The 57397-nt window shown below is 58.5% G+C and carries 56 protein-coding genes and 2 tRNA genes (2 of these 58 cut by a window edge); 32 read left to right on the forward strand and 26 right to left on the reverse strand.

Translation table 11 applies throughout. The annotated features are described in order from the left end of the window. Together N7578_RS17390 and N7578_RS17395 are read left to right on the forward strand one after the other, a co-directional pair. Positions 1-215, forward strand: the 3' portion of a protein-coding gene (locus N7578_RS17390) for a DUF982 domain-containing protein (RefSeq protein WP_311111515.1). Its footprint begins 55 nt before the window's first position; only the last 215 of its 270 coding nucleotides appear in the window; the start codon falls outside the window, past its left edge; its stop codon occupies positions 213-215. A 193-nt stretch (positions 216-408) separates the two neighbouring features. Beyond that, complete coding sequence (locus N7578_RS17395; RefSeq protein ID WP_311112547.1) at positions 409-1551, forward strand: ceramide glucosyltransferase; 1143 nt, start codon at positions 409-411, stop codon at positions 1549-1551. A 114-nt stretch (positions 1552-1665) separates the two neighbouring features. Here N7578_RS17395 and N7578_RS17400 read toward each other — a convergent pair. After that, positions 1666-1742 (reverse strand) — tRNA-Pro (locus tag N7578_RS17400). A 275-nt stretch (positions 1743-2017) separates the two neighbouring features. Between N7578_RS17400 and N7578_RS17405 the strand changes: the two genes are divergently transcribed. After that, on the forward strand, positions 2018-2323 hold the full coding sequence (locus N7578_RS17405) for an ETC complex I subunit (RefSeq protein ID WP_138793851.1): 306 nt from the start codon (positions 2018-2020) through the stop codon (positions 2321-2323). Between the two features lie 34 nt (positions 2324-2357). Next, positions 2358-2434: transfer RNA gene (locus N7578_RS17410), tRNA-Arg, on the forward strand. 180 nt (positions 2435-2614) lie between these two features. On the opposite strand, the gene N7578_RS17415 is transcribed toward N7578_RS17410, so the two are convergent. Further along, positions 2615-2770 carry a hypothetical protein gene (locus N7578_RS17415; protein WP_311111516.1) on the reverse strand — a complete coding sequence of 52 codons (156 nt, stop codon included), beginning with the start codon at positions 2768-2770 and terminating at the stop codon, positions 2615-2617. Positions 2771-3022: 252 nt separating this feature from the next. On the opposite strand from N7578_RS17415, the gene N7578_RS17420 reads away from it, so the two are divergent. The 3 genes from N7578_RS17420 to N7578_RS17430 are packed head-to-tail and all read left to right on the forward strand — an operon-like array spanning position 3023 to position 6250. Then, positions 3023-4318 carry an efflux RND transporter periplasmic adaptor subunit gene (locus N7578_RS17420; RefSeq protein WP_311111517.1) on the forward strand — a complete coding sequence of 432 codons (1296 nt, stop codon included), beginning with the start codon at positions 3023-3025 and terminating at the stop codon, positions 4316-4318. A 14-nt stretch (positions 4319-4332) separates the two neighbouring features. Beyond that, positions 4333-5052: an ABC transporter ATP-binding protein gene (locus tag N7578_RS17425; RefSeq protein WP_311111518.1), complete on the forward strand. Its 720-nt coding sequence runs from the start codon at positions 4333-4335 to the stop codon at positions 5050-5052. Continuing rightward, positions 5042-6250: an ABC transporter permease gene (locus N7578_RS17430; RefSeq protein WP_311111519.1), complete on the forward strand. Its 1209-nt coding sequence runs from the start codon at positions 5042-5044 to the stop codon at positions 6248-6250. Before N7578_RS17425 ends, N7578_RS17430 begins: the two co-directional genes overlap by 11 nt. Positions 6251-6360: 110 nt before the next feature. Here the strand turns inward: N7578_RS17430 and sufA are convergent, their stop codons facing one another. The 7 genes from sufA to N7578_RS17465 all read right to left on the reverse strand — a co-directional run bounded on the left by sufA (position 6361) and on the right by N7578_RS17465 (position 13477). After that, positions 6361-6750 (reverse strand): Fe-S cluster assembly scaffold SufA, encoded by a 390-nt coding sequence (gene sufA / locus N7578_RS17435; RefSeq protein ID WP_311111520.1) that lies wholly within the window; start codon positions 6748-6750, stop codon positions 6361-6363. 112 nt (positions 6751-6862) lie between these two features. Then, on the reverse strand, positions 6863-7246 hold the full coding sequence (locus N7578_RS17440) for an SUF system Fe-S cluster assembly protein (protein WP_311111521.1): 384 nt from the start codon (positions 7244-7246) through the stop codon (positions 6863-6865). Between the two features lie 23 nt (positions 7247-7269). Further along, complete coding sequence (locus N7578_RS17445) at positions 7270-8520, reverse strand: cysteine desulfurase (protein ID WP_311111522.1); 1251 nt, start codon at positions 8518-8520, stop codon at positions 7270-7272. Next, complete coding sequence (gene sufD, locus N7578_RS17450; protein ID WP_311111523.1) at positions 8513-9784, reverse strand: Fe-S cluster assembly protein SufD; 1272 nt, start codon at positions 9782-9784, stop codon at positions 8513-8515. Before sufD ends, N7578_RS17445 begins: the two co-directional genes overlap by 8 nt. Positions 9785-9807: 23 nt before the next feature. Then, on the reverse strand, positions 9808-10563 hold the full coding sequence (gene sufC, locus N7578_RS17455; RefSeq protein WP_138793860.1) for a Fe-S cluster assembly ATPase SufC: 756 nt from the start codon (positions 10561-10563) through the stop codon (positions 9808-9810). Between the two features lie 72 nt (positions 10564-10635). Further along, on the reverse strand, positions 10636-12105 hold the full coding sequence (gene sufB, locus N7578_RS17460; RefSeq protein WP_311111524.1) for a Fe-S cluster assembly protein SufB: 1470 nt from the start codon (positions 12103-12105) through the stop codon (positions 10636-10638). A 202-nt stretch (positions 12106-12307) separates the two neighbouring features. Continuing rightward, positions 12308-13477, reverse strand: coding sequence for a cysteine desulfurase family protein (locus N7578_RS17465; protein ID WP_311111525.1), 1170 nt, complete (start codon positions 13475-13477; stop codon positions 12308-12310). Between the two features lie 211 nt (positions 13478-13688). Between N7578_RS17465 and N7578_RS17470 the strand changes: the two genes are divergently transcribed. Continuing rightward, positions 13689-14366 carry an alpha/beta hydrolase gene (locus N7578_RS17470; RefSeq protein WP_063948746.1) on the forward strand — a complete coding sequence of 226 codons (678 nt, stop codon included), beginning with the start codon at positions 13689-13691 and terminating at the stop codon, positions 14364-14366. 53 nt (positions 14367-14419) lie between these two features. Here N7578_RS17470 and N7578_RS17475 read toward each other — a convergent pair whose 3' ends face one another. Next, positions 14420-15541: an anhydro-N-acetylmuramic acid kinase gene (locus tag N7578_RS17475; protein WP_311111526.1), complete on the reverse strand. Its 1122-nt coding sequence runs from the start codon at positions 15539-15541 to the stop codon at positions 14420-14422. A gap of 152 nt (positions 15542-15693) precedes the next feature. Here N7578_RS17475 and tyrS point away from each other — a divergent pair, with 152 nt between their 5' ends. After that, a complete protein-coding gene (tyrS, locus tag N7578_RS17480; RefSeq protein WP_311111527.1) occupies positions 15694-16947 on the forward strand; it encodes a tyrosine--tRNA ligase in 1254 nt (417 codons plus the stop codon). Positions 16948-17034: 87 nt separating this feature from the next. On the opposite strand, the gene N7578_RS17485 is transcribed toward tyrS, so the two are convergent. Beyond that, positions 17035-20418, reverse strand: coding sequence for a DUF3971 domain-containing protein (locus tag N7578_RS17485; protein ID WP_311111528.1), 3384 nt, complete (start codon positions 20416-20418; stop codon positions 17035-17037). Positions 20419-20537: 119 nt separating this feature from the next. On the opposite strand from N7578_RS17485, the gene N7578_RS17490 reads away from it, so the two are divergent. From N7578_RS17490 to N7578_RS17540, 11 genes are all read left to right on the forward strand, one after another. Beyond that, positions 20538-21005, forward strand: a complete 468-nt coding sequence (locus N7578_RS17490) for a peroxiredoxin (RefSeq protein ID WP_311111529.1) — start codon at positions 20538-20540, stop codon at positions 21003-21005. Between the two features lie 14 nt (positions 21006-21019). Continuing rightward, on the forward strand, positions 21020-21847 hold the full coding sequence (locus N7578_RS17495; protein ID WP_311111530.1) for a ferritin-like domain-containing protein: 828 nt from the start codon (positions 21020-21022) through the stop codon (positions 21845-21847). A 101-nt stretch (positions 21848-21948) separates the two neighbouring features. After that, a complete protein-coding gene (locus N7578_RS17500) occupies positions 21949-23229 on the forward strand; it encodes a M23 family metallopeptidase (protein WP_311111531.1) in 1281 nt (426 codons plus the stop codon). A gap of 221 nt (positions 23230-23450) precedes the next feature. After that, positions 23451-24944, forward strand: coding sequence for a DEAD/DEAH box helicase (locus N7578_RS17505; protein WP_311111532.1), 1494 nt, complete (start codon positions 23451-23453; stop codon positions 24942-24944). 24 nt (positions 24945-24968) lie between these two features. Further along, positions 24969-25394, forward strand: coding sequence for an NUDIX domain-containing protein (locus tag N7578_RS17510; protein WP_311111533.1), 426 nt, complete (start codon positions 24969-24971; stop codon positions 25392-25394). Between the two features lie 882 nt (positions 25395-26276). After that, entirely contained in the window at positions 26277-27359 is a 1083-nt protein-coding gene (locus N7578_RS17515; RefSeq protein WP_422646711.1) for a branched-chain amino acid ABC transporter substrate-binding protein, read from the forward strand. Positions 27360-27540: 181 nt separating this feature from the next. Next, positions 27541-28218, forward strand: a complete 678-nt coding sequence (gene rpe / locus N7578_RS17520) for a ribulose-phosphate 3-epimerase (protein ID WP_311111534.1) — start codon at positions 27541-27543, stop codon at positions 28216-28218. 82 nt (positions 28219-28300) lie between these two features. Further along, positions 28301-28798, forward strand: a complete 498-nt coding sequence (locus N7578_RS17525) for a hypothetical protein (protein WP_311111535.1) — start codon at positions 28301-28303, stop codon at positions 28796-28798. A 60-nt stretch (positions 28799-28858) separates the two neighbouring features. Beyond that, complete coding sequence (gene purB, locus N7578_RS17530; RefSeq protein ID WP_311111536.1) at positions 28859-30166, forward strand: adenylosuccinate lyase; 1308 nt, start codon at positions 28859-28861, stop codon at positions 30164-30166. A 71-nt stretch (positions 30167-30237) separates the two neighbouring features. Then, positions 30238-30801, forward strand: coding sequence for an alpha/beta hydrolase (locus N7578_RS17535; protein ID WP_311111537.1), 564 nt, complete (start codon positions 30238-30240; stop codon positions 30799-30801). Between the two features lie 259 nt (positions 30802-31060). Then, entirely contained in the window at positions 31061-33589 is a 2529-nt protein-coding gene (locus tag N7578_RS17540; protein WP_311111538.1) for an EAL domain-containing protein, read from the forward strand. A gap of 136 nt (positions 33590-33725) precedes the next feature. Here N7578_RS17540 and N7578_RS17545 read toward each other — a convergent pair whose 3' ends face one another. Next, the gene (locus tag N7578_RS17545; protein WP_311111539.1) at positions 33726-33989 is read right to left on the reverse strand and encodes an ATPase inhibitor subunit zeta; all 264 of its coding nucleotides are present in this window, start codon (positions 33987-33989) and stop codon (positions 33726-33728) included. A gap of 322 nt (positions 33990-34311) precedes the next feature. Between N7578_RS17545 and purC the strand changes: the two genes are divergently transcribed. From purC to N7578_RS17565, 4 genes are all read left to right on the forward strand, one after another. Beyond that, on the forward strand, positions 34312-35076 hold the full coding sequence (purC, locus tag N7578_RS17550) for a phosphoribosylaminoimidazolesuccinocarboxamide synthase (RefSeq protein WP_296021880.1): 765 nt from the start codon (positions 34312-34314) through the stop codon (positions 35074-35076). A gap of 33 nt (positions 35077-35109) precedes the next feature. Beyond that, the gene (gene purS / locus N7578_RS17555; RefSeq protein WP_311111540.1) at positions 35110-35352 is read left to right on the forward strand and encodes a phosphoribosylformylglycinamidine synthase subunit PurS; all 243 of its coding nucleotides are present in this window, start codon (positions 35110-35112) and stop codon (positions 35350-35352) included. Positions 35353-35371: 19 nt separating this feature from the next. After that, the gene (gene purQ, locus N7578_RS17560) at positions 35372-36043 is read left to right on the forward strand and encodes a phosphoribosylformylglycinamidine synthase subunit PurQ (protein WP_311111541.1); all 672 of its coding nucleotides are present in this window, start codon (positions 35372-35374) and stop codon (positions 36041-36043) included. Positions 36044-36246: 203 nt separating this feature from the next. Then, the gene (locus tag N7578_RS17565) at positions 36247-36651 is read left to right on the forward strand and encodes a hypothetical protein (RefSeq protein ID WP_311111542.1); all 405 of its coding nucleotides are present in this window, start codon (positions 36247-36249) and stop codon (positions 36649-36651) included. 173 nt (positions 36652-36824) lie between these two features. Here N7578_RS17565 and N7578_RS17570 read toward each other — a convergent pair whose 3' ends face one another. Continuing rightward, positions 36825-37130, reverse strand: coding sequence for a DUF1127 domain-containing protein (locus N7578_RS17570; RefSeq protein ID WP_311111543.1), 306 nt, complete (start codon positions 37128-37130; stop codon positions 36825-36827). 92 nt (positions 37131-37222) lie between these two features. On the opposite strand from N7578_RS17570, the gene N7578_RS17575 reads away from it, so the two are divergent. The 4 genes from N7578_RS17575 (at position 37223) to N7578_RS17590 (ending at position 41946) form a co-directional block, all read left to right on the forward strand. Then, positions 37223-38641 carry a PLP-dependent aminotransferase family protein gene (locus N7578_RS17575; RefSeq protein WP_311111544.1) on the forward strand — a complete coding sequence of 473 codons (1419 nt, stop codon included), beginning with the start codon at positions 37223-37225 and terminating at the stop codon, positions 38639-38641. Positions 38642-38759: 118 nt separating this feature from the next. Next, positions 38760-39350 (forward strand): acyloxyacyl hydrolase, encoded by a 591-nt coding sequence (locus N7578_RS17580; RefSeq protein ID WP_311111545.1) that lies wholly within the window; start codon positions 38760-38762, stop codon positions 39348-39350. 112 nt (positions 39351-39462) lie between these two features. Continuing rightward, positions 39463-41697 (forward strand): phosphoribosylformylglycinamidine synthase subunit PurL, encoded by a 2235-nt coding sequence (gene purL / locus N7578_RS17585; protein WP_311111546.1) that lies wholly within the window; start codon positions 39463-39465, stop codon positions 41695-41697. 15 nt (positions 41698-41712) lie between these two features. After that, the gene (locus tag N7578_RS17590) at positions 41713-41946 is read left to right on the forward strand and encodes a BolA family protein (RefSeq protein WP_003516012.1); all 234 of its coding nucleotides are present in this window, start codon (positions 41713-41715) and stop codon (positions 41944-41946) included. An 83-nt stretch (positions 41947-42029) separates the two neighbouring features. Here N7578_RS17590 and N7578_RS17595 read toward each other — a convergent pair whose 3' ends face one another. Further along, positions 42030-43178, reverse strand: coding sequence for a hypothetical protein (locus N7578_RS17595; RefSeq protein WP_311112548.1), 1149 nt, complete (start codon positions 43176-43178; stop codon positions 42030-42032). 136 nt (positions 43179-43314) lie between these two features. Between N7578_RS17595 and N7578_RS17600 the strand changes: the two genes are divergently transcribed. The 3 genes from N7578_RS17600 (at position 43315) to N7578_RS17610 (ending at position 45394) form a co-directional block, all read left to right on the forward strand. Continuing rightward, on the forward strand, positions 43315-43575 hold the full coding sequence (locus N7578_RS17600; RefSeq protein ID WP_311111547.1) for a hypothetical protein: 261 nt from the start codon (positions 43315-43317) through the stop codon (positions 43573-43575). Between the two features lie 138 nt (positions 43576-43713). Then, entirely contained in the window at positions 43714-44049 is a 336-nt protein-coding gene (gene grxD / locus N7578_RS17605) for a Grx4 family monothiol glutaredoxin (RefSeq protein WP_311111548.1), read from the forward strand. 136 nt (positions 44050-44185) lie between these two features. Then, positions 44186-45394 carry a multidrug effflux MFS transporter gene (locus tag N7578_RS17610; protein ID WP_311112549.1) on the forward strand — a complete coding sequence of 403 codons (1209 nt, stop codon included), beginning with the start codon at positions 44186-44188 and terminating at the stop codon, positions 45392-45394. A 123-nt stretch (positions 45395-45517) separates the two neighbouring features. Here N7578_RS17610 and N7578_RS17615 read toward each other — a convergent pair whose 3' ends face one another. The 5 genes from N7578_RS17615 to rpsD all read right to left on the reverse strand — a co-directional run bounded on the left by N7578_RS17615 (position 45518) and on the right by rpsD (position 49806). After that, positions 45518-46342, reverse strand: a complete 825-nt coding sequence (locus N7578_RS17615) for an inositol monophosphatase family protein (RefSeq protein ID WP_311111549.1) — start codon at positions 46340-46342, stop codon at positions 45518-45520. Between the two features lie 29 nt (positions 46343-46371). Further along, complete coding sequence (locus tag N7578_RS17620) at positions 46372-47199, reverse strand: inositol monophosphatase family protein (RefSeq protein WP_311111550.1); 828 nt, start codon at positions 47197-47199, stop codon at positions 46372-46374. Between the two features lie 15 nt (positions 47200-47214). Then, positions 47215-48123 carry a tRNA 2-thiocytidine(32) synthetase TtcA gene (gene ttcA / locus N7578_RS17625; protein WP_311111551.1) on the reverse strand — a complete coding sequence of 303 codons (909 nt, stop codon included), beginning with the start codon at positions 48121-48123 and terminating at the stop codon, positions 47215-47217. Positions 48124-48187: 64 nt separating this feature from the next. Continuing rightward, positions 48188-49117, reverse strand: coding sequence for a glutaminase (locus N7578_RS17630; RefSeq protein ID WP_311111552.1), 930 nt, complete (start codon positions 49115-49117; stop codon positions 48188-48190). Positions 49118-49188: 71 nt separating this feature from the next. Beyond that, positions 49189-49806 carry a 30S ribosomal protein S4 gene (gene rpsD, locus N7578_RS17635; protein ID WP_138793889.1) on the reverse strand — a complete coding sequence of 206 codons (618 nt, stop codon included), beginning with the start codon at positions 49804-49806 and terminating at the stop codon, positions 49189-49191. A gap of 454 nt (positions 49807-50260) precedes the next feature. Here rpsD and N7578_RS17640 point away from each other — a divergent pair, with 454 nt between their 5' ends. Then, positions 50261-51250, forward strand: coding sequence for a TerC family protein (locus N7578_RS17640; RefSeq protein WP_311111553.1), 990 nt, complete (start codon positions 50261-50263; stop codon positions 51248-51250). A 32-nt stretch (positions 51251-51282) separates the two neighbouring features. Here the strand turns inward: N7578_RS17640 and N7578_RS17645 are convergent, their stop codons facing one another. From N7578_RS17645 to N7578_RS17675, 7 genes are all read right to left on the reverse strand, one after another. Then, on the reverse strand, positions 51283-52797 hold the full coding sequence (locus tag N7578_RS17645) for an ATP-binding protein (RefSeq protein WP_311111554.1): 1515 nt from the start codon (positions 52795-52797) through the stop codon (positions 51283-51285). Positions 52798-52926: 129 nt separating this feature from the next. Beyond that, complete coding sequence (locus tag N7578_RS17650) at positions 52927-53811, reverse strand: EamA family transporter (RefSeq protein WP_311111555.1); 885 nt, start codon at positions 53809-53811, stop codon at positions 52927-52929. Between the two features lie 38 nt (positions 53812-53849). After that, entirely contained in the window at positions 53850-54485 is a 636-nt protein-coding gene (locus N7578_RS17655) for a LysE family translocator (protein ID WP_311111556.1), read from the reverse strand. A 339-nt stretch (positions 54486-54824) separates the two neighbouring features. After that, the gene (locus N7578_RS17660; RefSeq protein WP_311111557.1) at positions 54825-55064 is read right to left on the reverse strand and encodes a hypothetical protein; all 240 of its coding nucleotides are present in this window, start codon (positions 55062-55064) and stop codon (positions 54825-54827) included. A gap of 384 nt (positions 55065-55448) precedes the next feature. Next, positions 55449-56261, reverse strand: coding sequence for a glutamate racemase (gene murI / locus N7578_RS17665; protein WP_311111558.1), 813 nt, complete (start codon positions 56259-56261; stop codon positions 55449-55451). Next, the gene (locus tag N7578_RS17670; protein WP_311111559.1) at positions 56245-57072 is read right to left on the reverse strand and encodes an RNA methyltransferase; all 828 of its coding nucleotides are present in this window, start codon (positions 57070-57072) and stop codon (positions 56245-56247) included. The genes murI and N7578_RS17670 overlap by 17 nt, the downstream gene beginning before the upstream one ends. A 91-nt stretch (positions 57073-57163) precedes the next feature. Further along, positions 57164-57397, reverse strand: partial view of a hypothetical protein gene (locus tag N7578_RS17675; protein WP_311111560.1) — the final stretch only. It continues 297 nt past the right edge of the window; the window shows 234 of its 531 coding nt (coding positions 298-531); its start codon lies beyond the right edge, outside the window — the gene reads right to left on this strand; the stop codon is at positions 57164-57166.

The following is a 57397-nucleotide window of genomic DNA, read 5'->3' on the forward strand; positions in this document are numbered from 1 at the left end:
CCATCCACCTGCCCCTGTCTGCAGCGGTGGAAATCTATAGCCCGTTGGTGGCGCTCGACATGCTGATGTACCGTTGGCCGGAGGATCACGGCCCGGAATATGCACAGGCAAAACGAAACTGCCTGGCCGCAATTTCAGGAAAGTGTGACATTGAATTGGCGAGGGAATCCTTCCTGATCGCCAGCAGCCACGCACACATTCTGAACGTTCACTGACTGCTACAGCCCTTCAAACAGGAAGGGCTTTTTTTCTATTTCAGATTTTTTCAGATTACTCGGTCCCGTCATGCATTGTCCGGTATGGTGGGTGACATGCAGTTGTCACGCAAACGTTATAATCCGCAGGAAGAATCCCATGGAATCGCCCGGCGGATGAGCCGTGAAAATCTCGGAAGTGGAACTGGACGGCATGGAAACTGTGTTTGGCTTGTGCGCAGCTCTGCTTCTGGCATTCAATCTGCTCGGCATCGTTCTGGCAGGCTGGCGCCTGTCACGCCCGAGCAGTCACAACGAGTTATCCCGACAGAAACCGCCTGTCTCAGTGGTGATACCGCTGCGAGGCATCGAGAACTTCACGCCCCTCACCCTGTCGCGCGCTTTCCAGCTGGACTGGCCGGATTACGAGCTGCTTTTCTGCGTGGCGGACGAATTCGATCCGGTCGTGGAAGAAGTTCGCAAGGCCCAAGCCGCGTTCCCCAAGATCGCATCCCGATTGCTGATCGGTGACGACCGGATCAGCGCCAATCCGAAGCTGAACAATTGCGTCAAGGGCTGGCGGGCCGCAAACCATGACTGGGTAATACTCGCCGACTCGAACGTGCTGATGCCGCGGGACTATATCGGCGCGCTGCTGTCTGCCTGGCAGGATGATACGGGCCTCGTCTGCTCGCCGCCGCTCGGCTCTCGACCGAAAGGTTTCTGGGCACACGTGGAATGCGCCTTCCTGAACGGATCGCAAGCGCGCTGGCAATATGCTGCGGAAGCGATCGGCATGGGCTTTGCGCAGGGCAAGTCGATGTTGTGGAACAAGCCGCTGCTGGAGACACATGGCGGGATACGCGCACTGGCGGCAGAGATTGCCGAAGACGCCGCATCGACCAAGCTCGTCAGAAAAGCTGGCCTCAAGGTTCGCCTCGTCGCCTCCCCATTCGAGCAGCCTCTGGGAGAGCGGGATTGCGCTGAAATCTGGTCGCGCCAGACGCGCTGGGCAAGATTGCGCCGGGTGACCTTCCCGCAATATTTCGCACCGGAAATCCTGACCGGCGCCCTTCCCCCGCTTCTTATGGCACTGATCGCCGCAGGCCTCGCCGATATCCACTTGGGTGCAACGGCTTTAGCCGTCGCCGCGATCATGTACGGCCCGGAACTCGGTCTGGCTCTCATGAAAGGGTGGCCCGTTTCGCTTTACACCCTGCCGGCGATGATTGTCCGCGACGTGACGATGCCGTTGATCTGGGCACGTAGCTGGATAGGCGCACCGGTTTCCTGGCGCGGCAACGTCATGACGATACGCACGGCGGAAAGCACGCTGGCCGGTCCCACGACTGAATAGAGCGGCGATTGGGCTGCAGATCGCTGAAGCAAGCTAGCGATATCGCTCTCATATCGAAGAGCTATGTTCAAAGTTTATTTTTGGGAAAATGAAATCACATCAACCAGATGTTGATGGTCGGAGTGGAGAGATTCGAACTCCCGACCCTCTGGTCCCAAACCAGATGCGCTACCAGACTGCGCTACACTCCGCCGACCGCCGAAGCGATGGGTGGGGAGATACACGGTTCATCCTGATACCGCAATAACAAAAATCGACTTTATTCACATTGTTTCGTCGACGGTAGAATCCGTCGTGAAAAAGCCGGCACATACAAGAGGACCGAATGGGCGCTGGCGGCTTGACTCTCACATGGAGTCGGTCCATTTCAGATTTATCGTACATGACACGATTTGGTTACGTCGTTCCTGTACGCCAATAGTCGTTCAAGGGTAAAAGCCCGTCGTCTAACCGGAGTCGTTTCTAAATGTCTGCGAAGATCTATCGCCCTGCAAAAACAGCCATGCAGTCCGGCAAGGCGAAGACGAATATCTGGGTTCTGGAGTTTGACGCCGAAGTTCCGCGCAAGATCGATCCGATCATGGGCTACACCTCCACATCCGATATGAACCAGCAGGTAAAGCTGACATTTGAAACGCAGGAGCAGGCAGAGGCTTACGCTCAGCGTAAAGGTATCGAATATCGCGTTATCCAGCCTAAGGAAGCGACGCGTAAGGTTGTGTCCTACACTGACAACTTCCGTTTTACCCGCACGCAACCCTGGACGCACTGAAGAATATTTACGCCGGAACTGAATTCGGCGTTTCGGCCCCTTAGCTCAACTGGATAGAGCAACTGCCTTCTAAGCAGTAGGTCGCAGGTTCGAGTCCTGCAGGGGTCGCCACCACTTTTCTAAGAATTTGCTTTCCAAGAAAAATACACGACGCATCCCTCGCCACAAACGAGGTGAGGGAATGGATCGTCGTGTGCAATGTCTCGGGTCGAGCGATTCACGGCCTATGCGCAATCGCCGCACGCACCGGACCAAATACCAGCATCATCGTGCGGCGAGATGAGCAGTCGTTCAACCCTGCCCAACCATCGCGAAATAACCGTAGGCGGCCACGAAGAAGAGAACGATGGCAGCAATGGTCAGCGCTTTTCTGGCATTCGGCCCAAGCGGCTTGCGCGGCTCTTTCGGTGGCTTCGGCTTGCGGAACTGCACCACGTTGTCGTTCATTGTTTCATGTCCTGCGTATCGATTTTCAAAGGCTGCCGTCAAAACCGGCGATGAACAAATCCACTCGTCCGGCCTGCGTCATTTTATCTATAACCGCCAACGACTGTAAGAAATATTACCAAGTTTTCACTTCCCCCTTTCAGGAAAAAGTGCCACTTCCCACAATCAGAGGAATAAAAACAGCAACATCCGAACAATGAAAACGGCTGGAAACAATCCACCGTGGCATTTCGGATTTTTCAGGTGATACGAATGAGCGAAGCAGACGGTAAGGGTTCGAACGCAGGCAACGGCCAGCCCGATTTGCGCGAAATTCTGGGCACCGCTCGCTCAGGCAAGAAAAAATCGCGCCGCTCTGTCTACGTCATCGCCGGTCTCCTGCTGGTTGGAGGCGCGGGCGCCTACTATTACAGCTCCGCCAACGCCGGTGTCGCGTATAACTATACCACCCAGGCAGCGGAACGTGGCGATCTAGCCGTCATCGTCACCTCCACCGGTTCGGTTCAGCCAACGGATCAGGTCGATATCTCGAGTGAACTATCCGGCACCGTGCGCAAGGTCAATGTCACCTATAACTCGCCGGTCAAGGCGGGCGACATTCTGGCCGAACTCGACACCAACAAGCTCGAGGCAGACGTGCAGAGCGCCCGCGCCAAACTCGCTTCCGCCAAGGCCAACGTGCTGAAGGCGCGTGCCGATCTCGGATCTGCCAAGACTTCGCTGGAGCGGTTGAAATCGCTCGTCCAGAACAGGGTATCCAGCCAGCAGGATCTCGATGCCGCGCAGTTCAGCCATGACGCGGCAGCCGCCACGCTGGAGGTTAATGAGGCAACCGTGCTGTCCGCCGAAGCGGATCTCAGGCTCGCTGAAGTAAATCTCGGCAAGGCCAAGATCGTTTCGCCGATCGATGGCGTGATCCTCACCCGCGACGTCGATCCGGGCGCGACGGTTGCCTCGTCGCTCAATGCACCGGTCCTCTTCTCCATCGCGGGCGATCTGCGCCACATGGAACTGCAGGTTTCCGTCGATGAAGCCGATGTCGGCAAGGTTGATGCCGGGCAGAAAGCCACCTTCAATGTCGATGCCTATCCCGACCGCAGCTTCCCGGCGGAAATCGAAACCGTACGCTTCGCCTCGGAAACCGTCTCCAACGTTGTCACCTACAAGGGCATACTGACGGTCGACAACGAGGAACTGCTGCTGCGCCCCGGAATGACGGCGACGGCAAACATCGTCGTTGAGGACATCAAGGATGCGCTGCTGGTGCCGAACGCAGCGCTTCGATACACGCCGCCGCGCGAAACCGCCTCCAGCGGCCGTGGCCTGATGGGCCTTTTCCGCCCGCCGCGCATGGGTCGCCCGCAAAACCGCGGCGCCAGCGAGGCGACAACCGGAAAACGCACCGTATGGGTTCTGCGCAACGGCAATCCGGTTTCGGTGTCAATCGAAACCGGATCGACCGACGGCCAGCATACCGTGGTGAAATCGGGTGAACTGAACGCGGACGACGAGGTCATCACGAGCGCGTCCGCACGCAACAGCGGCTGACGGGGACAAACGTCATGCAACAGCAACCGCTCATCGAATTCCGCAACGTCGTCAAACAATATGGTCGCGGCGAAGCGACGATCCGCGCGCTGGACGGTGTGAGCCTTTCGATCCATGAACGCGAATTCGTCGCGATCATGGGTCCGTCCGGCTCGGGCAAGTCCACGTCCATGAATATCATCGGCTGTCTCGATACGCCGACGGCTGGCGAATATCTGTTTCAGGGTGTACCGACCAGCGGCTTCGACAACGAACACCTGACGCTGCTCAGACGCCACATGCTCGGCTTCGTATTCCAGGGGTTCAACCTTCTGGCACGCACATCGGCGGTCGAAAATGTCGAACTTCCGCTGGTATATCGCGGCATGAAGGCGGCGGAACGGCGCGAACGTGCCATGGAGGCGCTGGCGCAGGTGGGGCTCAAAGGTCGCGAGAATCACACCACACAGGAACTATCCGGCGGTCAACAGCAGCGGGTGGCGATTGCCCGCGCCATCGTCACCCGCCCTGCCCTGCTTCTCGCCGACGAGCCGACCGGTAACCTCGACACGAAAACCAGTGACGAGATCATGGAACTCATCACCTCGCTCAACCGCGACAAGGGCATTACCGTCGTGATGGTGACGCACGAGGAAGACATCGCCGCCCACGCCAGAAGGCTGCTGCGGTTCGTCGACGGCCATCTCGCCTCCGACAGCGCCGCAATGGAAAAGGAGACGCCGGATGTTCTTTGAAACATCGCGCCTTGCGCTGCGCGCCATCAGCCGCAACCTGCTACGCTCCTTCCTGACCGTGCTTGGCGTCGTCATCGGCGTTGCAGCCGTCATCGCCATGGTGACGATCGGCAACGGCACCACGGAACAGGTGAAATCCGAATTGTCCCGCCTCGGCACCAATATGCTGTTCGTCCGGCCTGGCCAGTTCGGCCCCGGTCGTGCCAGCGTCGATGCCAAGCGCTTCGACGACCGCGACGTCGAAGCCATCAGGAATCAGATCAGCGGCCTGCGCGCCGTCGCGCCGCAAAACCGCAGCACTGCCGCCACGGTGATTTTCGGCGGCAAGAACCACCAGACAAGCGTTATCGGCACCACCAACGACTATCTCATCGCACAGGACTGGACGCTGGCGTTAGGGCGGGACTTCCAGCCCGCGGAAGATCGCGGCGGCCAGATCGGCTGCATCATCGGCGAAACCGTGCGACAGGAACTGTTCGGTGCGGAAAATCCGGTCGGCCAGACAATCCGCGTCAGCAATATCTCCTGCCCGGTCATTGGCGTTCTGGCTCGCAAGGGCCAGTCCGGCATGGGCGACGACCAGGATGACACGATCATCATGCCGCTGAAGATCCATCAGAGGCGCATCGGCGGCACGACGACGATTTCGTCCATCATGGTGTCTGCGCAGGATGGCGTTTCGACATCGACGATCCAGTCAGATATTGAACAGCTGCTGCGTGAACGTCGCCGTATCGGCATCGGCCGCGAGGACGATTTCAGCGTCAACGACATGACGCAGATCGCCTCCGCCATGACGGGTACGACGACGCTGCTGACCGGACTTCTCGGTGCGGTCGCCGCCGTCAGCCTTCTCGTCGGCGGTATCGGCATCATGAACATCATGCTCGTGTCGGTCACGGAACGAACGCGCGAAATAGGTATCCGGCTTGCCATCGGCGCGCTGGAGAAGCAGGTTCTGACGCAGTTCCTCGTCGAGGCGGTGATGCTGTCCGCCTTCGGCGGCCTCGTTGGCATCCTGACCGGCCTTGGCCTTGCCTATGGCGTTGTCGGCTATCTCAACGTGCCCTTCGTCACCAGCCCGTCGATCATCGTGCTGGCGTTCGCCTTCTCGGCGGCGATTGGCGTGATTTTCGGCTATTTCCCCGCGCGGCGCGCGGCGAGTTTAAGCCCGATAGAGGCGCTCAGACACGAGTGAATTTAAGCGGTAACAGACCCGAGGATCCAACGAGCAACGACGTTAAAGTGGTAGATCCTCGGGTCAAGCCCGAGGATGACGTCGAGTGTGTAAATCCGCCGAGCGCACGATCAAACGCTCGCAGCCGCCTCGCGCTGTTTGGCAAGTGCGGCCAGATCGGCAGGCTTCAGCTCGACCGATTCACCGCAGCCGCAGGCGGATGTCTGGTTGGGGTTGTTGAAGGTGAAACCGGAGCGCATCTTCGTCACTTCGAAATCCATCTGCGTACCCAGCAGATAGAGAACGGCCGACGGCTGTATCCAGACCTTGGCGCCATCGAATTCGATCAGGTCATCCTTCGCATCGGGTTCTGTCACCAGATCGATGGTATATTCCATGCCGGCGCAACCGCCCTTCTTGATACCGACACGCACACCCTTGGCGTCAGCGCCGGAATTTTCGGTGATTGCTTTGACGCGAGAGGCGGCAGCCTGCGTCATGGTCATAACTGCAAAGCCCATGGGCCTGATTCTCCTTCGACAATCGAGTTCAAGGCTCGATGTTTATGGATTTCAATTTAATAGCGTACGCGGATGCCATCAAGAGATAACACCCGTCAAAATCGCGTCGGCCTTAATACCAGCCGACAGCGACCTGCGCTTCTTCAGACATGCGGTCCGGCGTCCACGGCGGATCGAAGGTCATTTCCACAGTGACGCCGGATACGCCTTCAACAGCCCCGACCGCGTTTTCCACCCAGCCGGGCATCTCGCCGGCGACCGGGCAACCGGGTGCCGTCAGCGTCATGACGATCTTGACCATGCGGTCGTCTTCGATGTCGATCTTGTAGACAAGACCGAGTTCGAAGATGTCGGCCGGAATTTCCGGGTCGTACACGGTCTTGAGCGCCGCGATCACGTCGTCGCTGAGGCGCGCCAGTTCATCCGGCGGAATGGTGGAAACCTTTTCCGCAACGTCAGGCGCATCCAGTTTCTTTTCAGTGGCTTCGGCAGTCATGATCCTGATCCTCGATCCTGATCTCAGGCAAAGAATTTACGCGCATATTCGAGGGCATCCGCCAGAGCGTCTACCTCCGCGCGCGTGTTGTAAAGTCCGAACGACGCCCGGCATGTGGATGTCACACCGAAACGTTTCAAGAGCGGCATGGCGCAATGTGTGCCAGCACGCACCGCAACGCCGCGACGATCGATCACCATCGAGACGTCATGGGCATGAATGCCTTCGAGTTCGAAGGAGAAGATACCGCCCTTGCCCGGCGCGTTGCCGATGATGCGCAGCGAATTGATCGACTGCAGCCGCTCGGTGGCATAGGCGGCCAGATCCGCCTCGTGCGCGGCAATCGCGGCACGGCCGAGATTATCCATGTAATCCAGCGCGTAGCCGAGGCCGATGGCCTGCACGATGGGCGGGGTACCCGCCTCAAAACGATGCGGCGGCTCGTTGTAGGTAATCGTATCCTCGGAAACATCGAGGATCATTTCGCCGCCACCCTGAAACGGTCGCATCTCCTTCAGACGATCAGCCTTGCCGTAGAGCACGCCGATGCCCGATGGGCCGTAGAGCTTGTGGCCGGTCATCACATACCAGTCACAGTCGATATCGCGCACATCGACCGGCATATGCACCGCGCCCTGGCTACCGTCCACCAGAACAGGGATGCCGCGCTCATGGGCGATGCGGCAGATTTCCTTGACCGGAACCACCGTTCCGAGCGCATTCGACATGTGGGTGATGGCGACGAGCTTGGTGCGCTCCGTCAGGCTCTTTTCGAAAGCCTCGATGTGGAACGCGCCCTCATCATCGACAGGCACCCAGACCAGCTTGGCACCCTGCCGTTCACGAATGAAATGCCACGGCACGATGTTGGAGTGATGCTCCATGATCGAGATGACGATCTCGTCGCCCTCGCCGATCTTCGGCATGCCGTAACCGTACGCAACCGTATTGATCGCCTCGGTCGAGGACTTGGTGAAGACGATCTCGTCCACGGAACCGGCGTTCAGGAAACGCCGCACCTTTTCGCGCGACGCTTCATAGGCATCGGTCGCGGCATTGGAGAGAAAATGCAGGCCGCGATGAACATTCGCGTACTCGTTCGCATAGGCGTGCGAAACGGCGTCGATGACCACCTGCGGCTTTTGCGCGGACGCGCCGTTGTCCAGATAGACCAGCGGCTTGCCATAGACCTCGCGCGACAGGATTGGAAAATCCTTCCGCACGGCTTCAACGTCATAAGGGGCCGCGACCACGGCGCGTTCGCTATCAGGCATGATGCTCCAGCCAGCCGGAGATGATCTCTTCCAGCGCCTCTACCAGATCTTCTTCTTCCAGTTCCTCGACGATCTCGGCAACGAAAGCGTTGACCAGCATCGCCCGTGCCTTCGCCTTCGGCACGCCACGCGCCATCAGGTAATAGAGATGGTTGTCGCTGATATCGGCAACCGTCGCACCGTGACCGCACTGAACGTCGTCGGCGAAGATCTCAAGTTCCGGCTTGGCCGAAAACTCGCCGTCATCAGACATCAGCAGCGTGTTGCATGCCATCTTGGCATCGGTTTTCTGGGCATCGGGCGCAACCCGGATCATGCCTTGGAAAATACCCTTCGCGCGGTCGAAGACAACGTTGCGGAAGATTTCCGTCGAGGTCGTGTTCGGAACGTTGTGGCCGAGAACCATGGTCACATCGGTGTGCGTTTCGCCGCCGAGCAGGTTGACGCCACGAACGATAAGGTCCGTGCCCTCGCCTTCAACGTCGATGCGCAATTCCTGGCGAACCAGCTTGCCACCTGCATTGATGATGAACAGGCGGAACTTGGCGTCCGCTCCGAGCTTGATGCGAAGCTGGCCCAGATGAATATCGGCCGCCCCCTGCTGCTGCAGGATGATGTAGGTCGCCTCGACGCCATCTTCCACAGCGATCTCGCTGACGGAGGAAACAAGCGCCGCATCAGAAGTCACCGACAGGTGACGTTCGATGACCGTAGCCTTTGAACCCTTGCCGAAACGCACCGGGAGGCGGCTGTGAACCTGACCCGCGCCGTGAACGACCTGCAATTCGATAGGCTTTTCGATTTCGGCATCCGCCGGGATATCGACCGTCAGACCATCGCGCACGAAGCTGCCGTTGATACGGCCGATGGCATCGTCCTTGCTGGCTTCGGCCAGACCGGCCGCAGCCGAACCGTCGAGCAGGCTGTCTGCAAAGCTCGAGACGCTGAAGCCCTCGACCTTGCCGAAGCTGGACGCACCGTGCAGCACATATGCAACCGACGAACCGGCAACGGCTGGCGCCTGCTTCTCGATCACCGGAGCGGGCGCATCCTCTGGAATGGCGCGCAGCAGGCTTTTCAGATCGGTATAGTGCCAGGCCTCGATACGGCGGGTCGGAAGACCGGCGGTCTTGAGATCATCGAACAGCACGTCACGGGCGGCAACAACAGCGCCATTGCCCGGCAGTTCGCTGAACTTCGCGGTGAAAGCCTCGACCAGCGCGGTTTCCGCTGGCGTCAGCCGTGTGGTGGTTTGCATGTTCATAGACATCACCTCCTGGCCGTCAATCAGGCCGCTTCACCGATGATGTCGGCGTAACCGTTGTTTTCCAGCTCGAGCGCCAGTTCCTTGTCGCCCGAACGGATGATCTTGCCCTTGTAGAGAACATGAACGCTGTCCGGAACGATGTAGTCGAGCAGGCGCTGGTAGTGGGTGATGACGATGGTGGCGCGATCCGGAGACTTCAGCGCGTTGACGCCATCGGCAACGATCTTCAGGGCGTCGATGTCGAGGCCGGAGTCCGTTTCGTCGAGAACGCAGAGCTTCGGCTCAAGCAGCGCCATCTGCAGGATTTCGGCACGCTTCTTTTCACCGCCGGAGAAACCGACGTTGAGCGGACGCTTCAACATGTCCATGTCGATCTTCAGGTCACCAGCGGCTTCCTTGACCTTCTTGATGAAGTCAGGCGTCGTCAGTTCGGCTTCGCCGCGTGCCTTGCGCTGCTCGTTCATGGCAACCTTGAGGAACTGCATGGTGGCAACGCCAGGAATTTCGACCGGATACTGGAAGGCCAGGAAAATGCCCTTGGCAGCACGCTCGGCAGCGTCGAGTTCCAGAATGCTTTCGCCGTTGTAGAGAATGTCACCGGAGGTGACTTCGTAATCTTCACGGCCCGACAGGATGTAGGAGAGCGTCGACTTGCCCGAACCGTTCGGTCCCATGATGGCGGCCACTTCGCCAGCGGCAACCTTCAGGTTCAGACCCTTGATGATCTCGGTTTCGGTATCGGCGATCTTTGCGTGCAGGTCGATGATTTCAAGCATGGTTTTTTCCTAGAATGGTGTGATCGATTGGTGCGCGAAAACCGCGCACTCAGAGTCGTGTCCGGGTAAAGATCAGCCTACCGAGCCTTCCAGCGAGATGCCGATCAGCTTCTGCGCTTCGACGGCGAATTCCATCGGCAGTTCCTGAATGACTTCCTTGACGAAGCCGTTGACGATCAGCGCGATCGCCGCTTCTTCGGGAATGCCGCGCTGCAGGCAATAGAACAGCTGGTCTTCGGAAATCTTCGAGGTAGTCGCTTCGTGCTCGAAATGCGCCGACGAGTTCTTCGCCTCGATGTACGGCACGGTATGCGCGCCGCACTTGTCGCCGATCAGAAGGCTGTCGCACTGCGTGAAGTTACGCGTGTTGGTCGCCTTGCGGTGGGCGGAAACCTGACCGCGATAGACGTTTTCCGAAAAACCTGCGGCAATGCCCTTGGCGATGATGCGGCTCGACGTGTTCTTGCCGAGATGGATCATCTTGGTGCCAGAGTCGATCTGCTGATGGCCGTTGGACACGGCAATCGAATAGAACTCGCCGCGGCTGTCGTCGCCACGCAGAATGCAGGACGGATATTTCCAGGTGATGGCAGAGCCGGTTTCCACCTGCGTCCACGAAATCTTTGAACGGTTGCCACGGCAATCGCCACGCTTGGTCACGAAGTTGTAGATGCCGCCCTTGCCTTCCTTGTCGCCCGGATACCAGTTCTGAACGGTGGAATATTTGATTTCGGCGTCATCGAGAGCCACAAGCTCGACCACGGCGGCGTGAAGCTGGTTCTCGTCGCGCTGCGGAGCCGTGCAGCCTTCGAGGTAGGACACGTAAGCGCCCTCTTCCGCGATGATCAGCGTGCGCTCGAACTGGCCGGTGTTCTTTTCGTTGATACGGAAATACGTGGACAGTTCCATCGGGCAACGAACGCCCTTCGGGATGAACACGAAGGAACCGTCGGTGAAGACCGCCGAGTTCAGCGTCGCATAGAAGTTATCCGTCGTCGGAACAACCGAGCCAAGATATTTCTTAACGAGATCAGGATGTTCGCGAACGGCTTCCGAGATGGACATGAAGATCACGCCGGCCTTGGCCAGTTCCGCCTTGAAGGTGGTGACGACGGAAACGCTGTCGAACACGGCATCGACCGCGACCTGACGCTTTTCAACGCCGGCCAGGAGTTCCTGTTCCTTCAGCGGAATGCCGAGCTTCTCGTAAACCTTGAGCAGCTCCGGGTCGACTTCATCGAGCGACTTCGGGCCGGGGGTGCTTTTCGGCGCAGCGTAATAATAGAGATCGTTGAAGTCGATCTTGGGGTAGCTGACGCGCGCCCATGTCGGCTCTTCCATCGTCAGCCAGCGCTTGTAAGCCTCAAGACGCCATTCCAGCATCCATTCCGGCTCCTGCTTCTTGGCCGAGATGAAACGGATCACCTCTTCCGAAAGACCCTTCGGGGCCTTGTCGACTTCGATATTGGTTTCGAAGCCGTATTTATACTGGTCCACATCGATCTGGCGGACCTGATCGATCGTTTCCTGAACCGCAGCCATGTCGTTCTCCAATCTCGCCGGAGCCAAGGTCCGGTGGCTTGTCAACGTATCAAGGCGGAAAGCCGCCTTATTCATCTTCGGGCAAATGGGTCCGCGCCTTTTAAGCGAGGGCGGAATTCTTCACCCATGTAGGTGCGGGATGGCGCTTTTCACACATCCCGGCAAGCGGAAATTTGATATTCCGCAATTCTTTGCCACGTTTTCACGCGGCCTGCCCGGCCAGCCTGCGCCGCCCGGCTATTTTTCCAAACGCCGCAAGCGTGCGGTCTATATCGTCTTCCGTGGTCGCGTGACCGAGCGAAATCCTCAGCGCGCCGAGCCTGGGGTCATGCCCCATCGCCGTCAGCACATGGCTTTCGCCCACCTTGCCGGAAGAGCATGCCGATCCGGCAGACAGCGCGATGCCCTCGATATCGAAGGCAATCTGCCCCGTCTCGGCCTTCAGGCCGGGAAGCGTGAAAAACGTCGTGTTGCAGACACGCCCGGCATCGCCGCCATGGATCACGACATCGTTCGCAGCGGCGTGCATTCCGGTTTCGAGCTTTTTCCGCAGAGCGGAAAGACGCGCATCCTCTGCATCCAGCATCTTCAAGGCGTCAGCCGCAGCTGCACCGAAACCGACGATGGACAGCGTGTTTTCCGTGCCGGAGCGATGACCCTTCTCCTGCCCGCCGCCATGGATCAGCGGCTTCGGCATCATCACTTCGCCACGCGACACCAGAGCGCCTGCTCCCTTCGGTCCGCCCAGCTTGTGGGAGGAAAGGATCAGGAAATCCGCATCCAGCGCGGCAATATCAAGCGGCATGCGTCCCGCAGCCTGAACCGCATCGACGATCATCAATCCGCGGGCGGCATGCACAAGCCGTGCGGCCTCCGCAACAGGCTGAACGATACCCGTTTCATTATTGACCAGCATGCACGCAAGCATCGGCAGACCCGACGCCGCATCGTGTTCTGCCAGAAGCTCTTCAAGCGCGGCGAGATCGAGAATGCCTGCTGGCGTAACGGGAACTTCCGTAACGTCATCCTTTTTGAACCGGCCACCCTCGCGAACGGCGGGATGTTCGATGGCCGAAACATAAAGACGGCCAACCCTGAGCGGAGCGCGTCCCATCTTGAAATCCGGGGCCAGAACCAGATTGGCGGCTTCCGTCGCCCCGCTGGTAAAGGTGACGTTGGCTGCCTGCGCACCGGCAAGTGTCGCGACATCGCGGCGGGCAGCTTCGACGGCTGCGCGGGCGGCACGCCCCTCCTTGTGCACCGAAGACGGATTTCCGGACATGTCGAGCGCGGCAACGAGGGCATCCCGCACGGCAGGGCGCAGCGGTGCCGTCGCGTTCCAATCCATATATGTCCGTGTCAAAACCGTCATGACGGAACAGCTTCCGCTAATCTTCGATGCGCCGAAACGCATTTTCCTTGAAATTTCAGTTGCGCTTGTCCTATGACACCAACCGAGTGCTTTAGCACACGCAAAGTTTCGAATTGTTCTAAACTGCGTTCTAGAAAAGCTGACACAGTTCGTCAAGTCTTATCACCGGCAGAACGTGGTACTGGAACAAAAAAACACGACCGGAGTACCAATGCCCGAAGTCATCTTTAACGGCCCGGCGGGTCGCCTCGAAGGCCGTTATCAACCCTCCAAGGAAAAGAGCGCACCGATCGCGATCATCCTGCACCCGCACCCTCAGTTCGGTGGCACGATGAACAACCAGATCGTCTACCAGCTCTTTTATCTTTTCCAGAAGCGTGGCTTCACGACGCTCCGTTTCAACTTCCGCTCCATCGGCCGCAGCCAGGGCGAGTTCGATCACGGTGCCGGCGAACTGTCCGACGCCGCTTCCGCGCTCGACTGGGTGCAGAGCCTGCATCCCGACAGCAAGAGCTGTTGGGTCGCCGGTTACTCCTTCGGCGCGTGGATCGGCATGCAGCTTCTGATGCGCCGCCCGGAAATCGAAGGCTTCATGTCGATTGCTCCGCAGCCGAACACCTACGACTTCTCGTTCCTGGCACCCTGCCCGTCGTCCGGCCTCATCATCAATGGCGATGCCGACAAGGTGGCGCCGGAAAAGGATGTCAACGGCTTGGTCGAAAAGCTGAAGACCCAGAAGGGCATTCTCATCACCCACCGCACCGTACCCGGCGCCAACCACTTCTTCAATGGCAAGGTGGACGAGCTGATGGGCGAATGCGAGGACTATCTGGACCGCCGCCTGAACGGCGAGCTGGTGCCGGAACCGGCCGCCAAGCGCATTCGCTAACTGCGGATTGCCGTGAAAAGAATTGAAACCGCCGGTCACTCCGGCGGTTTTTTTCATGCTTTCACGAAAACCCCGCCCGTCACCGGCTCCTTGACGCCCGTTGTGCCGGGATATGTCAAAGGCAATCCTCTCAGCGACCGTACAGCCAGATAGGCCCAGGCCTCCGCTTCCATAGCCCCACCGTCAAAACCGGCTTCTTCCGCCGCAATGACCTTCGCGCCGAGCTTTGCGGCCTGTGCGGCAAACTCCGCCATGATGATCGGGTTGAGGCGGCCACCACCGCAAACCACGTAGGTTTTTGCAGGTTCCGGCAGATAGCTCGCCGATTTGAGAATGGCGGCACCGGTCAGATGCGCCAGCGTGCGCGCGCCGTCAGCAAGGGAAACCTCGCCTTTTTTCGGCGGCAGAAAATCGGAGCGGTCGAGCGACCGACGGATATTGGCGGAAAAGAACGGGCTGTCCATGTAGTGTTTGACCATCGCGGGAACGACAGCGCCAACCGCGGCAACCTTTCCGCCCTTGTCGAAGGTCTGCCCGGTATGCGCCTCGATCCACTGGTCGATCAGCATGTTGCCCGGCCCGCTGTCGAAAGCTGCAAGCCTGCCATGATCGCCGATATAGGTGAGATTGGAAATGCCGCCGATATTGACGAAAACGGCAGGAGTTTCGAACTCTTCCGGTAGATTGGCGGCAAGCGCCGCATGATAGGCGGGAATGAGCGGCGCCCCCTGCCCGCCATGCGCCATGTCATTGGCACGCATGTCGTAAACCACAGCGATACCGGTTTCTTCGGCCAGCAGCGGACCGTCGCCGATCTGCACGGTCAAAGCCTCGTCCGGCCGGTGCAGAACCGTTTGCCCGTGAAAACCGATGACGTCGACCTCACCGGGTGACAGCTTATGTCGATGCAGGAAGGATTTCACGGCCGCAGCATGCGCAAGCGTCAGCTTTCGCTCGGCGTCCCCAAGATCACCTGGGCGTTCGCGCCTCTCACGAATGGCTTTCGCTGTGATCAGCGCCTTCTGCCAGACGGCGCGCAGTTGCGGATCATAGGGAAAATAGCCGCTCGGCCCGTGCCGCACGATGCTGTCGCCATCGGTGCGCAGAAGCGCGATATCGATGCCATCCATCGACGTCCCGCTCATAAGACCGATTGCCGTTTTGACCTCGCTCATGCACCTGCCCTTTTACGCAAAAGAATCATCTTGCCATTCAACGCCAACATTCATGGCCGAAACGGGTGCACTTTTCAAAAAACAATGGTAAAGGCGCAGGCATTCACTGAAGTGCAGTGAAGGTCACGACAAATCCCAGAAAGAAAAAGGTTATGTCCAGGTTCAAGTCCGATTTCCTCCGTACGCTCGACGAGCGCGGCTTCATTCACCAGATCTCCGATGAGGCAGGTCTCGACGAACTGTTCGCCAAGGAAACCGTGACCGCCTATATCGGCTATGACCCAACGGCCTCGAGTTTGCACGTCGGCCACCTGACCCAGATCATGATGCTGCACTGGATGCAGGCAACCGGCCACCAGCCGATTTCCCTGATGGGCGGCGGCACCGGCATGGTTGGCGACCCTTCCTTCAAGGAAGAGGCCCGCAAGCTGATGACGATCGACATGATCGAGGACAACATCACATCGCTGAAGCACGTCTTCGCCAACTACCTCGACTACGACCGCCAGACCAACCCGGCGCTGATGATCAACAATGCCGACTGGCTGCGCGGTTTGAACTACCTCGAGTTCCTGCGCGATGTCGGCCGTCATTTCTCGGTCAACCGCATGCTGTCCTTCGACAGCGTGAAGACGCGCCTCGACCGCGAGCAGTCGTTGTCGTTCCTCGAATTCAACTACATGATCCTGCAGGCCTACGACTTTGTGGAGCTGAACCAGCGTGTAGGTTGCCGTTTGCAGATGGGCGGTTCGGACCAGTGGGGCAACATCATCAACGGCATCGACCTTGGTCACCGCATGGGGACGCCGCAGCTTTACGCGCTGACCTCGCCGCTTCTGACAACCTCCTCCGGTGCGAAGATGGGCAAGTCCGCCTCCGGCGCTGTCTGGCTGAACAAGGATCTGCTGCCGGTCTACGACTTCTGGCAATACTGGCGCAACACGGAAGACGCGGACGTCGTGCGTTTCGCCAAGCTCTTCACGACCCTGCCGATGGACGAAATCGCCCGGATAGCCGCCCTTGGTGGATCGGAGATCAACGAGGCGAAAAAAATCCTCGCAACCGAAGTGACGGCCATCCTGCATGGCCGCGCTGCGGCGGAAGAAGCGGCCGAAACGGCACGCAAGACCTTCGAGGAAGGCGCGCTGGCCGACAATCTGCCGTCGATCGACGTCACCTCCGGCGAACTCGAGGCGGGCGTCGGCCTGCTGGCGCTGATCGTCAAGGCCGGGCTTGCCTCCTCCAATGGTGAGGCACGCCGTCATGTTCAGGGCGGAGCGGTCCGCATCAACGACGTGGCGATCTCCGACGAGCGCAAGGTGATCGGCACCGGCGAAGTAACGGCTGACGGCGTGATCAAGCTTTCGCTGGGCAAGAAAAAGCACATCCTCGTCCGCCCGGCCTGATCGGCCAGGACGTCGACGAAAAATAAGAAAGGCCGCATCGGATATCCCGTGCGGCCTTTTTGCTGCCTGCCTATCGGCAGATAGCGCTTACTGGAATTCGAAGATCTGCCGGAAGACGCCAGGCGCGATCAGCGACAGCGGATTGATCGCGAGCGTCGGCTGGTTCACCGGCCCCGACAATTTGAAGGTTATGCCCAGCAGCCCGCGATCCCGGCCGTTGCCTAGGAATATGCCGATAAACGGCAACTCGCCGAACAGGCGGTTCAGGCCATAGGCGGGCATGAAGGTGCCGGTCATCTCCATTCGGCCATTCTGGTCCTTGAGCAGCCCCTGGAAAGTCGCTCCGATCTGCTCTCCACGCACCACGCCGTTTTCAACGGCAACTGCGCCGTTGACATAAACGATGCGAGCAAAGCCGCGCTGGAATTTCTCCGAACTGACGTCGATGTTGCGGCGCACCGCCGTGTTGAGGCTGCGGCCATCCTCACCCGTCGGCGTCGCGACGATATCCTGCAACTTGGCTTCGTTGACGACGGAAAAATTGCGCATGTCGAGCGATCCGCTCCACGCACTGCCATTGTTCGTCGTCAGCGACAGATTGACGAGACCGCCGCGAATGCGCGTGTAGATATCGGCAAAACGGGCCAGAGAACCGGCATCGCTGCTTGTCAGCGTTATGGTTCCAGACGCCCCCTTGTTGGTCGTCTGCGCAACAACGGCCTGCCCGTTGCCCGTCACGCCACGAACATCGACGGAACGGACCTTGCCGTCCAGCAGGTTCACATCCGCATTGACGTTGGACAGAACCTCGCCGTTGAAACCATAAACCTTGTCGAGCTGCGCCTTTATGGCGAGCGACGGTTGTGAACGCGCCGTTCCGTCACCACCGGCAGAAGGATTTCGAAGTCGGGAAATGAGCGGCCTGATATCCGCCGATTTTCCGTTGGCCGTAACGATATAGCTGTTTTTAGAGGCAACCACCGAGATGGCGTAATCGTCCGAGGATGACAGTTTCAAGCGGCTGAGGTCGGCAGAGATAAGACCGTTCTTGTTGAACGCCATGTCACCGGCCGCACCAAAGCCATCACCGTCAAGCGAGAAGTCGCTGATGGCCGTGCGTCCATCGACGGCTTCCATGGTGAACGCGGCATTGGCGGGAACCCCGATGCCCTTGCTCCACCCGATACCCGGCAAGACCATCGACGCCCTGGTGAGATCAAGCTTTACATTCTGCCGTTTCGGATCGGCCCCGTCGATCTCCAGCACCGTCGTACCACCGAGAACGCTTGACAGTTCCGGTGCCAGTTTGGCCACCTGGCTTTCGTTCAGGGAAGCCTTGAGGGAGAGTTGGCGGGCGACGTCGGTGTTCTTGCGGATCGGTTCGGTCAACGAGATGTCCATGGGCACGTCATCGATCCGGCCCTTGCCCTGCAACACCAGTTCCCCGTCGTTCAGCGTCATTGTTCCGTCGACGCCCGTCACGTCACGACCGGCAAAGGGGCGCGCCAGCGCAAGCCCCTTGAGGTTCAGGTCAGCCGACCAGACCGGCGGTGGCGGCTGCTGGCTGGTGAGCAGCCCGACGACAAGCTTCGCATGCGCCCTCACATCGCCCGAAAAGTCTTCCGGTTTGAAGTCCGTGTCCTTGAGCGCATTGATCGGATGTAAGGTGGCCAGCTCCGCCACCGCATCCGCACTACCGGCAATGTTCAGATCGAGATCGGCAAGCAGAGGCTTGTCATAGACCGATGCGATCGAGAAACGGCTGCTCTCGAGAGAGAGCGACCGGCTGGACGGAAAATAGGACGTGGCGCGCTCGATATTGACGTCGATACGCTCGCCAACGAGTTCAAAATGCGCGTCCGCATCACGCAGGGGCGGTATTGTGCCGGTGGTGTTCAGGCGCGTGTCGGCAATATCGAAACGGATCTGCATTTCGCTCTTGCCGAGAACGAGCGGGCAACCGGGACCACACATGCGGCCCTGCGGAATGAACACAGCGATGGAACCGTTGGTGACGGTGCCACCGAACAGGTTCGATACCACCCAGTCGCGCGGTTTGTGGGCCATCCAGAACGGCCAGAGCTGCTTGACCGCGGTTGCTTCCATTTTCGGAATCTGGCCACCAAAGCTGATCTCGGGTGAACCTTCACCGAACCGGATCTTGAGCGATCCCGCCATATCACCCAGCGGACCGGAAACGTAAAGGGAGGGAACATCGAGCTGCCTTGTCGCGACACTGTATTGCCCGTCCGCTTTGAGGTTGAATGGCACCGGAGCCTCACCGGAGGCCTCCGCCGAGGCCATGGCATTGTCCGCCCTCAGCGCAAAGGAAAACCCCTGATCCGTGTCCCTGATCTCTCCCGCAACAGGAAGAACCGTATGGCCGAATTCCAGCCTGGAGTTCTCGAGCGCAAGCGTCCCGCTCGTGAAATCGTAGCGTGCATGGACGGCACCGCCCGTTACGACCTGTTCCTCGCCCGCAAGAAGAAGCTTGCCGTTGCCGACACCGACCGACACCGCAAGGTCAGGATCACGGCCGTCGGCACCGCGATGCGCAACGATATTGACACCAACCTTGACGTTGAGCCCTTCGTGCAGGTTGCCCTGCGGGTCATATTTTTCGAGAAGCGGCCCTACATCGAAGCCGTCGAGGCGGGCCTCGAAACCCTCGATTGCACCACCCGTTCCCGATGTCCTGAGCGAAAGGCTGGCGATTTCATTGTTGAAGATCGCCTCACCGTCGATGGAATAACCTCCCTCTGCGTCAGGCGAAAGAGAAAGCTCCTGCAACTGAATCGTGCGCAGCTTGCCTTCCGTGGTCGGCGGGAGGCGTACAGCAACATCGGCGATTGTGATTTCCTCCGTGCCGCTGATGCGGAACGCCTTTGCAACGTTGTCGAGCTCTCCAAACGCCGATTGCAACGCATCCGGGATCGCATCCACAGTGACAGCGGAAAGATCGAAACCATTGCCTTTGGGAAGAAGCGTCGTGTCGAGCTCCAGACCATTCGCCTCCAGGCTCTGAACGGAAACCCGCCCACCCAGCAAGGCGATAGGATCGAGCGCCATGCCGATGGCCTGCGCGCGGCTCATATGCTGGCCCGACGCCGTGTCGATGATATCGACGTCACGCGCAACGAGTGCCAGCCGCAGGCCCGTCGAAAACCGGATCGCCGACGACCCGATGCGGGCGCTGTAGTTCGGACCCAGCGCCTTTTCCAGTGTCTGCTGCGCCTGTTGAGAAAGGGTTTTGTCGATCGCGCCGGTTTCTACCGACAGGATGATGCCGCCGATGGAAAGAAAGGCCAGAACGAAAAGCGCGGCGAATATCTTGCTGAAGGTCCGCAGTAACGAGCGTGGCGCGGGGCAATGGACGATGATGGGATCTTCGGCCTGCGCCGAAGGTAGACCGTGCAGCGGAACAATGTCCTGCTTGCCGAACTTGACCCTTTCACCCCGTATTTCAGCCATACGCCCGTGGTTGCCCCTGAAAAGCTTTTGTCTCGCCGCAACACTAGACGACGCTTCGTTTCGCTATATACCGAATGTCGTGAGTTTCACTCAACATCCCGGCGAAAGAAAGGTGGATTATGACAGATACGATGATCGGCAGCCTAGCACCTGATTTCACCCTACCACGCAATGGCGGCGGAACGGTGACATTGTCCGACCTCAAGGGGAAGGCAGTCGTACTTTATTTCTATCCGAAGGATGACACGTCGGGCTGCACGGCCGAAGCAATCGATTTCAGCGCTCTCGGAGCACAGTTCGAGGCGGCCAACACCATCGTCATCGGCATTTCGCCCGATTCCGTCAAAAGCCATGACAAGTTTGCCGCAAAACATTCACTCAGCGTCATGCTGGCTGCCGACGAGGAAAAAAGCGTTCTGGAAGCTTACGGCGTCTGGAAGGAAAAGAGCATGTACGGCAAAAAATACATGGGCGTGGAGCGTACGACCGTTCTCGTTGCGCCGGACGGAACAATTGCCGAAATCTGGAACAAGGTGAAAGTTGCAGGACACGCCGAAGCCGTTCTGGACGCTGCAAAGAAGCTCTGACGGACAGACAGGCCTTGGCAACAGCCTTTAAAATCACCTCGCTGCGCGGCGGAGCGACAGACGCGATCGCCAGCGCCGATCTTGATCGGAAAACCGCTCTGGCGCAGGAAACGGCGACCCGCTGGTTCGAGCGCCGGCTGTCACTTCGCTCTCCGCTTGATCGCCCCCTGCCGGAACGCCCCGGCAGGCCGCAGAAGCCGGAACTCGTCCCGCCAACCGCCGTAAAGCGCCGCTCGCTTCACAGCGTCAAGGGACGCATAGCGCTCCTGCATGCGATCGCTCATATCGAACTGAACGCCGTCGATCTGGCGCTGGATATCGTCGCCCGCTACGCAAGCGAACCGGTACCCCATTCGTTTTTCGACGGCTGGATGCAGGTGGCCTTCGAGGAGGCAAAACATTTCCGGCTGGTTCGCGACCGCCTGCGCAGCCTTGGCGCGGACTATGGCGATCTGCCCGCGCATGACGGCCTGTGGCAGGCGGCGCATTCGACACGCAACGATCTGACGGCAAGGCTCGCGGTCGTACCCCTCATTCTCGAGGCGCGGGGGCTGGATGTGACACCCGCCCTTCAGGCGAAAATGCGCGAAACGGGCGACCTTGAAAGCGCGGCGGTTCTCGACGTTATCTATAACGACGAAAAAGGCCACGTCGCGATTGGTGCAAAGTGGTTCCGTTTCCTGTGCGCGCGGGAAAAGAAAGACCCGGCAGAAACCTTCAAGCGGCTCGTCCGCGCCAATTTCCGCGGCCCCTTGAAACCGCCCTTCAACGATGTCGCCCGCGCCGAAGCTGGCCTCACGCCGTCCTTTTACCGCTCGTTGACAGCCGTCAGTCAGAGCTGACGCCCTTCCTGTTGAGCGGCCACCGAAACGCGTTGGCAAAACTTCGTTAACCTTAATGAATTATGATTTTCTCCGGCGAAGGAACAGGCTGGAGAGAAACTTTGGCTCAGACGGCAGAACAACCAGGATTTGGCAGGAAACGGCAACAGCACGTCCTCATCCTGGCAAGCGGCGACAGGGTGAGGCATCTGACGATACGCCCCTGGATGACTGCTCTCGCCGTTTCCTTGGCTGGTGCGCTCTCGCTCGCCCTCCTCGGTGCCACGTCCTACCTCATTTTACGGGATGATCTGATCGGCGCGACCATGGCGCGGCAGACGCGCATGCAGCACGACTATGAAGACCGGATCGCAGCCTTGCGGGCGCAGGTCGACCGCGTGACGTCACGCCAGTTGCTTGACCAGCAGGTCGTTGAAAGAAAAGTCGAAAAACTTCTCGAACAGCAGACGGCCCTCACCTCCAGACACGGCCGCATGAGCGAGTTGCTTGAGAGGGCCGAAAGCGCGGGCATTGCGCCGTCGCCGGCCCCTTCAGCCTATTCGAATGCGCTCGCGCCCGAAAAACGCGCCAGCGCATCGGGCGGCGTGTCCGCCATCGAAAAGCTGATACAGACTGAAAAGGCGCCGAAAGCCGAAAAGCAGGTCTTCTACGCTCCCTCCAGCGGGGAAACGCCGTCCGACCGTGCCGACCGCATTTTCTCGAAAGTGACGCTTTCGCTCAAGGATGTCGAACGCCAGCAGATTTCGCGAATCGCGGCACTGACCGCAGACGCAGAAAGCAAAACCAGCGCCATGCAGGAGATCATCCGGCAGGCGGGACTGAAAATCGACGAAAGCGATGCGCAGGATGTCGGCGGCCCCTATGCCGACCCGCAGCAGGTCGACCGCGACCCGTTCAACATCTCTCTGGCGAGCCTCGACAATGCCCTCAACCGGCTGGATCTCGTCAAGGAAACCGCGACCGGCATGCCCTTCGGCAACCCCGCTCCGGGCAGAACGATCACGAGCCGGTTCGGTAACCGGATGGATCCGTTTCTCGGCCGGCCCGCCCTGCACACCGGCATAGACTTCCGCGCAGAAACGGGCGCGGACGTAAAGGCAACCGGCTCCGGCAAGGTAACGATCGCTGAAAATTCAGGCGGTTACGGCAACATGGTCGAGATCGATCACGGCCAAGGCGTCTCCACCCGCTTCGGGCATATGTCCGCCATTCTTGTCAGGGTTGGCGACAGGATCGAGACAGGCGATGTGATTGGCCGTGCCGGCAGCACCGGACGCTCAACCGGTCCGCACATCCATTACGAAGTCCGCCGAAATGATGCGCCGGTCGATCCCATGCGGTTTCTTGTGGCCGGGGCTGAGCTCAAAACATATCTGAAATAAGAGCAATGATTTTATACCGGATTTATCTCTCGTTTTAGTCAATCCGTTCAAAACGGCATCAAAGCTTTATGAGACGTGCCCGCGTAACGTCTTTAAAGCACAATCACCCGTTGTTTCCTTGACTTTCCGGCGTTTTAGGCATATCCCCGCGCCAAAGTCTTGCAGGCGCTTTCGCCGCATGCGGGCGTTCGTACCGAACCAGAACGGAAAAAGTTCTTCCTTTGACAACATTCTCTGATCTTGGCCTGAGCCAAAAAGTTCTTTCCGCTATTGCTGATGCCGGCTACACGACGCCGACGCCCATTCAGGCGGGCGCTATTCCGCCCGCACTGGAAAGACGCGACATTTGCGGCATCGCACAGACAGGAACCGGGAAAACTGCATCCTTCGTTCTGCCGATGCTGACCCTTCTCGAAAAGGGTCGGGCGCGCGCAAGAATGCCGCGCACTCTGATTCTCGAGCCGACGCGCGAACTCGCGGCGCAGGTTGCCGAGAACTTCGAAAAATACGGCAAGAATCACAAGTTGAATGTCGCCCTTCTGATCGGCGGCGTTTCCTTCGAAGAGCAGGACCGCAAGCTCGAGCGCGGCGCAGACGTGCTGATCTGCACCCCCGGCCGCCTTCTGGACCATTGCGAACGCGGCAAGTTGCTGATGACCGGCGTCGAGATTCTCGTCATCGACGAAGCCGACCGCATGCTGGACATGGGCTTCATCCCGGACATCGAGCGCATCGCCAAGATGATTCCGTTCACCCGCCAGACACTGTTCTTCTCGGCCACCATGCCGCCGGAAATCCAGAAGCTCGCGGATCGTTTCCTGCAAAACCCTGCCCGCGTTGAGGTCGCAAAGCCTTCATCGACGGCCAAAACCGTCGCTCAGCGCATCGTCGCAGCGCACAACAAGGATTATGAGAAGCGCGCCGCCCTGCGCGACCTCATCCGCGCCGAAGAGGCGGAACTGAAGAACGCCATCATCTTCTGCAATCGCAAGAAGGACGTGGCCGACCTGTTCCGTTCGCTTGACCGTCACGGCTTTTCGGTCGGAGCGCTGCATGGCGACATGGACCAGCGTTCGCGCACGACGATGCTACAGAACTTTAAGGACGGAAACCTGAAACTGCTCGTTGCCTCCGATGTTGCAGCGCGCGGTCTGGATATTCCGGACGTCAGCCACGTCTTCAACTTCGATATTCCGATCCATTCGGAAGATTACGTTCACCGAATCGGCCGCACCGGCCGCGCCGGGCGCTCTGGCAAGGCCTTCACGCTCGTCACCAAGAGCGACACGAAGTATCTCGACGCCATCGAGAAGCTGATCGGCGAGAAGATCGAATGGCTGAACGGCGACCTTTCCGCCCTCCCTGCCCCCATGGAAAGCCATGACAACGGCGCACGCCGCGGCAACAAGGAGCGTGGCGGCAGAGGACGTGACAGAACCCGTCGCGACGGCGCGCAGCAGGAAGAAACCATCAACAAGGGCGCACAATCCACTACTGATACGGATGTCGCGGTTTACGGAGAAGACAAAGTGAAGGCAGAACGCAAAGCGGACAAGGCGCCCCGTCATTCCGACCGCCGTAGCCCCGGCCACGCCAATGACGACAACCGCGACCGTCGCCGTCATTATCGTGACCAGGACGATGGCCCGACGCCGGTTGGTTTCGGCGACGACATTCCCGCATTCATGCTGATCGTGGCAAACGCCAAGAGCTGACCAGACACACCGGAAGGTCGCACGATGACGCTTTCAAGCAAGCCCGGCCTGGATTTTCCGGGCGTCGGCGCGGGTCTTGTAATATTGCGCGACGGGAAACTGTTGCTTTGCCGGCGCCTTAAAGCGCCGGAAGCCGGACACTGGAACATCCCAGGCGGAAAAGTCGACCATATGGAACCGGCTGGTGTTGCGGCAAAACGCGAAGCCGAAGAAGAAACGGGACTTCGCATCGGCCAGGTTGATTTCCTGTGCCACAGCGAACTTGCCATAGCCTCCGAAAACCAGCACTGGGTTTCCCTGATCTTCATTGCGCGTGACTTTGAGGGCGAACCGATCCTGACAGAGCCCGACAAACTGTCGGAAATCGGCTGGTTCGCTCTCGACCAGTTGCCCCAGCCACTCTCCGCATTTGCAAACGACGCCTTCCTCGCGCTGAAAGAACGCGTCTGAGACCTGACACCGGTATGACGCACGCGCCGGATCGCTGCGTAAAATCACCGACAGGCTCTTCAAGAGCTCGCCGCAGAATACGCACTGACGGAATATGGCCCGTTTCTCTATCGGCCGGAGCTTTTTTCAACAGAAAGAATGCAGGAAGGACAGGATTGCGTCAGGAACGAGAACGCAATCAAAAATTGCTAAAATCGGATCCATATAAAAAACCGCTTCAGTTTCCCGAAGCGGTTTATACGTGATAAAAAATCATGAAATATCGAATCCAATATAGTCTGGCAGTGCTTATAATCGGAACACTTCCGAGGCTCATAAAAGCCAATTTCAGTCGTCCCCTGAAACAGTTATATCTAAGCGAAACATTTACTTTTCGTCAAGCACATCTTCTCGCAAACGCGAAAAAACCAAGAAGAACGACGCGCCCGCAGCAAGAGAAATCAGCATTTTATATTTAAAATCAAAACACTATAGAAATGAAAATAAAATGTGCAAGTTTTGCGCCTGCACTATAGGAAGCAGATGCCTGATCTTCCCAAGTAGAATTTTCAGATCGTAACCTGACCTTATTACAGTTTTATAACCTCCAAAAACGCATTCCATCAGGCACATATACTTAATTTCGATTTTACCTTGCCGTCCGTTTCATATGCGTCCGGGATCGAGGTGAGCGAGCGACATCCAGCGGCCTTGTGGGCATTTTTCAACAACCATGGAGCGCACACGGCAGCCCGTCCAGCTTTAAACAGACCTTGCAGCATCTGGATGCCAGAAGATTTCCGTCAACAGAATCAGCTTCGCTCCGGACAGCCGTTATTTTTCCTTTGGAAAACGCGATCCTGTCGATAAACAATCAGACCGTGAAAATAGGATTTCGATAACGTGACGCGTTCCCTTTGCCTGCTATCAATCATCGCCAGTTTTGCCTTCACGGGCGCAGCAAGCGCGGCGACGATCGGCATTGTCGCTCCTCAAAGCGGTCCATTCGAGCTTCTGGGACAGCAGATAAGACAGGGTGCAAAGGCGGCAGCGGCCAAACTGGGTCTGGACGTCATCGAAATTCACGAAAGCTGCGAGGACGGCAGCGGAGGCGCGATCGCCGACGGTCTGGTTGCCGCCAAGGTCACCGCAGCGATCGGCTTTTTATGCACGGAGACACTTCAAGGGGTCTTGCCGCCCCTCAAGACGGCGGCCATCCCCGCGATAACGCTGTCCAGCCGCGCCCCGATCCTGATGGAGGACGCGCTGAAATACGGCTGGCCACTGTTTCGCTTCGCACCGTCAGACACGGCGGAAGCCGACATGGTGGCCGCGATCATCCTGCGCGACTGGAAAGGCCATCCCGTCGGCCTTGTCGACGACGGCACGATCTACAGCCGCGAACTCGTCGACCACGTTCGTTCAACGCTTGAGGAAAACGGCCTGAAGCCGACACTTGCGGATACCATGCGCCCCACGCAGGAGCAGCAGGTTGCACTGGTACGCAGGCTGGCGCGCACGGGCGTAACCCATGTTTTCATCGGCGCGGAGCGCAATGACGTGGCTGTCGTCGCCAGGGACGCAACTTCGGAAAACCTGCCCCTGACGATCATGGGTGGCGACGCAATGAATGCAGCCAACAGCCCCGTTGCACTCGCCGCAAACGTTCTTGCCGTGACGCGCCCGGTCTTTGACACGCTGCCTTCCGCGCAGGCCGTCACCGGCGAACTGCGGGCCGCTGGTATAGAACCTGAGGGTTATGTCCTGCCAGCCTATGCAGCAACGGAACTGACCGGAGCGCTGGTTGAAATGACACAGGCACAGGGGAAACCCGGGCCGGAAATTCTCGCAAGCGGTACCGTGTTTAAAACCGTGATCGGCGACATCGCCTTCAATCCGCAACATGACTTCACCGTAAACCCTTACGCGCTGCAACGCTGGAACGGCCAGCATTTCGAACCGGCGGACAAGGCGGAAAAGCAGTAACGCTGCTGGGCAAAGGTGTTGCGGCTTGGAAAACTTCCCGTCGGGACGTTGTGGAAACGGCGATGAGCGGCATCCTCCGGATCGTTCCAAAAAACCAGCGGCAACTCGCTGCAAGGCCGTTTCAAAGGGCATGACTTGATGGTAAAGGCACCTCACCAAAAGCGCTGAGAGGAGTATGCCCATGTCCCTGCCCATCCGGATCGCACCGTCCGTTCTGGCCGCCAACTTTGCCAAACTCGGACAGGAAGTCGCGGATGTGACCGAGGCTGGCGCGGACTGGATCCACCTTGACGTCATGGACGGCCATTTCGTGCCCAACATTTCCTTTGGCCCGGACGTCATCAAGGCGCTGCGCCCGCACTCCAAGGCATTCTTCGATTGCCATCTGATGATTGCGCCAGTGGATGCCTATCTGGAAGCGTTCGCGAAAGCGGGTTGCGATGGCATCACCGTGCATGCGGAAGCAGGCCCACACCTGCATCGTTCCCTCCAGACCATCCGCTCGCTCGGCAAGAAGGTCGGCGTCACGCTCAATCCCGCCACTCCGCTCTCCGTCATCGAGAACGTTCTGGAGGACATCGACCTTATTCTTATCATGAGCGTCAATCCCGGCTTCGGCGGACAGAAGTTCATCCCCGCGATGGTCGACAAGATCCGTGCGGCCAAGACAATGATCGGTGCGCGCCCGATCGAGCTGGAAGTCGACGGCGGCGTGACGGTCGAAACGGCACCAGCCATCGTCGCGGCCGGCGCCAATGCACTCGTTGCAGGCTCTGCGGTATTCAAGGGCGAAGGCGTTGACGATTACCGCAAGACGGTGGCGGCACTTCGCGCTTCCGCCGAAAGCGGAAGACGCTGAAAATCCTTGCATCGCCCGGCCTTTAGGGCGAGAATCGGCGATTGCTGGCAGAACTTCTGCAAGCGCTTTCAAGAGTGCTTTGATGCGTAGAGACGGGCAGCATTTTTACGACAGGTTTCCCGGAATTCTCGCCCTGTCGCTGGGCTCGGCGGGTTGGGCCGCATGCTCATCGCTCACGGCATCGCTCGGCCTCTACGCCCAGAACAGGCTGGAAACAGACAATTTCACGAGCATAGTCCTGCTGTTCTTCCTAGGCGGCCTGCTCGGCTGGTTACTGGCGTCAGTCGCATTCAGCGCCATCTCCCCGGCGCGCTCCCTCGCCTTCCGTTTTGCGGCCGCCTGCTCGCTGATTGCCTTTTTCACAATCGCCATGACCGCGCTGCTGTTTGCACTCCAGTATCGCGCCTTTTATGCACAGTGGCATGCACCCGTTTTCTCACGCATCTGGTTCTTCCAGCAGCTATTCACCTCGCTCGGTGCAATATACCAGTTCTCGGTGATCGGCTTTAGACTGTATTTTCCCTACGCGCTCGTTCCGATCCTCGTGGCAAGTGCCATACTTTGCCGCCGCACGCATTGAGATTGCCGGAACACTTTGCTAAACGGGCAGCAAAATTCCTCCACAAAGAAAGCCCTTGCCATGATCCCTCGTTACTCCCGGCCGGAAATGGTCGCTATCTGGTCGCCGGAAACAAAGTTCCGCATCTGGTTCGAGATTGAGGCACATGCCTGTGACGCGCTGGCCGAAATCGGCGTCATTCCGAAGTCCGCGGCACAGACGATCTGGGAAAAGGGTGGCTCTGCCGAATTCGACGTGGCCCGTATCGATGAGATCGAAGCTATCACCAAGCACGACGTCATCGCCTTCCTCACGCACCTTGCCGAATTCGTCGGCCCGGACAGCCGTTTCGTGCATCAGGGCATGACCTCGTCCGACGTTCTGGATACGACGCTGAACATTCAGCTCGTCCGCGCCGCTGATCTGCTGCTTGCCGACATGGACCGGCTGCTGGCCGCATTGAAGACCCGCGCCTTCGAGCACAAGAACACGGTGCGCATCGGCCGCAGCCACGGCATTCACGCCGAGCCGACCACGATGGGCCTGACCTTTGCCCGCTTCTACGCGGAAATGGATCGCAACCGCGCCCGCCTCGTCAACGCCCGCGCCGAAATCGCCACCGGCGCGATCTCCGGCGCCGTCGGCACCTTCGCCAACATCGATCCTTCCGTTGAAGAACACGTCTGCAAGGCACTTGGCCTTGCCCCGGAACCGGTTTCGACGCAGGTCATTCCGCGTGATCGCCATGCCATGTTCTTCGCCATTCTTGGCGTCATTGCCTCTTCGATTGAAAACGTCGCGATCGAAATCCGTCACATGCAGCGCACGGAAGTTCTGGAAGCCGAAGAGTTCTTCTCGCCGGGCCAGAAGGGTTCCTCGGCCATGCCGCACAAGCGCAACCCGGTCCTGACCGAAAACCTTACGGGTCTTGCCCGCCTCGTGCGCATGTCGGTCGTGCCTGCTCTTGAAAACGTTGCCCTCTGGCACGAGCGCGATATCAGCCATTCTTCGGTCGAGCGCGGCATCGGCCCGGACACCACCATCACGCTCGACTTTGCGCTGAACCGTCTGGCCGGCGTCATTGAGAAACTGGTGATCTACCCGGACAACATGCTGAAGAACATGAACAAGTTCCGCGGCCTCGTTCATTCGCAGCGCGTTCTGCTGGCTCTGACGCAGGCTGGCGTGTCCCGTGAGGACGCCTATCGTCTCGTTCAGCGTAACGCGATGAAGGTCTGGGAACACGGGGCCGATTTCCTCGAGGAACTTCTGGGTGACGACGAGGTTCGCGCCGCCCTGTCCGAAGAGGTCATCCGCGAAAAGTTCGATCTCGGTTATCACACCAAGCATGTCGACACGATCTTCAAGCGCGTGTTCGGCAACGCGTAAGTAACAATATCGGCAAAGATAGTAACGGCGCGACCTTGATCGCGCCGTTATCTCACCACAGATATGGGCGCATGAAGGTTTCAGAAGCAGATATTCTTATCGTACCCGGTTACACCAATTCCGGCCCCGACCACTGGCAGAGCCGTTGGGAGCGCAAGCTTTCCACCGCGCGCCGTGTCGAGCAGGCCGAATGGTCAAAGCCGGTCAAGGAAGACTGGGTGGCAAGGCTTGTCGAAGAGGTCAATGCGGCGACGAAGCCCGTCGTCATCGTTGCCCATTCGCTTGGCGTTCCCACGGTCATCCACGCCCTTCCCGAAATCGGGAAAAAGGTAACAGGCGCACTTCTTGTCGCGCCGCCTGATGTCGCCAATGAAGCCATCAGGCCAAAACACCTGATGACGTTCGGACCCTATCCGCGCGATCCACTGCCCTTTCCGACAATCACCATCGCCAGCAGGAACGATCCATTCGGTTCTTACGAGCACGCCGACGATATCGCCTCTGCCTGGGGTTCGATGCTGATTGATGCGGGCATGTCCGGGCATATCAATGCCGAGTCCGGCCATGGCCCCTGGCCAGAAGGGGGCATGGTGTTTGCGCAGTTCCTCAGCAAGCTAAAGCTACCGGACGCCTGACAGACAAAAGAGCCAAATCGATTTCTGCACCTTCCCGGCGAAGTACGGGAGGACAATAGTTCTGTGCACAATCATCCGCCTCTTATATTAGGCGTCTTGCAAACACGATATTTCCTGTAGATTGTCGTTCATCGACATCGGTAACGGCGCCGTGAATTTAACGATAGATTAAACCAGCAACGTTACAGTTAACCTTCATAGACGGTGCATGAAGAAAAGCATGTAATAACAGATACATCTCAAAAACAGGCCGGATCGATTGAGCGTAGATCGTGTTCTTAGCGCCATTTTAGAAAGCCTGCCGGTCCCACCCGTGGAGATCGCGAAGGATGGACAGGTACTGCGGATACCTGACGCTCCGCTTTTCGCAACCGTGCTGGACACGTCCAGCATCTTCAGCATCGTTCACAAAGATCACCGGCAGGAAATCGCCGACGCCCTCGCCAGTCTGGATCACCGCCCCTCCTTCACCTCGGAGGTGCGGCTGGCCACGGCACGAGATGCAGAAGATGCCTTTGCCGTTCTTTCCATCAGTCTCATACGGACAGATGGCGAGCAACGGATTGTTGCACAGCTGACCGATATCACCAGCCAGAGACGTCGGGAAAACCATATCGCCCTGCGAGAAAAGCGGTGGGACAGCGCGCTCGTCAGTGCAGGCCTCGGCGTCTGGGATCAGAATTTCTCGACCGGTGAAATGTACGGCTCCGAAATATGGCGCCAGATCCGCGGCATCAGGACCGAAAACGAGATCGAAACCGATTTCGAGAGGTGGGTCCAGAAAATCCATCCAGATGACAGGGCCCATACCCTGCACTGCATCGAACGCCAGAATGCTGGCGATCCCGCATACGCCGTTTTCGAATACCGGGAACGCCACAACGATGGCCACTGGGTCTGGATCGAGTGTCGGGGAGCCTGCGTCGAACGTGACGCGAATGGCAAGCCGGTTCGTATCGTCGGCACGGATGCCGATATTTCAAGGCGCAAAGAAACGGAACATGAAGTCGAGCGCATTTCGCGTTCGCTGAAGCTCGCTTTGGAGGCATCCCAAGTCGGCGTGTTCGAAGCAAATTTCGACACCGGCATCACAACGTGGGATGACCGCATGTACGAAATGCTTGAGATCGACAAGGCGGCCACGATCACCGTCGGCGGATTGTGGGAAACCCGCGTGCACCCCGATGATCTGGAACGCGTAGAAAAGAACGTCGAATATCATGTCGCCCGTATGCTTCCCTTTTCGGAAGAATACCGTGCCATCATGCCGGATGGCTCGTATCGCTACATTCGCGCCCGCTCCGTGCCGTTTGTCGATATGGACGGGCAGAAAAAGATGATCGGCGTCAACTGGGACGTGACATCGGATGTAACACTCCGCAACGAACTGGAACGGGCCAAAACGCTTGCCGAAGCCCGCAACCGCGAACTCGAGACTGCCAAGACCAGGATCGAGTACAACGCGATGCACGACTACCTGACCGACCTGCCAAACCGGCGTTACCTGGATGATATTCTGGAAGACTTTGCCAGGGACAGCTTTGCCGAGGGCAAGGGCATCGGCGTCCTGCATGTCGACCTCGACCGCTTCAAGCAGATCAACGACACGCTGGGCCACAAGACCGGCGATATGATGCTGAAGCACATCGCCGCACTTCTGAGAAAGAATGCCCGCAATTCCGACGTCGTTGCCCATGTCGGCGGCGACGAATTCGTCATCCTCTCCCGCTTTTCCGGCAACCAGCGCAAGCTCGCGCTGATGGCCGACCGCCTGATCAAGGAAATCCGCAAGCCCGTGCAGTACGAAGGGCATATCTGCCGCCTCGGCGCCAGCATCGGCATCGCTGCCAGCTTTGGTCTGGTGGCAGATCCGAAGCAGATTTTGCTCAATGCCGATATAGCCCTCTACAACGCCAAGAAGCGCGGGCGAAACCGCTACGAATTCTTTTCCGCCGACAAGCACGACAGTCTCATCAATACCAAACGCATATCCGATGAAATCCTGCGCGCACTGGAGCGCAGGGAATTCGTTCCGTATTACCAGTTCCGCTTCGACGCCCAGACGCTGGACATTGCCGGTGTGGAAACTCTGGCGCGTTGGCTCCATCCGGAAGAAGGCATTCTGACGCCGGATCGTTTCCTGGCGATTGCGGAAGATCTCGATGCCGTCACCGCGATCGACGCCATCATGCTTGAAAAGGCGATCAAGGATTTCAAGGCCTGGCAGCTCGCCGGTCTGGATATCCCGAACATCTCCGTCAACGTTTCGTCACGCCGCCTGCATGATCCGTCATTGATGAAATCGCTGGCAAACATCGACATGCCGCACGGTGCATTGTCGTTCGAACTGCTGGAATCGATTTTTCTCGACGACAGCGACGAAGTCGCCCTTACGAACCTGAGACAATTGCGGGCCATGGGCATAGACATCGAGATCGACGATTTCGGCACCGGTCATGCGTCCATCGTCAGTCTTCTCAAAGTCAGCCCGAGTGTTCTGAAAGTCGACCGGCAACTCGTACGCAGCGCGCCGCAATCGGCCGAACAACGCAAGCTGCTGACGTCGATCATCGACATCGGCCGCTCGCTTGGCATCAAGGTCGTCGCTGAAGGTGTGGAAACCGCGGCACATGTGCGGGTGCTACAGAAGCTGGGATGTGACTATCTGCAAGGCTATGCCCTGTGCAGACCGCTGCCGCAGAACGCCATCGCTGCCTTCGTTCAGTCGGAGCCGTGGCGGCACCTGAATCTGGAAAGCCCGAGCCAGACGCGAAAACGTGCGTTCTAGAACATTTATCGCAAGAACGCACAGCCGTTTCCGCAGGAAAGCCGACAGAAACACAACGACATGAAAACAAAGACCGCGCCCGAATAGCCATCCGGACGCGATGTGTGTTATATTCGACAAAGCAGAATGCGGAGTGTCACCGAACGGCGAAACCCTCAAGCCCGGCGCGAAGTTCGTCGGCAGTCATCTGCAACAGATCACGCACGCGGTCGTGAATTTCATCGTCCACAACCGCAATGCCTGCCTTCTCGAAATCATCATGAATTTTCCGGAAGGCAGCGGTGGAATCGTTGGTGGTCGCCGCAGCGGCAGCAATCTCGTCAGCATAATCGGTGGCGTTTTGTGCAGCTATCAACGAAGCGGCCCAGTGCCCGAGAAGCTTGTTGCGCATGGAGCGCATCCTAAAAGCTTCTTACTGATCATAAATATAAATATTTTCGAGCGCCTTGGCGCGCTGATTAAGTGAAAACATAATTTTCCCCTGTTTATACTTTTATTATTTCTTCGCTACTATTTGGCGGCGACGAAGTATTCATAGAATAAAACTGTTGAAAAATCGTAACGGAGCTTTTTGCTGTGAGGTCGCCTTCAAAACGCCTCAAGAATCGGAGGGAAGATATGCTGGTCTGCATTGTAGAATTCTCTCTTTTCCGTTATGGGACCGCTTCAAAGACAGAAACGCCACGCCGACAGAATCGGCGTCAAACAAGAGACCTGCCAATATGAACCGTCGCCGCCGTATCTACGAAGGCAAGGCCAAGATCCTTTACGAAGGTCCTGAGCCGGGAACGCTCATCCAGTTCTTCAAGGACGATGCGACCGCCTTCAACAAGAAGAAGCACGAAGTCATCGACGGCAAGGGTGTGTTGAACAACCGTATTTCCGAATACGTCTTCACGCATCTGAACAAGATCGGCATTCCGACACACTTCATCCGCCGCCTCAACATGCGCGAGCAGCTGATCAAGGAAGTCGAGATGATCCCGCTCGAGGTCGTGGTGCGCAACGTCGCCGCCGGTTCGCTGTCCAAGCGCCTTGGCATCGACGAAGGCGTGGTATTGCCGCGCTCCATCATCGAGTTCTACTACAAGTCGGATGCGCTCGAAGACCCGATGGTTTCAGAAGAGCACATCACGGCTTTCGGCTGGGCAAACCCTGCTGAGCTGGATGACATCATGGCACTCGCGATCCGCGTCAACGACTTCCTGTCCGGCCTGTTCCTCGGGGTCGGCATCCAGCTCGTCGATTTCAAGATCGAATGCGGCCGCCTCTTCGAAGGCGATATGATGCGGATCATCCTGGCCGACGAGATTTCCCCCGACAGCTGCCGTCTGTGGGATATCGAAACACAGGAAAAGATGGACAAGGACCGCTTCCGCCGCGACATGGGCGGATTGCTGGAAGCCTATTCCGAGGTCGCGCGCCGTCTCGGCATCATCAACGAAAACGAACCGATCCGCGGCACTGGCCCGGTTCTGGTGAAGTAACTGCCGTTTAAAGTGAAATCAGGAGAAGATCAGGTGATCAAGGCACGGGTGACTGTTACGCTGAAGAATGGCGTTCTCGATCCGCAGGGCAAGGCAATTGAAGGCGCGCTTGGCAGCCTCGGCTTTGAAGGCATAGGCCAGGTTCGTCAGGGCAAGGTTTTCGACCTCGAGCTCGGCGGCGCCGACAAGGCCAAGGCCGAAGCCGACCTGAAGGCAATGTGCGAAAAACTGCTGGCCAACACGGTTATCGAAAACTACGCCATCGCCATTCTCTAAGCTTGAGGAGCCGCCGTCCATGAAATCCGCCGTCGTTCAACTTCCCGGCCTCAACCGCGACCGCGACATGATCGCCGCCCTGACCAAGATTTCCGGCAAGGCGCCCGTCACCATCTGGCAGACGGAAACGGAAATCCCCGATGTCGACCTGATCGTCATTCCCGGTGGCTTCTCCTATGGCGACTATCTGCGTTGCGGCGCGATCGCCGCCCGCATGCCGGTCATGCAGGCCATTCGTGAAAAGGCAGAAAAGGGCGTCAAGGTTCTCGGCGTCTGCAACGGCTTCCAGATTCTCGTCGAAGCGGGCATGCTGCCGGGCGCGCTGATGCGCAATGCGTCGCTCAAGTTCGTCTGCCGCGAGGTTAAACTTGAAGTCGTCAACAACGACACCGAGTTTACCAACGCTTATGCGAAGGGTCAGATTCTCCGCTGCCCGGTTGCGCATCACGACGGCAACTATTTCGTCGAAGCGGAAGAACTTAAGGCAATGGAAAACAACGGCCAGGTTGTGTTCCGTTATACCGAAGGCACCAATCCGAACGGCTCGCTGAACGACATTGCCGGCGTCATCAACGCCAAGGGCAACGTTCTCGGCATGATGCCGCATCCGGAAAATCTGATCGAGGCCGCCCATGGCGGCAACGACGGACGTGGCCTGTTTGCCTCAGCACTCGGCGTCATCGCAGCCTGATCGTACGCGGCCCGAGGGCCAGCAAGCTTCGGAGCGGCGAAAACAATTTCGTGTTGTTGGTCGCCGCTCCAACTCATCGCCTGAAAATCGGACAAGTTTCCCGATAATGCGATGCTCACGTCGAAAATGCCGGGGTGCCTGCACGTTCAACGAACACGCCGAACCCTGAACTGCCCCTTTTTTCTGCTTTCCGGATAAATGTGATGAGCCGCCTGCTTCGCCTTACTTTCAGCCGTGCCGCAGGTCTGACGCTTGCCGCAGCCGCCCTCGCCGCCTGCCAGCCCAAGCCGCAGCAGGTCAGCTCCGTTTCTCATGCAGCCTTGCCGACGATGGAGCGCATTGCGCTCGGCGCCAATGCCTGCTGGTTCAAATCCGGTGATCCCGCCTTCAAGGCGTACCGCCTTGCACCCGAACTGAATTCCTTCTCCGGCCGTCCACGCATTCTGCTCGTGCCGCGCAACAGTCCTGAATCCCGCCCGATGCTCGTCGTTCAGGCGGAAGGAAATCCGGCCAAGCTGGATGCCTTCGGCCCGATCATGAATGAGCAGATGTCAGCGCGCGTCGCCACAGACGTCAAGCGCTGGGCAAACGGCGGCAAAGGCTGCTGATCTGTAGATCTTCACACATAAAAAGACCCGCCATGCCGGTTGGGATTGGCATGACGGGCCTGCCGATGGCGTAAAACGCGCCGGGGAAAGAAGGCGCCGCTCTCCGGCAGAAAATGATACAGCGCCGGATCGCACAGCCTGATGCGGCTGACAGATGATCCGACGCCCAAAAATTACAGTGGACGCGACGGCCAGTTGAAGAGATCGGCCTTGCCAGCCTCTCTCAGCGCCTCTTCACGCGTGACGCCGATATCGAGCAGCTGCTCGTCGGACAGTTCCCGAAGGGCAAGCCTGCCCGAACGTTTCGTGACCCATTGAGATGCGCGTGCGATGACGCGACCAATAAGCGTGCGGGCGACCCTGGCCGGAAACGGCGCCGGTGCAACCATGTCACCAGCATCGCGGAACACGCGTTCCCGTTCGTAACCGTCAGGATAGATTGTATCCGTTGTCGAAAGGTATTGATCCATCTTGCGCATATTGCACCTATTGTCTCCATTTAATGTCTGCATTGAACGCAAGCAATAAATACAATTGACTCGATGACAGATACAATGCATAAATTGTCACCATGACAAATTGGCTTCCTGATATCACCCAGGGCGAAGGCCCGATCTATCTTCGGCTGGCGGACAGCATCGAGAGCGCCATCTCGGATGGAACACTCGGCGCGGGAACGAAACTTCCGCCACAGCGCAACCTTGCCTTCGATCTCGGCGTCACGATCGGCACCATCAGCCGCGCCTATGCGCTCATCCACGAGCGCGGCCTCGTCAGCGGCGAGGTTGGCCGTGGCACCTATGTCAACGAGCGTAAGGCGCCCACTCCTCAGGCTCAGACCGCCCCGGCAACGTTCGGGTTCGGCGGAACACGTCACGCTATTGATGTACGCGGCGAGTTCCGGATGAACACGACGGCAGCCCCGGATATCGGCCAGAGCGTGCTGATCGGGAAGCACATCGGTACGATCGCGCAGGAATGTCCAGCCGAAATCACCAATTATATCCGGGCATTGCCCGATAGCTGGTGTCTGGCGGGTGCACGCTGGCTTTCACAGAACGGCTGGTCGCCTAAGCCGGAAAACATCGTGTCGACGCTCGGCGCCCATGCCGGCGTAATGAGCATCATAACGGCCATGACCGCTCCCGGTGACCGGATCGTTTTCGAACCGCTTACCTACTCACACATCAGCCGCAGCGCAGCCCTCGCGGGGCGACGCGTCACACTTGTCGAAGCCGATGAAAAAGGCGTCATTCCCGAGGATTTCGAGCGGGTCTGCGCACAGCAGCATCCTAAGATGATCTTCCTGATGTCGGCCGGTCAGAACCCCACATGCGCGACACTGCCCGAAGAGCGGCGGCGGATGATTGCCGAAATCGCCCACAGATACGGCGTCTGGATCATCGAGGACAATCTGTATGGCGCCATGACCCGCGAGAAAATTCCCCTCATCGCCGAGTTCGCGCCGGACATGACATTCGTTGTCGGCGGGCTGTCGAAATCGGTCGCCGCGGGCGTCCGCGGCGGATGGGTCGCCTGCCCCGCGCAGTTTTCATCGAGAATTCGCGTTTCACATTCGATGATGACCGGCGGATTGCCCTTCATGCTGGCAGAACTGAATGCCCGGCTTGTCAACAGCGGCGATGCGCACGATATCCGCCAGGAGTGTATCTCCGAGATCAACCAGCGAGAGGCGATCGCCAGACAAGCGCTCGTCGGGATGGAGTTCAATTCCTTGCCCGATATCGCTTTCCTCTGGCTGAAACTGCCGGAACCATGGCTTTCCGGCACATTCCGCAGTGCCGCCGCGCGCGAAGGCGTGCTGATCGATGACGAGGACGAGTTCAAGGCAGGCAGAACGGAAAAGGTCTGTCACCGCGTCCGCATCAGCTTCTCCGGCCCCTCGACACAGCAGGAACTGACGTACGCCTTTGGCATTCTCCGCCGTCTGCTCGACAATGGCTCCGCAGGATACGAAAGCGTCGCCTGAACACGGCCAAGAAAAAGAGAGTCTTTCCGGCAACAGCTGGCGGAATTCAAAAACCCGGTCATTACCTAAATCCGCGAATCTGGCATCCTCCGCAAAACGAGAGCGGGGAGTTGATTCGATGGGTGCATCCGGTTCCTTTTTTATCAGACGTGGGGGCGCTCTGGCGGTGATGTCCACCCTTCTGGTGTCAGCCAGTCTGACGGGCGCGCATGCGGCCGAAGGAACGGTGTTCGACGAATTGCGTTTCGGCGCCACGGCCTCCGTATCCAATCCCGATAATGGCGGCGAAGACGTCGTTTTCCCTGCCTTCACCGCCTATTTCGATCCTTTCGCAAGCGCGTCCGCCGTAACGCTTGGACAGAAGCTCGCCCGCCCCCGCCTGCATATCGGCACGGAAATTGGTACGGATGGTGCTGCCAACACCATTTTCGGCGGCGTGAACTGGACTTTCGACCTCAACCCTAAAATCTTCATCGACCTCGGCTTCGGCGGCCTGTGGCATGACGGCAAGCTGAAGAACGGACCTGGAGAAACCGGTCCGGAGTTCGGCTGCCGGGCACTTTTCCATGAATACGCCGCCATCGGCTACCGCTTCGACAGCAACTGGAACATTTCCGCCCAGATCGAACACGCATCCCACGCCAATCTCTGCGATGGGCCCAACGACGGATTGACGCGGGTGGGCCTTATGGTCGGCTACAAGTTCTGAAGTGATGGAAGTCGCGATTTTACAGGCGCAAGCGGGTATTTTCCTGTCGCACGAAGTGATCTCTTAGGGTAAAGAACCGGAAACTTCCCTCGGCTCGAACCGCGTGAGACCTATGTCGATTCCAAACTCTATCAAGATCACCCCGGAACTCGTTGCATCCCACGGGCTGAAGCCCGACGAATACCAGCGTATCCTCGACCTGATCGGACGAGAGCCCACCTTTACCGAGCTTGGCATCTTTTCCGCCATGTGGAACGAGCACTGCTCCTACAAGTCTTCGAAGAAATGGCTGAAGACGCTGCCGACCAAGGGTCCGCGCGTCATCCAGGGACCGGGCGAAAATGCCGGTGTCGTGGATATTGATGATGGCGACTGCGTCGTCTTCAAGATGGAAAGCCACAACCACCCATCCTACATCGAGCCCTATCAGGGTGCGGCAACCGGCGTCGGCGGCATCCTGCGTGACGTCTTCACCATGGGTGCGCGCCCGATCGCTGCCATGAACGCCCTGCGCTTCGGCGCGCCGGACCATCCGAAGACCCGCCACCTTGTTGCAGGCGTCGTTGCAGGCGTTGGCGGCTACGGCAACTCCTTCGGCGTTCCGACGGTTGGCGGCGAAGTGGAGTTCGATCCGCGTTATAACGGCAACATTCTGGTCAACGCTTTTGCCGCTGGCCTTGCCAAGTCCGATGCGATCTTCCTGTCGGAAGCCAAAGGCGTCGGTCTTCCGGTCGTCTATCTCGGCGCGAAGACCGGCCGCGATGGCGTCGGCGGCGCGACGATGGCTTCGGCTGAATTCGACGAGTCCATCGAAGAGAAGCGCCCTACCGTTCAGGTTGGCGACCCCTTCACCGAAAAGTGCCTGCTGGAAGCCTGCCTTGAACTGATGAAGACCGGCGCGGTCATCGCCATCCAGGACATGGGTGCGGCTGGCCTCACTTGCTCGGCCGTTGAAATGGGCGCCAAGGGCGACCTTGGCATCGAGCTTGATCTGAACGCCGTTCCAGTTCGCGAAGAGCGCATGACGGCTTACGAAATGATGCTGTCGGAAAGCCAGGAGCGCATGCTCATGGTTCTGGAACCTTCCAAGGAAGAAGTCGCCAAGGCGATTTTCGTCAAGTGGGGTCTGGACTTCGCCATTGTTGGCAAGACCACCGACGACCTGCGTTTCCGCGTTCTGCACAATGGCGAGGAAGTCGCCAATCTGCCGATCAAGGATCTCGGCGATCAGGCTCCGGAATATGACCGTCCCTGGACGCCTGCCAAGGTTTCGGCACCGCTCTCCGAAAACGACGTGCCTGCCGCCGATGTGGCAGATGCGCTCGTTTCGCTGATCGGCTCGGCGAACAACTCCTCGCGCCGTTGGGTATACGAACAATACGACACGCTGATCCAGGGCAATTCCTTGCAGCTGCCGGGCGGTGATGCTGGCGTGGTGCGCGTTGAAGGTCATGACAAGAAGGCGCTTGCCTTCTCCTCCGACGTGACCCCCCGCTACGTTGAGGCTGATCCGTTCGAAGGCGGCAAGCAGGCCGTGGCCGAATGCTGGCGCAACATCACGGCAACCGGCGCTCTGCCACTGGCAGCCACCGATAACCTGAACTTCGGCAACCCGGAAAAGCCGGAAATCATGAGCCAGCTCGTTCATGCCATCAAAGGCATCGGCGAAGCCTGCCGCGTTCTGGAGTTCCCGATCGTTTCGGGCAACGTCTCACTCTACAACGAAACCAATGGTCAGGCGATCCTGCCGACCCCGACCATCGGCGGCGTCGGCTTGCTGAAGGACTGGGCCAAGATGGCACGCATCCGTTTTGCGGCGGCCGATGAGGTCATCCTGCTGGCGGGCGCCCCCGTCGGCCTCGGCAGCCACATCGCTCAGTCGGTCTACATGCGCGACGTCCACGGCCGCATCGACGGCCCTGCCCCGCATGTCGATCTGGAAGCCGAAAAGAAGAACGGCGATTTCGTACGCTCGCTCATCGTCGACGGTCTGACAACGGCTGTTCACGATTGCTCGTCCGGCGGTCTGGCGCTTGCCGTTGCCGAAATGGCGATTTCCTCCGGCATCGGCGCAACCGTCGATGAGGTCGAAGGTCACAACCCGATCCTCACCTTCTACGGCGAAGATCAGGGCCGCTACGTGCTGACGGTGAAGAAGAGCGATCTCGAAAAGGTCCAGGCTGCGGCCAAGGCTGCTGGCGTTTCCTGCCCGCAGATTGGTGTGACCGGCGGTTCCAGCGTAAAGCTGGGCACGGCGCGCGCCGTCGAGATTAAAGAATTGCACTCGGCCTATGAATCGTGGTTCCCTCAATTCATGGACGGCGAAACTCTAATCGCCGCAGAATAATCAAGGAGAACCACCATGCCCATGAAACCCGGCGACATTGAAGACATGATTAAGGCGGGAATCCCCGGGGCAAAGGTCACGATCCGCGATCTGGCCGGTGATGGCGATCACTATGCGGCCGAAGTCGTCGCGGATGCTTTCAAGGGCAAGACCCGCGTGCAGCAGCACCAGATGGTCTATGATGCGCTGAAGGGCAACATGGGCGGTGTTCTGCATGCGCTTGCCCTGCAGACCTCAGCCCCCGAGTGATCTGTTGACACACTCAAACAAAAGGCCCGCGTGATACTCTCACGCGGGCCTTTTATTTTATTCGACGGGTCCCGCAGACCGGCTCAAAACACGGGCGGCTGGTGCGATTCCAGAGTCGCGAAAGACGCTACCGGCAATGGCCCCGCAGTCATCAGCGTAAAATCGAAGCCCGACTTGCGATCCGGACCGAGAACATATTGCCGATGCATGCGCAGGAAGTTGCGCTTGTTCTTTTTGTAGCGTTCTGGCGAAAGCGAATGCTTGAAGCGGATCGGCACGATCGTCGGCTGCTGCGCATCTTCGTGGCCGGTCAGATGCGCCGTATTACAGCGATAGAGATGGATCGGGTCGGTCAGACACTGAATGTCGAACCATATCACTTCGGGGTGATGCGCAACCGCGCCGATGCTCTGCCGCAGACGCTTTGCACTCGACAGGAAGGCGCATTGCAGCGCCGCACCACCAAGCGTCGTGAAAGTTAACCGGCGATTTTTGAATGCATCCGGTTGCAGTTCCAGCACGCGCCCCATGACCGCAAGCGCCAGGCTTGCCCCCATGCTGTGCGACACGACAAGAATCTCTTCGGACGGTTGCTCAAGCGCCAGGAGCACGGCTTGCGCCTTCTCCTCGATCCAGTCCCGCGCCAGCGGATCGTCACGGCCGACAGCAAGCGCGAAGCGCCAGTCGGCATAAAGATGCAGCGTGTGAAAACGCTCGGCGAAGGGCAGGAATGCCTTGATGAAGAAAAGCCCGGCAACGGGTGCGCTCAAAAGACAGAACCATGCGGACAAGCCGAGCAACCATGGCAGGAGAGTAATAGTCGCAGCCGCCGCGCCGCCTGCCAGCATCAGCAGGAACGGGAAGACGAAGAACAGGCCGAAACGCCAGGCATGGCGGAAGTATCGTGCGGCACCGCCTTCGGCAAAGATGCCGGCGCCGGCCTTGAAGCCGGAAGCGATCTGCCGCCAGACGGACGTGCTCCGCAAATGTGAAATGACGTCGTTATGATCGTAGATGAAGATGGATGAACGCGTGCTTTGCTCGCCGGTCTTTGCATTGACGACGAAATGCTCCCCGGCCGGGCTGCTTTCCAGCGCACCGACCGCATAGTCCATGCCCCAGGTTTTTCCGGCAAGCGCTGCTGCGCGCTGATAACGCAGGTGATGTGCGGCGGCATCGAGTGGATCGAAACCCGGAAAATAGAAAACTAGCCGTGACTGCACAGACGTCATAAACAAAGACCTTTCGGGTTCGAAATACCCTAAAGGATCGCTTGATACAGTGGGTCAGGCACGTATAGTGAAGATCGCGACAGAAATATGAAATATTTTGTACTCGTGGAGACGAATAAAAAGACGGGGGAGCATTTTGTCCAAGATCGTCGATGACCTTGTTGGCGGCATCGTGAAAGGCGCGCTAGCCGAAATCCTGAAAAAGACGGGTGTGAAGACGACCCGCCGCACCAAACGCAGGACGAAAAGCAGTACCTCTGCCGCGGGCGGTATCGTCGGTTCCATTCTGGAAGCAGCCCTTGGCGGCCCAACGACTTCGGCAAAACGCAAGCCAGCCAAAAAGCAGGTCAGCAAACGGCGCACCGCCGCGGCGCGCAGCAGACAGAAGCGCGCCTGACCCCTGCTGAAAATTACCGCGCCTTTGCGATGACGGTTGCAGTTTTTTATGCGCTACGGGTGGAAATCGCGCCGCGACATGTTATTTAGGGACAAAGACGAAGCAGCGGCCTTGAACCGCGTGTGAAAGGATTGGCCTATGAGCGGCATTCACGACATGATCGACAGCGAAGTGAAGAGCAACGATATCGTGCTTTTCATGAAGGGCACCCCCCAGTTTCCCCAGTGTGGTTTCTCCGGGCAGGTTGTGCAGATTCTCGATTATCTGGGCGTCGAGTACAAGGGCATCAACGTTCTTGCAGATGCCGACATCCGCCAGGGCATCAAGGATTATTCCAACTGGCCGACTATCCCGCAACTCTACATCAAGGGTGAGTTTGTCGGTGGCTGTGACATCGTAAGAGAAATGTTCCAGTCCGGCGAACTTCAGAACCATTTCCAAGAACAGGGTATCAGCGTCCGCGGCGCGGCCTGATTTCGGCCGGGAAACCGGCCCACCCTGATTGTCAGAAAACTATGCCAGGCGTTGCGTCAAGCAACGCCTTTGCCGTTATTTTGAGGCAAATTCTGTGACAAATCTTTCACAATCCACCACGTCGCGCGCAGGCTCGATGGGGCGTACGGAATTTATTGCGCTTGCAGCCATGCTGATGGCGCTCAATGCGCTTGCCATCGACATCATGCTTCCGGGTCTTCAGGAAATCGGCGCGTCGCTGGGCGTCGAGAATGAAAATCACCGCCAGTATGTGATTTCCGCCTATCTTCTCGGCTTCGGCGTCGCCCAGCTTTTCTACGGCCCCATTTCGGACCGTTTCGGACGTCGCAAGCCAATGTTCGTCGGCCTGGCAATTTACATCGTTTCAGCCATCGCCGTCGTCTTCACGCCATCCTTCGCAGGGCTGCTCGCACTGCGATTCATTCAGGGTATCGGCTCGGCCGCAACCCGCGTCATTACCGTATCGATCGTCCGTGACGTCTACGGTGGCCGCCAGATGGCCGAAGTCATGTCACTCATCATGATGGTCTTCATGGTCGTTCCGGTCATAGCACCGGGAACTGGCCAGATCGTGCTGTTCTTCGGTGACTGGCACCTGATCTTTGCGTTCATGGCTGTTACAGCGGCCGTGGTCACGGCATGGATGTACTACCGGTTGCCGGAAACGCTGCATCCGGAAGATGTCCGTCCTCTGACGGTGCGGTCCGTTCTGGACGGCTTCAAGATCGTGCTCACCAACCGCATCGCTCTCTGTTACACGCTGTCCAGCACCTTCGTTTTCGGGGCGCTGTTCGGGTTCATCAATTCTGCCGAGCAGGTCTACAAGGGTATCTACGGGCTTGGAGCGTGGTTCGCTGCCGCTTTTGCAGGTGTCGCGCTGTTCATGGCATTCTCGTCCTTCATCAATGCGCGGCTGGTCGGTAAGTTCGGCATGCGAAAGCTGTCGCACGGATCGTTGCTAGGCTTCATCGCCATCACCTTCGTATGGCTGTTGGTGCAGGTGTTCGGGCCCCAGCCGATGCCCTTCGCCCTCTTCATCGTGTTTTTCGCGCTGGCCATGTTCCAATTCGGCTGGATCGGCTCGAACTTCAATTCGCTCGCCATGGAACCACTTGGCCACGTGGCCGGCACGGCGTCATCGGTGATCGGCTTCATGGGCACTGTCGGCGGATCGCTGATCGGAGCCATGATCGGGCAGGCTTTTGATGGAACGGCGCTACCAATGGTCGCCGGCTTCTTCGTCGTCTCCATCATCGGCTTGATCTTCGTCCTGATCGGCGAAAAAGGCGAGCTATTCCAGGCGCACAACAAGCCGACACACTGACGATTGAACTCGGCAAAGAGAAAGGCGCGGGAATATCTTCCCGCGCCTTTTTTGTGCTTTTTGGTTGACGGTCCGCACCATACGTATTGCGTCACCCCGACTTGATCCGGGGTCCAACCAGCCTCAAACCGTGAAAATCTTCTCGCGCAGCAGTTCCCACGTCTGCTGATCCGGTGCCAGCAGCAGCCCGCCATCGACATGGCTCGGCAGATAACGCGAACCATCCAGCCGTGCCGCGTAGGCGCCCGCCTCCTGCGAAATCAGCGTACCCGCCAGATGATCCCACGGCATCAGCTTGTTATACATCAGGAAGTGCATGTGACCGCCGCAGAACAGACGATATTCATGCGCCGCGCAGCGATAGCTGGTAAACAGACGCACATCCGCAAGATTGACCAGCACTTTCCGGCGCGTCTCGACGTCGAAATAGCCGGTATTGGCAATGCCGACCATCTGCGACAGTTCAGGCGCAGGGACAACCGACATCTGCGTCTGTGCGCCATCGGCGCTGCAAAGCCACGCGCCAGAACCCTTTTCCGCGATGACCCAGTCATTGCCCATGGGATCGAAGATGATACCTGCGACCGTCTCTCCCTTGGAAACGACGCTCATCATCACACCGAATAGGGGCAGACCGGAGGCGAAATTGTAGGTACCGTCGATCGGATCTACCACCACGGCGAGATCGGCATCGGCAAGTTTGCCAAGCAGCGAGGCGTCGGCCGCAACCGCTTCTTCCCCGATGAAGACGGCCTGCGGCATGATCTCGGCGACGCGGGCGCGGATCAGCCGTTCTGCCGCTTCGTCCGCCTCGGTCACAAGGTCGATCGCCTCGGTCTTCATCCGCACATCGCCATCGCCGAGATTACGGAACCGGGGCAGGATTTCCACCGCTGCCGCTTCCTGAAGCGATGTGGCAAGCGCTGCGATGTCGAGTTCGATACTCATGGGCGATATCCTTCCTTTTGATCTTGTACTTATAAGGCGGCGATTTCCCGGCGCAGCATCCTCCAGCTTTCCTTGTCGGGCGCGGAAAGAATGCCGCCGGTCACATCTCCGGGGCGGTATGGTGTATTGTCGAAACGGGCCGTGTAACCGCCCGCTTCTTGATGAACGAGCACACCCGCAAGATGATCCCACGGCATCAGCTTCTCATGGCCGATGAAATGCAGCTTGCCGGTGGAAACCAGCCAGTATTCGTGGGCTGAACAATTCAGCGAAAGCGCCATCTTCGTCTTTGCCATGTTGGCGGCGATGACCGGGCGACGGTTAATGTGGCTATGCCCCCACGAGAAGATGCCGACCATTTCCGAAAGCGGCACCGGATCGGCAACAGTGAGCTTGGCGCGCGTCCCGTTTTTCCGTACCAGATAAGCGCCCTCGCCCTTCACGGCGATGATGGTATCGGCCATGACAGGATCATGGATGATGCCGGCGACCGTTTCGCCCTTCACGGTTACGGCAAGCAATGTGCCGAAAGCCGGAAAACCGGACGCATAGTTGAAGGTGCCGTCGATAGGGTCGATCACGAAAGCAAGCGGCGCATCGGCGAGTGCAGGAACGGCAGACTGGTCCGCCTCATAAGCTTCCTCGCCGACAATATGCGCCTTCGGGAAGCGAGACAACAGAGCTGCCGTGATGGTTTTTTCGGCGAGAAGATCAGCCTCCGTCACGAGATCGACGGTAGACGACTTTTCCGAGATTGCTCCCGCGCTGAGGTTGCGAAAACGGGGGAGAATTTCTTCCGCGCCGACAGCGGCAACGGTGGATACGAGAAAATCCAGGTCGGAATCAGAAAGCGTCATGAAGAAGGATCTTTTTCATAAGGGAGGGTGGGCCTCCCTACGCTCGTCAGATGACAGTCCGGTGACAGCCAGTGCCGAAAAGTCGAAAAGCTTCGGATCAAGCAAATGCGACGGGTTCACATGCGAAAGCGCCCGCAGCATGACGTCCTTGCGACCTGGCATGCGCCGTTCGATATCCGCCAGCATGTCTTTCATGGCGTTCCGCTGTAACCCGTCCTGCGAACCACAGAGGTCGCACGGAACGATCGGAAATTCCATCGCCGCCGCAAACTTCGCCATGTCATCCTCGGCGCAGTAGGCCAGCGGCCGCAGCACCATCAGGTCGCCCTCATCGTTCATCAGCTTGGCAGGCATGCCTGCAAGGCGCCCGCCATGGAAGAAGTTCATGAAGAAGGTTTCGAGAATATCCTCGCGATGGTGGCCGAGCAGCAGGGCGTCACACCCCTCTTCCCGCGCGATGCGGTAGAGGTTGCCGCGCCGCAGCCGCGAACAGAGCGAACAGTAAGTTCCGCCTTCAGGCACCTTTTCCTTCACCACCGAATAGGTGTCACGATATTCGATGCGATGCTGAACACCGATTTTCGAGAGGTATTCCGGCAGAACATGTTTGGGAAAGTTCGGCTGCCCCTGATCCAGATTGCAGGCGATCAGCTCCACAGGGAGAAGTCCTCGCCATTTCAGATCCAGCAGCAGCGCTAGCAGGCCATAGCTGTCCTTGCCGCCGGAAAGACCGACAAGCCAACGTTTCTGGCCCTTCAGCATGTCGAAATCTTCAAATGCCTGGCGAACGTTGCGCAGCAGCCGCTTGCGCAGTTTGTTGAACGACACCGAACCGGGAGCAGCTGAAAACAGCGGATGCGAGCCGTTGCTTTCTCCGGCCATATCCTGATCCGGCATTTCATCGATGCTCGTGAAAATATTCATGATGAACTCGCTTGGCCTGTCCGCCGCTGTTAACGGTTGGGAATGCCCGTATATGCCGGGAAGATCAAGCCCCGAACACCGACCACCCGGTTTTTGTCGCCAGCATTTCCAGCGCGACAGAGCCAAGTGCCGAATTGCCGACCTTGTTTAGTCCCGGCGACCACACGGCAATCGACGCCTTGCCGGGCGCCACCGCCAGAATGCCCCCACCGACACCGCTCTTGCCCGGAAGACCGACATGATAGGCGAAATCGCCCGACCCGTCATAATGGCCGCAGGTCAGCATCAGCGCATTGATGCGCCGCGCCCGCCGATCCGACACGACCGTATGACCCGTCAGCGGATTGCGGCCGCGACTTGCCAGAAACAGCCCCGCGCGGGAGAGCTGCACGCAGCTCATGGCAAGCGCGCACTGATGAAAGTATACGCCAAGCGTATATTCCACCGGATGATGGATGTTGCCGAAGGAGCGCATGAAATTGGCAAGCGCCATGTTGCGGAAGCCGGTCGCCTGCTCCGACTTCGCCACCGTATCGTCGATGCTGATCGTGTCGTCATCGGCCAGATAACGCACGAAACGCAGGAGTTCGCCGATGGCCTCGCGCGGCTGGTGCCCGGCAAGCACGATATCGCTGACCACGATTGCCCCGGCATTGACGAATGGGTTGCGCGGAATGCCGTGTTCATGCTCAAGCTGGACGATGGAGTTGAAGGACGAGCCGGATGGTTCGCGGCCAACACGGTTCCACACGGTCTCGCCCGCCTTGCCGAGCGCCAGCGTCAGCATGAAGACCTTGGAAATGCTCTGGATCGAGAAAGGCGCCGCCGCATCGCCCGCCGTGTAGGTCGTGCCGTCCACCGTGGTCACGGCAATACCGAACTGCTTCGGGTCGATCTTGGCAAGTTCGGGAATATAGTCGGCGACTTTCCCCTCACCCAGCCGCGGCAGCATGCTGCCATGGATCTGATCGACGATCGCCTGAATGTCCTGCATGCCCAGCCTTCCTCAACAAACAAAAAAAGCCGCCCACAAGGGGCGGCTTCTTCAATAATAAAACCCGACGATTAACGCGAGTAGAATTCGACGACCAGATGCGGTTCCATGATGACCGGGTACGGAACGTCGGACAGCGAAGGAACGCGAGCGTACGTCGCAACCATCTTGTTGTGATCGACTTCGATGTAGTCCGGAACGTCACGCTCAGCGAGAGCAACGGCTTCGAGAACGATAGCGAGCTGCTTGGACTTCTGGCGAACTTCGATAACGTCGCCCGGCTTGCAACGGTAGGAACCGATGTTGACGCGAACGCCGTTAACCGTGACGTGGCCATGGTTGATGAACTGACGCGATGCGAAAACAGTCGGAACGAACTTTGCGCGGTAGACGATGGCGTCCAGACGCGACTCGAGCAGGCCGATCAGGTTCTCGGAGGTATCGCCCTTGCGACGGTTTGCTTCGTCGTAGGTGGCGCGGAACTGCTTTTCACGCAGCTCGCCGTAGTAGCCCTTGAGCTTCTGCTTGGCGCGCAGCTGCGTGCCGAAGTCGCTCATCTTGCCCTTGCGGCGCTGGCCGTGCTGGCCCGGGCCGTATTCGCGGCGGTTAACCGGGGACTTCGGACGGCCCCAGATGTTTTCGCCCATACGGCGGTCAATTTTGTACTTGGCCGATTCGCGCTTGCTCATCGTATTTCCTTCTCAAAAGGTTACGCCGACCTGTTGCCAGACCGGATTAAGGAAACACGCCCTCCTCTGAGATCCGTTTCAGAACCTCTGACAGGTTTCTCACACACGCTTGCGGAGAAGCCACGGGACATGTCGGTGATATTGACCGCCGAACGTCAGCTTATGAACTGCAGGACAGTCAACAAAACACACCGGACATTTCTGCCCGGCGTTGGCGCGGCTTCTAAACAGATTTTACAAATTTGTCAAACACGCCGCTCTCGATTTTTTTATCGCCACGGCTCTTGCAAAGCCCGGCCGGAATCTTATTTTCGCCTCGTGATCAGAACTCGGGCCCCTCTGGCGTGTTACCGGACAACACGTGATGTCGAGTTTCTATAGGATGGGGCCACGTCGATTTCTGATACACGATCCCCATCCATAAAGCCAACCTCGTCCGGCTAAAGGTTGACTGATGGAATTCCTTCTTTCAGATTTTCTCGGCACCCCCACATGGATGTGGGCGGTCTTTATTTCTCTCGTACTCGGCCTTCTCGCCCTTGATCTTGGCGTTCTGCATAAGAACTCCAAGGAAATCGGCATTCGGGAAAGCCTTTTGATGTCGGGTTTCTATATTGCCATCGGCCTCGCCTTCGGCGGGTGGATCTGGTACCAGTCCGGCCAGCAGTCGGCGATGGAATACGTCACGGGCTTCGTTGTCGAAAAAAGCTTGGCGATGGACAACATCTTCATCATCGCCATGATTTTTTCGTACTTCGCTATTCCGCGCCAGTATCAACACCGCGTCCTGCTGTGGGGTATCCTCGGCGTGATTGTCCTGCGTGGCATCATGATTGCGGCAGGCGCGGCAATCGTCGAAAACTTCCACTGGGTTCTGTATTTCTTCGCGGCTTTCCTGGTCTTCACCGGCCTGAAGATGCTCTTCTCGTCGGACCATGACGAAAACGACATCGGCAACAACAAGATCCTGAAGTTTCTGCGCAGCCGCCTGCCGGTGACAAAGAGCCTGCATGGCGAAAAGTTCTTCGTCAAGGAAACCGACGAGAAGACTGGCAAGCTGAAGACTTTCGTGACGCCGCTGTTTCTGGCGCTCGTCATGGTCGAGATTGCCGACCTGATCTTCGCAGTCGATTCGATCCCGGCGATCTTCGCGATCACCACCGACCCCTTCATCGTCTACACGTCGAACATCTTCGCGATCCTCGGCCTTCGTGCGCTGTACTTCGCGCTTGCCGCCCTCATGCATCGCTTCGCATATCTGAAGTACGCGCTGGCTGCGGTTCTGGTCTTCGTCGGCTCGAAAATCTTCGTGGCGGACATGCTGGGTATCGCCAAGATCCCGCCTGCCCTGTCGCTTGGCGTAACAGTCGCGATTCTTGCGACCGGCATCATCGGCTCGCTGATTGCCACGCGCAACGATGAGAAGGTTATCGACAAGGCGTAAATGCAAAAGGCGGCGAACGCCGCCTTTTCTCATCACTCGGCAGCGAAACTGATATCGCCATCTGCCGCATCCGCATCGCCGGGTGCGGTTTTCGCATCGAGATCGGGGAAAGCAACGATCCGCTTGCCGGAAAAGTCGGCGTGGACGACCACCAGTTCCTTTTCCTCGAAATAGCCGAGAAGACGTCGTGCGCGGCGGGCGGAATGCGTGCCATAGGCACGGGCAATCCGCGCATCGGACGGACAAGGCTCTTCTGCAAGCGCCGCCTTCACCAGAAGCAGGAAAACACCCTGTAGATCGTCCGACACGTTTTTGGAAAGCTCGAGCGCCTTTTGCCAGCTCTCGCTTGCCGCCATCTCAGCATCGACGCCGGAGCGGGTGATGGCGACCTGACGGCGAAATTCGGATAACACCATGGGCGTACCGCTTATACGGCGCATGCGGGCGCGAACCAGAAAATCCTGATAGAGCACGGCATCGGTACGGTAGGCAGACTGAGGATCGTCGAGAATTTCCGCCAGAACGCCGGCGATCTTTTCTTCCCGTTCCTCCGCACTCATCTCCGGCTGGCTCGAGCGTGTCTGCTCGGAAGCGGGCGCAACGGCCGCAGGCGTGGAGCGGGAAAGCTCTGCCAGAATATCTGTCGTCGGACGAGGCGCAGGCGGCGTGCGGCGCACGACCGGCCGGTTGAACTCTTCCGGGTCTGGCGTGAAGATCAGGTCTTCAACGTCCTGCGGTGCATCCGGCAACGGCATCAGCTTCGGCGAGGACGAACGCGCCGAGGTTTCCACGGTACCGATGACAATGGGCAGCGGACGGCGCGACAAGGCCGGACCGAGCGCCACGAAATTGCCGCGCTGAAGATCGCGGAACATTTCAGCCTGACGGCGATCCATGCCCAGAAGATCGGCCGCACGCGCCATGTCGATATCGAGGAACGTTCGGCCCATCAGGAAGTTGGAGGCTTCCGCCGCCACGTTCTTGGCGAGCTTCGCAAGACGCTGCGTGGCGATGACGCCAGCAAGTCCGCGTTTACGGCCCCGGCACATCAGGTTGGTCATAGCGCCGAGCGACGCCTTGCGGGCATCTTCCGTCACCTCGCCACCGACGGAGGGCGCAAACATCTGCGCCTCGTCCACGACGACGAGAACCGGATACCAGTATTCGCGGTCAGCATCGAACATGCCGTTCAGGAAGGCGGCAGCGGCGCGCATCTGCTGTTCGATGTCCAGCCCTTCCAGCGTCAGCACACAGGAGACGCGGTGCTGGCGGATACGGTTGGCAATGCCCGCAAGCTCCGCCTCGGTGCGTTCGCCATCCACGACGATATGACCGAACTTGTCGGCCAGCGTCACGAAATCCCCCTCGGGATCGATGATGACCTGCTGGACCCATGGAGCGGACTGCTCCAGAAGCCTGCGCAGGAGATGCGACTTTCCGGAACCGGAATTGCCCTGAACCAGCAGACGCGTGGCCAGCAACTCCTCGATATCGAGCTTGGCAGACTGCCCGCCCGAAAGCGTTCCCATGTCGATCCCGACCTGCACTTTTGACTTCCCTGCACTGCAATTGAATGAAACGGCCGACTCTTGAGAACCGGGCGAACATCCTCTTTAGCAAAAAATTAAACGAATGCCCCCGCCCATCACAACAATGCACAGGGAATTGCCGACGGATCACACCACCTTTGGAGTGCGGCCGAAAGACAGGCGACGCCCGAACACATTCAGCGCCAACCCGCCAACGACAAGCGCGCTGCCGATGATTTCCAGAAGCGTGATGTGTTCGTCGAATGCGACGTATGCACTCAGAAATCCGACGATCGGTACGAGCAGCGAGAATGGCGCAACCGTCCCGGCGGGATAACGCAGCAACAGGAAGCTCCAGATGCCCGCCCCGACGATCGTCGCACCGTATGCCATGTAGACCACAACGAAGCCGGTCATCAGATTGGCGCCCGCCAGACCATCGGCAATTGCCTGCGGCCCCTCCAGCAGCAGCGAAAGGACAACAAGCGGTAACACCGGCACGAGGCTTGTCCAGGCGACAAAGGAGATCGCGTTGACCGATCCAACCTTGCGATTGACGATGTTTCCTATCGCCCAACTGAACGCAGCGCCAACACACATCAGAAGCGGTATCATCGCAGCCGCCGTCATCCGCTCCGTGCCAATGACGACAAGACCGGCAAACGCCACCGTAGCACCGGCGATATGGGACTTCAGCGGGATTTCACCCAGCAGCGTTACCGCCAGCGCCATGGTGAAAAACGCCTGGGACTGCATGACGAGCGACGATAACCCGGCGGGAAGCCCCCACTTGATGGCTGTATAAAGCAGGCCGAACTGCGCACAGCCCATGACCATGCCGTAGACGATCATATGCCCCCACGGAACCTTCGGACGCGGCAGGAAAAATACCAGCGGCACAGCAGCGAAGAGATACCGCAGCGCTGTCAGGAACAGAGGCGGCATGCCCATGACGCCAATCTTGATGACAACGAAATTGAAGCCCCAGAGAAAAACGGTCACGAGGGCAAGAAGAATATGCGGCAGTGCCATTGGAATGTCCGAATGTCTAACCGCCATGAAGCGGCATTTCAGGAAGCAACCCTCTTCCAGCCCATAGTCAACAGGCCAGCCCCGATTAGCAGACTGCCGCCGGTACGATTGACGATGCGCTGGACGTTGGGTTTGCGAATGGTGTTGCGGGCTGCGCTCGCCAGCAATCCATAAAGCGCCGCATTGCAGGTGGCAAGCACGAGAAATGTCACCTCGAAAATCACGACCTGCGGCAGAAATGGCAGGGTCGGCACCAGGAATTGCGGCAGGAAGGCCACGAAAAACACGATGCTTTTCGGGTTCAGCGCCGTCACGATATATGCGTGCAGGAAGATTTTGAACGGCTTTTCCCGGCCCGTAACGCCCTCACCTTCTTTCATGTCACCGCTGACAGGCGCACGCCACAGCTTGATGCCGAGATAGATGAGGTACGCCGCGCCGATCCATTTCAACGCGGTGAACAGCGCGGCAGATGTTGCAAGCAGCGCTCCCAGCCCCAGCATGGAGGCCGTCATCGCCGTAAAATCGCCAAGCGCCACCCCCGTTACCGTCGCAGTGCTGGCCTTGCGGCCATGCCCCAGCGCATAGGAAATCACCAGCAGGATCGTCGGCCCCGGAATGGCGAGCATGACGGCGGATGCGGCCACAAAGGCCAGCCAGTTTTCAATCGGCATGAAAGAGCCTCCTGTTGGGAATGGATTGAGCAAGCCACGGAAACAACATGCTGGCAAGCGGTCTGTAGGGGCTCCGGCCACACCAGACGACATTTTATGTTTTCATCCCCGCCTCACCCGCTGACGTCATCCTCGGGCCTGCCCCGAGGACCCATCCAAATCAAAAGAATCAATGCTTTACGGATCATGGGGTCAAGCGCGAGGATGACGGAGGAAACGTTGTAGCCGCAATGTCGTGTCCTGTGGGCCAGGCAGGGCAATAACAATGCCCGCCGCAGGACATTTCAGCGATCCACGCCGAACCCGTACCGGTCCGGCGTGGATACCGTAAGTCAATCTTCAGAACCGAGGCGCCCAATATGGTGCAGCCCACTCGCGCCGCTTTTTCCGTGCGGAGGGTTCGATGCCGATATCGTCAAGCAATCTTTCCGGCAGCTCCTCGATACTTCCCGGCGGCGCACGCGGCACCATCGCGGCAATCAGAACCGTCTTGACGGTTCTCCAGACGCCGAATGCCACGAACAGACGATCGACCGCATCCGGCAGACCGAATACTACTATTGGTTGATTTTTATGCATAAGAAATCCATCCCGGCGCAGCAACGCAGCCAGGTCCTCTCGCGATGGAAAACGGCACGCGACGAAAGCGGACGCGGCTCGTCACCGCGCAGGCGCGCACGTCAAATGCCGGATGATGTGAAAATGCCAAAAGGCTTGGAGATCAGGCGTATCAGCCTTGTCGGAGGCAAGAACCTCGGGTCATATAACCACCGGAAACGTTGCCCGAAATAGCGGACACGCCAAAAAGGCGTACGTTGATATTTGCAGACATTCCACGCCTCCGTAGTTCGCGGTTATAGACGGAGGGAATGTGACACGAGACATCCGCCTGCGCAAGCGCCGCAATCTCGAATTGCATAAACAGCAAAAATCAGATGCAAAAAAGCAACAGTTATAGGGGCACTAGACGCTGAGCCCGAAACCTTGCATCAGGCGGCGCGTGGCGAAATCCGGATTTCCGGATGTGAACTTCGCAAAATCGAATCCGTCCGGATGCTCCGCCCCCTGAACGAACGGCACCAGATGACGGGCGCGGCGCGCAATCGCCTCTGCCGGGTCCAGCCAGTCGACCGGCCAGGGCGCCAGCTTCCGGAAAACGTTCGCCATGAACGGATAGTGCGTACAGGCCAGAACGACGATGTCGGTGCGTTTCCCGTCATTGTCGATGAAGCACGGTTCTATCTCGGCCAGAACCGCTTCATCGGAAATCGGTTCGCCCCGGATCCAGCTTTCGGCCATCCGCGCAAGGTTTTCCGAACCGACAAGGCGAACATGACACTGCGTCGCAAAGGACTGGATGAGATCGCGGGTATAGGCACGCTTGACGGTGCCCGGTGTGGCCAAAACGGAAACGAGCCCTGACCGGGTACGCTCCGCAGCCGGCTTGATGGCCGGTACGGTGCCAACAAAGGCCATCTCCGGAAACTTCGCCCGCAGATCGGCGCCTGCGAGCGTGAAGGCCGTGTTGCAGGCAATGATGCAGACTTCGGGATCGTAATCGCACAGAAGCTCTTCGAACAGCTCGAGGATACGAACCTTCAGCGCTTCTTCTTCCCAATTGCCATAGGGAAAACCCGCATCGTCGGCGACATAGATGAAACCGCGCTCCGGCATCAGCACCCGCGCTTCACGCAGAACCGTCAGCCCCCCGATGCCGGAATCGAAGACCAGAACCGGCTTCAGCTCCGCTGCATCCCTATCAGTCGCCAGCGCCATTCTCCGGTGTCCCCTCGCCGTCCTTGCCCTTGTCAGCCTGCTTCGACCAGCCCCGCGGGAAGCGGTCGAGCGAGTTGATCACGCCGCGAAACACGCTGATCTCCTGCTCGGAGAACCCACGTCTGGAAAGCACCGCGCGCAGGTTGTCGACCATTTTGGGCTTTTTTTCAGGCGGATGGAAATATCCGCGCGCTTCGAGCGCTTCCTCTATGTGCTCGAAAAGGCCGAAAACCTGTTCCTTGGTCGAAGGACGCTGCTCGACGGACCGGAAAGCCGTATCTTCCAGATCCTCCATACCGGACTTCATCCATTCATAGGACATCAGCAGAACGGCCTGGGCGATATTGAGCGAAGCGAACGCCGGATTGACCGGAAACGTCACGATCTCGTCGGCAAGGGCAACCTCTTCGTTGGTCAGCCCCCAACGCTCGCGCCCGAATAGGATACCAGTCTTCTCACCAGCCTTGAACTTTGCCCGCAGCGTCTCGGCGGCCGTCACTGGCGCTCGCACGGGCTTGAAGCCATAGCGTTCGCGTGCCGTGGTGGCATAGACGAAATTGAGATCCTTGATCGCCTCTTCCAGCGTATCGAAAACCTTGGTGCCATCGATGACATGGTCGGCCTTGGAGGCGGCGGCGCGCGCCTTCTCGCTCGGCCAGCCGTCTCTCGGCTTGACGAGACGCAGTTCGGCAAGGCCGAAATTGGCCATTGCCCGCGCCACCATGCCAATGTTTTCACCCAGTTGGGGCTCGACCAGAATGATGGCCGGGCCTTCTGCCATAAGTTCAAGCTCGCTATTTGTACCTGCCATTGTCGCCTTCCGATTTTTTGGCGCTTCGCCTTTTGGCGCTCACTCGCACAATTTTCGGCGCAAATCAAAGGCACGCGGGCGAAAAGCCCGTTTATTCGCCCTTGATGATGGTCGCCATCTCTTCGCGAAGCGAATCTCTGCCCTCATCGCCGACACGATGAATATCGTTGATGACCGGCCGGCCGTCCTCCTCGATCACGTCGAAACCCACCTCATCGACCGTCGCCTTCATCTCGGCCTCGTCCATGCAGGCCCACAGCTTGAACTTTGCCGTGACACTGGTCACGCCATCCTTCGCCGGTGCGGCTTCAACGGACACGTCCTG

Source organism: Agrobacterium tumefaciens, from assembly GCF_031801495.1.
In the GTDB taxonomy this organism is placed as follows: Bacteria; Pseudomonadota; Alphaproteobacteria; order Rhizobiales; family Rhizobiaceae; genus Agrobacterium; species Agrobacterium tumefaciens_K.

Coding starts and splice junctions, on each gene's coding strand:
- N7578_RS17395 (WP_311112547.1), top strand. CDS start 409: ATGGAAACTGTGTTTGGCTTGTGCGCAGCTCTGCTTCTGGCATTCAAT.
- N7578_RS17405 (WP_138793851.1), top strand. CDS start 2,018: ATGTCTGCGAAGATCTATCGCCCTGCAAAAACAGCCATGCAGTCCGGC.
- N7578_RS17415 (WP_311111516.1), bottom strand. CDS start 2,770: ATGAACGACAACGTGGTGCAGTTCCGCAAGCCGAAGCCACCGAAAGAG.
- N7578_RS17420 (WP_311111517.1), top strand. CDS start 3,023: ATGAGCGAAGCAGACGGTAAGGGTTCGAACGCAGGCAACGGCCAGCCC.
- N7578_RS17425 (WP_311111518.1), top strand. CDS start 4,333: ATGCAACAGCAACCGCTCATCGAATTCCGCAACGTCGTCAAACAATAT.
- N7578_RS17430 (WP_311111519.1), top strand. CDS start 5,042: ATGTTCTTTGAAACATCGCGCCTTGCGCTGCGCGCCATCAGCCGCAAC.
- sufA (WP_311111520.1), bottom strand. CDS start 6,750: ATGGGCTTTGCAGTTATGACCATGACGCAGGCTGCCGCCTCTCGCGTC.
- N7578_RS17440 (WP_311111521.1), bottom strand. CDS start 7,246: ATGACTGCCGAAGCCACTGAAAAGAAACTGGATGCGCCTGACGTTGCG.
- N7578_RS17445 (WP_311111522.1), bottom strand. CDS start 8,520: ATGCCTGATAGCGAACGCGCCGTGGTCGCGGCCCCTTATGACGTTGAA.
- sufD (WP_311111523.1), bottom strand. CDS start 9,784: ATGAACATGCAAACCACCACACGGCTGACGCCAGCGGAAACCGCGCTG.
- sufC (WP_138793860.1), bottom strand. CDS start 10,563: ATGCTTGAAATCATCGACCTGCACGCAAAGATCGCCGATACCGAAACC.
- sufB (WP_311111524.1), bottom strand. CDS start 12,105: ATGGCTGCGGTTCAGGAAACGATCGATCAGGTCCGCCAGATCGATGTG.
- N7578_RS17465 (WP_311111525.1), bottom strand. CDS start 13,477: ATGACGGTTTTGACACGGACATATATGGATTGGAACGCGACGGCACCG.
- N7578_RS17470 (WP_063948746.1), top strand. CDS start 13,689: ATGCCCGAAGTCATCTTTAACGGCCCGGCGGGTCGCCTCGAAGGCCGT.
- N7578_RS17475 (WP_311111526.1), bottom strand. CDS start 15,541: ATGAGCGAGGTCAAAACGGCAATCGGTCTTATGAGCGGGACGTCGATG.
- tyrS (WP_311111527.1), top strand. CDS start 15,694: ATGTCCAGGTTCAAGTCCGATTTCCTCCGTACGCTCGACGAGCGCGGC.
- N7578_RS17485 (WP_311111528.1), bottom strand. CDS start 20,418: ATGGCTGAAATACGGGGTGAAAGGGTCAAGTTCGGCAAGCAGGACATT.
- N7578_RS17490 (WP_311111529.1), top strand. CDS start 20,538: ATGACAGATACGATGATCGGCAGCCTAGCACCTGATTTCACCCTACCA.
- N7578_RS17510 (WP_311111533.1), top strand. CDS start 24,969: ATGACGCTTTCAAGCAAGCCCGGCCTGGATTTTCCGGGCGTCGGCGCG.
- rpe (WP_311111534.1), top strand. CDS start 27,541: ATGTCCCTGCCCATCCGGATCGCACCGTCCGTTCTGGCCGCCAACTTT.
- N7578_RS17525 (WP_311111535.1), top strand. CDS start 28,301: ATGCGTAGAGACGGGCAGCATTTTTACGACAGGTTTCCCGGAATTCTC.
- purB (WP_311111536.1), top strand. CDS start 28,859: ATGATCCCTCGTTACTCCCGGCCGGAAATGGTCGCTATCTGGTCGCCG.
- N7578_RS17535 (WP_311111537.1), top strand. CDS start 30,238: ATGAAGGTTTCAGAAGCAGATATTCTTATCGTACCCGGTTACACCAAT.
- N7578_RS17545 (WP_311111539.1), bottom strand. CDS start 33,989: ATGCGCTCCATGCGCAACAAGCTTCTCGGGCACTGGGCCGCTTCGTTG.
- purC (WP_296021880.1), top strand. CDS start 34,312: ATGAACCGTCGCCGCCGTATCTACGAAGGCAAGGCCAAGATCCTTTAC.
- purQ (WP_311111541.1), top strand. CDS start 35,372: ATGAAATCCGCCGTCGTTCAACTTCCCGGCCTCAACCGCGACCGCGAC.
- N7578_RS17565 (WP_311111542.1), top strand. CDS start 36,247: ATGAGCCGCCTGCTTCGCCTTACTTTCAGCCGTGCCGCAGGTCTGACG.
- N7578_RS17570 (WP_311111543.1), bottom strand. CDS start 37,130: ATGCGCAAGATGGATCAATACCTTTCGACAACGGATACAATCTATCCT.
- N7578_RS17575 (WP_311111544.1), top strand. CDS start 37,223: ATGACAAATTGGCTTCCTGATATCACCCAGGGCGAAGGCCCGATCTAT.
- N7578_RS17580 (WP_311111545.1), top strand. CDS start 38,760: ATGGGTGCATCCGGTTCCTTTTTTATCAGACGTGGGGGCGCTCTGGCG.
- purL (WP_311111546.1), top strand. CDS start 39,463: ATGTCGATTCCAAACTCTATCAAGATCACCCCGGAACTCGTTGCATCC.
- N7578_RS17590 (WP_003516012.1), top strand. CDS start 41,713: ATGCCCATGAAACCCGGCGACATTGAAGACATGATTAAGGCGGGAATC.
- N7578_RS17595 (WP_311112548.1), bottom strand. CDS start 43,178: ATGACGTCTGTGCAGTCACGGCTAGTTTTCTATTTTCCGGGTTTCGAT.
- grxD (WP_311111548.1), top strand. CDS start 43,714: ATGAGCGGCATTCACGACATGATCGACAGCGAAGTGAAGAGCAACGAT.
- N7578_RS17610 (WP_311112549.1), top strand. CDS start 44,186: ATGGGGCGTACGGAATTTATTGCGCTTGCAGCCATGCTGATGGCGCTC.
- N7578_RS17615 (WP_311111549.1), bottom strand. CDS start 46,342: ATGAGTATCGAACTCGACATCGCAGCGCTTGCCACATCGCTTCAGGAA.
- N7578_RS17620 (WP_311111550.1), bottom strand. CDS start 47,199: ATGACGCTTTCTGATTCCGACCTGGATTTTCTCGTATCCACCGTTGCC.
- ttcA (WP_311111551.1), bottom strand. CDS start 48,123: ATGAATATTTTCACGAGCATCGATGAAATGCCGGATCAGGATATGGCC.
- N7578_RS17630 (WP_311111552.1), bottom strand. CDS start 49,117: ATGCAGGACATTCAGGCGATCGTCGATCAGATCCATGGCAGCATGCTG.
- rpsD (WP_138793889.1), bottom strand. CDS start 49,806: ATGAGCAAGCGCGAATCGGCCAAGTACAAAATTGACCGCCGTATGGGC.
- N7578_RS17640 (WP_311111553.1), top strand. CDS start 50,261: ATGGAATTCCTTCTTTCAGATTTTCTCGGCACCCCCACATGGATGTGG.
- N7578_RS17650 (WP_311111555.1), bottom strand. CDS start 53,811: ATGGCACTGCCGCATATTCTTCTTGCCCTCGTGACCGTTTTTCTCTGG.
- N7578_RS17655 (WP_311111556.1), bottom strand. CDS start 54,485: ATGCCGATTGAAAACTGGCTGGCCTTTGTGGCCGCATCCGCCGTCATG.
- N7578_RS17660 (WP_311111557.1), bottom strand. CDS start 55,064: ATGCATAAAAATCAACCAATAGTAGTATTCGGTCTGCCGGATGCGGTC.
- murI (WP_311111558.1), bottom strand. CDS start 56,261: ATGGCGCTGGCGACTGATAGGGATGCAGCGGAGCTGAAGCCGGTTCTG.
- N7578_RS17670 (WP_311111559.1), bottom strand. CDS start 57,072: ATGGCAGGTACAAATAGCGAGCTTGAACTTATGGCAGAAGGCCCGGCC.